Origin of the sequence: Psychrosphaera sp. B3R10, assembly GCF_018861025.1 — a bacterium.
Lineage (GTDB): Bacteria > Pseudomonadota > Gammaproteobacteria > Enterobacterales > Alteromonadaceae > Psychrosphaera > Psychrosphaera algicola.
Window position 1 is genome coordinate 117,307 of the sequence record NZ_JAHKQH010000042.1, and the last position, 57,671, is coordinate 174,977.

General features: G+C 40.3%; 48 protein-coding genes and 2 tRNA genes (2 of these 50 only partly in view). 27 read left to right on the top strand and 23 right to left on the bottom strand.

The annotated features are described in order from the left end of the window. From KO525_RS15985 to rsmE, 3 genes are all read right to left on the bottom strand, one after another. Positions 1-429, bottom strand: the 5' portion of a protein-coding gene (locus tag KO525_RS15985; RefSeq protein WP_215964939.1) for a YqgE/AlgH family protein. Its footprint begins 129 nt before the window's first position; 429 of the gene's 558 nt are visible here — the first part of the coding sequence; the start codon lies at positions 427-429; the stop codon falls past the left edge of the window. 64 nt (positions 430-493) lie between these two features. Further along, the gene (gshB, locus tag KO525_RS15990) at positions 494-1,447 is read right to left on the bottom strand and encodes a glutathione synthase (RefSeq protein WP_215964836.1); all 954 of its coding nucleotides are present in this window, start codon (positions 1,445-1,447) and stop codon (positions 494-496) included. Positions 1,448-1,468: 21 nt separating this feature from the next. Next, positions 1,469-2,200, bottom strand: coding sequence for a 16S rRNA (uracil(1498)-N(3))-methyltransferase (gene rsmE / locus KO525_RS15995; protein WP_215964837.1), 732 nt, complete (start codon positions 2,198-2,200; stop codon positions 1,469-1,471). A 212-nt stretch (positions 2,201-2,412) separates the two neighbouring features. Here rsmE and KO525_RS16000 point away from each other — a divergent pair, with 212 nt between their 5' ends. Further along, the gene (locus KO525_RS16000) at positions 2,413-3,321 is read left to right on the top strand and encodes an ABC transporter ATP-binding protein (RefSeq protein ID WP_215964838.1); all 909 of its coding nucleotides are present in this window, start codon (positions 2,413-2,415) and stop codon (positions 3,319-3,321) included. Position 3,322: 1 nt separating this feature from the next. Beyond that, on the top strand, positions 3,323-4,336 hold the full coding sequence (locus KO525_RS16005; protein ID WP_252736562.1) for an ABC transporter permease: 1,014 nt from the start codon (positions 3,323-3,325) through the stop codon (positions 4,334-4,336). 144 nt (positions 4,337-4,480) lie between these two features. On the opposite strand, the gene metK is transcribed toward KO525_RS16005, so the two are convergent. After that, positions 4,481-5,632, bottom strand: coding sequence for a methionine adenosyltransferase (metK, locus tag KO525_RS16010; protein WP_215964839.1), 1,152 nt, complete (start codon positions 5,630-5,632; stop codon positions 4,481-4,483). A gap of 650 nt (positions 5,633-6,282) precedes the next feature. Between metK and KO525_RS16015 the strand changes: the two genes are divergently transcribed. After that, on the top strand, positions 6,283-8,442 hold the full coding sequence (locus KO525_RS16015) for a M3 family metallopeptidase (RefSeq protein WP_215964840.1): 2,160 nt from the start codon (positions 6,283-6,285) through the stop codon (positions 8,440-8,442). Positions 8,443-8,526: 84 nt separating this feature from the next. Here the strand turns inward: KO525_RS16015 and trxC are convergent, their stop codons facing one another. The 6 genes from trxC to KO525_RS16045 form a co-directional block, all read right to left on the bottom strand. Then, positions 8,527-8,964: a thioredoxin TrxC gene (gene trxC, locus KO525_RS16020; protein ID WP_368393318.1), complete on the bottom strand. Its 438-nt coding sequence runs from the start codon at positions 8,962-8,964 to the stop codon at positions 8,527-8,529. Between the two features lie 8 nt (positions 8,965-8,972). Next, positions 8,973-9,302 (bottom strand): TusE/DsrC/DsvC family sulfur relay protein, encoded by a 330-nt coding sequence (locus KO525_RS16025; protein WP_215964841.1) that lies wholly within the window; start codon positions 9,300-9,302, stop codon positions 8,973-8,975. Between the two features lie 9 nt (positions 9,303-9,311). Beyond that, positions 9,312-9,581, bottom strand: coding sequence for a DsrH/TusB family sulfur metabolism protein (locus tag KO525_RS16030; protein ID WP_215964842.1), 270 nt, complete (start codon positions 9,579-9,581; stop codon positions 9,312-9,314). Positions 9,582-9,593: 12 nt separating this feature from the next. Next, the gene (gene tusC / locus KO525_RS16035; RefSeq protein ID WP_215964843.1) at positions 9,594-9,965 is read right to left on the bottom strand and encodes a sulfurtransferase complex subunit TusC; all 372 of its coding nucleotides are present in this window, start codon (positions 9,963-9,965) and stop codon (positions 9,594-9,596) included. After that, positions 9,962-10,321 (bottom strand): sulfurtransferase complex subunit TusD, encoded by a 360-nt coding sequence (gene tusD, locus KO525_RS16040; protein WP_215964844.1) that lies wholly within the window; start codon positions 10,319-10,321, stop codon positions 9,962-9,964. Before tusD ends, tusC begins: the two co-directional genes overlap by 4 nt. Positions 10,322-10,588: 267 nt before the next feature. Next, on the bottom strand, positions 10,589-11,254 hold the full coding sequence (locus KO525_RS16045) for a Bax inhibitor-1/YccA family protein (RefSeq protein WP_215964845.1): 666 nt from the start codon (positions 11,252-11,254) through the stop codon (positions 10,589-10,591). A gap of 502 nt (positions 11,255-11,756) precedes the next feature. Here KO525_RS16045 and KO525_RS16050 point away from each other — a divergent pair. Next, positions 11,757-11,848 (top strand) — tRNA-Ser (locus tag KO525_RS16050). A gap of 45 nt (positions 11,849-11,893) precedes the next feature. Continuing rightward, positions 11,894-11,985 (top strand) — tRNA-Ser (locus KO525_RS16055). A 393-nt stretch (positions 11,986-12,378) separates the two neighbouring features. Here KO525_RS16055 and KO525_RS16060 read toward each other — a convergent pair. Next, positions 12,379-13,284, bottom strand: a complete 906-nt coding sequence (locus KO525_RS16060; RefSeq protein ID WP_215964846.1) for a TIGR01777 family oxidoreductase — start codon at positions 13,282-13,284, stop codon at positions 12,379-12,381. Between the two features lie 261 nt (positions 13,285-13,545). On the opposite strand from KO525_RS16060, the gene KO525_RS16065 reads away from it, so the two are divergent. After that, the gene (locus KO525_RS16065) at positions 13,546-14,592 is read left to right on the top strand and encodes an AI-2E family transporter (protein WP_215964847.1); all 1,047 of its coding nucleotides are present in this window, start codon (positions 13,546-13,548) and stop codon (positions 14,590-14,592) included. 153 nt (positions 14,593-14,745) lie between these two features. Here the strand turns inward: KO525_RS16065 and KO525_RS16070 are convergent, their stop codons facing one another. Then, on the bottom strand, positions 14,746-15,828 hold the full coding sequence (locus KO525_RS16070; protein WP_215964848.1) for a methyl-accepting chemotaxis protein: 1,083 nt from the start codon (positions 15,826-15,828) through the stop codon (positions 14,746-14,748). 142 nt (positions 15,829-15,970) lie between these two features. Between KO525_RS16070 and KO525_RS16075 the strand changes: the two genes are divergently transcribed. From KO525_RS16075 to KO525_RS16085, 3 genes are all read left to right on the top strand, one after another. Further along, positions 15,971-16,480 carry a TIGR03546 family protein gene (locus KO525_RS16075; protein ID WP_215964849.1) on the top strand — a complete coding sequence of 170 codons (510 nt, stop codon included), beginning with the start codon at positions 15,971-15,973 and terminating at the stop codon, positions 16,478-16,480. Positions 16,481-16,501: 21 nt separating this feature from the next. Next, positions 16,502-18,427 carry a TIGR03545 family protein gene (locus KO525_RS16080; protein ID WP_215964850.1) on the top strand — a complete coding sequence of 642 codons (1,926 nt, stop codon included), beginning with the start codon at positions 16,502-16,504 and terminating at the stop codon, positions 18,425-18,427. Positions 18,428-18,592: 165 nt separating this feature from the next. Continuing rightward, positions 18,593-19,390 carry a thioesterase family protein gene (locus tag KO525_RS16085; protein WP_215964851.1) on the top strand — a complete coding sequence of 266 codons (798 nt, stop codon included), beginning with the start codon at positions 18,593-18,595 and terminating at the stop codon, positions 19,388-19,390. Positions 19,391-19,482: 92 nt separating this feature from the next. On the opposite strand, the gene KO525_RS16090 is transcribed toward KO525_RS16085, so the two are convergent. Beyond that, the gene (locus KO525_RS16090) at positions 19,483-20,004 is read right to left on the bottom strand and encodes a gamma carbonic anhydrase family protein (RefSeq protein ID WP_215964852.1); all 522 of its coding nucleotides are present in this window, start codon (positions 20,002-20,004) and stop codon (positions 19,483-19,485) included. A gap of 79 nt (positions 20,005-20,083) precedes the next feature. On the opposite strand from KO525_RS16090, the gene pdxH reads away from it, so the two are divergent. Both pdxH and KO525_RS16100 read left to right on the top strand, forming a co-directional pair. Then, positions 20,084-20,719, top strand: a complete 636-nt coding sequence (gene pdxH, locus KO525_RS16095) for a pyridoxamine 5'-phosphate oxidase (RefSeq protein WP_215964853.1) — start codon at positions 20,084-20,086, stop codon at positions 20,717-20,719. A 51-nt stretch (positions 20,720-20,770) separates the two neighbouring features. Then, entirely contained in the window at positions 20,771-21,535 is a 765-nt protein-coding gene (locus KO525_RS16100) for a TatD family hydrolase (RefSeq protein WP_215964854.1), read from the top strand. 25 nt (positions 21,536-21,560) lie between these two features. Here KO525_RS16100 and KO525_RS16105 read toward each other — a convergent pair whose 3' ends face one another. Then, positions 21,561-22,172 (bottom strand): AhpA/YtjB family protein, encoded by a 612-nt coding sequence (locus KO525_RS16105; RefSeq protein ID WP_215964855.1) that lies wholly within the window; start codon positions 22,170-22,172, stop codon positions 21,561-21,563. 122 nt (positions 22,173-22,294) lie between these two features. Here KO525_RS16105 and serB point away from each other — a divergent pair, with 122 nt between their 5' ends. Beyond that, entirely contained in the window at positions 22,295-23,341 is a 1,047-nt protein-coding gene (serB, locus tag KO525_RS16110) for a phosphoserine phosphatase SerB (protein WP_252736561.1), read from the top strand. Between the two features lie 74 nt (positions 23,342-23,415). Further along, positions 23,416-24,810 (top strand): cysteine--tRNA ligase, encoded by a 1,395-nt coding sequence (gene cysS, locus KO525_RS16115; protein WP_215964856.1) that lies wholly within the window; start codon positions 23,416-23,418, stop codon positions 24,808-24,810. Between the two features lie 135 nt (positions 24,811-24,945). Here cysS and KO525_RS16120 read toward each other — a convergent pair whose 3' ends face one another. Next, positions 24,946-25,545, bottom strand: a complete 600-nt coding sequence (locus KO525_RS16120; protein ID WP_215964857.1) for a Yip1 family protein — start codon at positions 25,543-25,545, stop codon at positions 24,946-24,948. Between the two features lie 548 nt (positions 25,546-26,093). Then, positions 26,094-26,918 carry a hypothetical protein gene (locus KO525_RS16125; RefSeq protein WP_215964858.1) on the bottom strand — a complete coding sequence of 275 codons (825 nt, stop codon included), beginning with the start codon at positions 26,916-26,918 and terminating at the stop codon, positions 26,094-26,096. A gap of 141 nt (positions 26,919-27,059) precedes the next feature. Between KO525_RS16125 and KO525_RS16130 the strand changes: the two genes are divergently transcribed. Both KO525_RS16130 and miaE read left to right on the top strand, forming a co-directional pair. Beyond that, positions 27,060-29,195 (top strand): winged helix-turn-helix domain-containing protein, encoded by a 2,136-nt coding sequence (locus KO525_RS16130; RefSeq protein WP_215964859.1) that lies wholly within the window; start codon positions 27,060-27,062, stop codon positions 29,193-29,195. A 112-nt stretch (positions 29,196-29,307) separates the two neighbouring features. Further along, positions 29,308-30,069 (top strand): tRNA isopentenyl-2-thiomethyl-A-37 hydroxylase MiaE, encoded by a 762-nt coding sequence (miaE, locus tag KO525_RS16135; protein WP_215964943.1) that lies wholly within the window; start codon positions 29,308-29,310, stop codon positions 30,067-30,069. Positions 30,070-30,114: 45 nt separating this feature from the next. Here miaE and KO525_RS16140 read toward each other — a convergent pair whose 3' ends face one another. After that, positions 30,115-30,591 carry an Lrp/AsnC family transcriptional regulator gene (locus KO525_RS16140; RefSeq protein WP_215964860.1) on the bottom strand — a complete coding sequence of 159 codons (477 nt, stop codon included), beginning with the start codon at positions 30,589-30,591 and terminating at the stop codon, positions 30,115-30,117. Positions 30,592-30,736: 145 nt separating this feature from the next. Here KO525_RS16140 and KO525_RS16145 point away from each other — a divergent pair, with 145 nt between their 5' ends. The 4 genes from KO525_RS16145 to KO525_RS16160 all read left to right on the top strand — a co-directional run bounded on the left by KO525_RS16145 (position 30,737) and on the right by KO525_RS16160 (position 42,472). Continuing rightward, positions 30,737-31,750 carry a 1-aminocyclopropane-1-carboxylate deaminase gene (locus KO525_RS16145; protein ID WP_215964861.1) on the top strand — a complete coding sequence of 338 codons (1,014 nt, stop codon included), beginning with the start codon at positions 30,737-30,739 and terminating at the stop codon, positions 31,748-31,750. A gap of 316 nt (positions 31,751-32,066) precedes the next feature. Continuing rightward, positions 32,067-40,334: a thrombospondin type 3 repeat-containing protein gene (locus tag KO525_RS16150; RefSeq protein ID WP_215964862.1), complete on the top strand. Its 8,268-nt coding sequence runs from the start codon at positions 32,067-32,069 to the stop codon at positions 40,332-40,334. Between the two features lie 181 nt (positions 40,335-40,515). Further along, positions 40,516-41,286 (top strand): class II aldolase/adducin family protein, encoded by a 771-nt coding sequence (locus KO525_RS16155; RefSeq protein ID WP_215964863.1) that lies wholly within the window; start codon positions 40,516-40,518, stop codon positions 41,284-41,286. Positions 41,287-41,296: 10 nt separating this feature from the next. After that, positions 41,297-42,472 carry a mandelate racemase/muconate lactonizing enzyme family protein gene (locus KO525_RS16160; protein WP_215964864.1) on the top strand — a complete coding sequence of 392 codons (1,176 nt, stop codon included), beginning with the start codon at positions 41,297-41,299 and terminating at the stop codon, positions 42,470-42,472. Positions 42,473-42,480: 8 nt separating this feature from the next. On the opposite strand, the gene KO525_RS16165 is transcribed toward KO525_RS16160, so the two are convergent. The 5 genes from KO525_RS16165 to KO525_RS16185 form a co-directional block, all read right to left on the bottom strand. Next, the gene (locus KO525_RS16165) at positions 42,481-43,329 is read right to left on the bottom strand and encodes an amidohydrolase (protein ID WP_215964865.1); all 849 of its coding nucleotides are present in this window, start codon (positions 43,327-43,329) and stop codon (positions 42,481-42,483) included. Next, a complete protein-coding gene (locus KO525_RS16170; RefSeq protein ID WP_215964866.1) occupies positions 43,329-44,063 on the bottom strand; it encodes an SDR family NAD(P)-dependent oxidoreductase in 735 nt (244 codons plus the stop codon). The genes KO525_RS16165 and KO525_RS16170 overlap by 1 nt, the downstream gene beginning before the upstream one ends. Before the next feature lie 69 nt (positions 44,064-44,132). Beyond that, on the bottom strand, positions 44,133-45,017 hold the full coding sequence (locus KO525_RS16175) for a LysR family transcriptional regulator (protein WP_215964867.1): 885 nt from the start codon (positions 45,015-45,017) through the stop codon (positions 44,133-44,135). Positions 45,018-45,020: 3 nt separating this feature from the next. Further along, positions 45,021-45,992: a glutathione S-transferase family protein gene (locus KO525_RS16180; protein ID WP_215964868.1), complete on the bottom strand. Its 972-nt coding sequence runs from the start codon at positions 45,990-45,992 to the stop codon at positions 45,021-45,023. 109 nt (positions 45,993-46,101) lie between these two features. Further along, positions 46,102-46,944, bottom strand: coding sequence for a pirin family protein (locus KO525_RS16185; protein ID WP_215964869.1), 843 nt, complete (start codon positions 46,942-46,944; stop codon positions 46,102-46,104). 252 nt (positions 46,945-47,196) lie between these two features. On the opposite strand from KO525_RS16185, the gene KO525_RS16190 reads away from it, so the two are divergent. From KO525_RS16190 to KO525_RS16225, 8 genes are all read left to right on the top strand, one after another. After that, positions 47,197-47,592, top strand: a complete 396-nt coding sequence (locus tag KO525_RS16190) for a DUF2391 family protein (protein ID WP_215964870.1) — start codon at positions 47,197-47,199, stop codon at positions 47,590-47,592. A gap of 152 nt (positions 47,593-47,744) precedes the next feature. Continuing rightward, positions 47,745-50,423 (top strand): PAS domain S-box protein, encoded by a 2,679-nt coding sequence (locus tag KO525_RS16195; RefSeq protein ID WP_215964871.1) that lies wholly within the window; start codon positions 47,745-47,747, stop codon positions 50,421-50,423. Positions 50,424-50,426: 3 nt separating this feature from the next. Then, positions 50,427-50,837, top strand: coding sequence for a response regulator (locus KO525_RS16200; protein ID WP_215964872.1), 411 nt, complete (start codon positions 50,427-50,429; stop codon positions 50,835-50,837). Then, positions 50,834-51,766, top strand: a complete 933-nt coding sequence (locus KO525_RS16205; protein WP_215964873.1) for a GGDEF domain-containing response regulator — start codon at positions 50,834-50,836, stop codon at positions 51,764-51,766. Before KO525_RS16200 ends, KO525_RS16205 begins: the two co-directional genes overlap by 4 nt. A 125-nt stretch (positions 51,767-51,891) precedes the next feature. Further along, positions 51,892-52,539 carry a methylamine utilization protein gene (locus KO525_RS16210; protein WP_215964874.1) on the top strand — a complete coding sequence of 216 codons (648 nt, stop codon included), beginning with the start codon at positions 51,892-51,894 and terminating at the stop codon, positions 52,537-52,539. Further along, entirely contained in the window at positions 52,539-54,869 is a 2,331-nt protein-coding gene (locus tag KO525_RS16215) for an EAL domain-containing protein (RefSeq protein WP_215964875.1), read from the top strand. The genes KO525_RS16210 and KO525_RS16215 overlap by 1 nt, the downstream gene beginning before the upstream one ends. Then, entirely contained in the window at positions 54,866-55,720 is an 855-nt protein-coding gene (locus KO525_RS16220; RefSeq protein WP_215964876.1) for a DUF3034 family protein, read from the top strand. The genes KO525_RS16215 and KO525_RS16220 overlap by 4 nt, the downstream gene beginning before the upstream one ends. Further along, positions 55,720-56,139, top strand: a complete 420-nt coding sequence (locus KO525_RS16225) for a group 1 truncated hemoglobin (protein ID WP_215964877.1) — start codon at positions 55,720-55,722, stop codon at positions 56,137-56,139. Before KO525_RS16220 ends, KO525_RS16225 begins: the two co-directional genes overlap by 1 nt. 92 nt (positions 56,140-56,231) lie before the next feature. On the opposite strand, the gene KO525_RS16230 is transcribed toward KO525_RS16225, so the two are convergent. Continuing rightward, a protein-coding gene (locus tag KO525_RS16230; RefSeq protein WP_215964878.1) for a ferrous iron transporter B crosses the window boundary here: on the bottom strand, positions 56,232-57,671 show its 3' portion. 378 nt of this gene lie beyond the right edge of the window; only the last 1,440 of its 1,818 coding nucleotides appear in the window; the start codon falls outside the window, past its right edge — the gene reads right to left on this strand; it ends in the stop codon at positions 56,232-56,234.

Genomic DNA, 57,671 nt, shown 5'->3' on the forward strand with positions numbered 1-57,671 from the left:
ATTGTTCGCCATTTCATCTTCCAATTGACCAGCAGACCATCCTGCATAGCCTAAAGTTAATAAAAATTGATCAGGTGCTTGCTCGGTTGACAAGCTTTGCAATATATCTTTCGACGTTGTTACATTGATGTCGCCCGGAAGCGCTATACTTGAAGTCCAAATTTTGCCCCCTGTGTGCAATACAAAACCACGGTCAGTTTGCACCGGACCACCTGTTAGCACATTTTTTGATGACAATGCCGATGATTCACTGGTTTCAATGTCAATTTCGTTTAACAGTCGACTAACACTGATCTCAGATGATTTGTTAATGACCAAGCCCATTGCGCCCTGATCATCGTGTTCGCAAATGTAGGTCACTGACCGACCAAAAAATGAACCATCTAAAGAAGGCATCGCAATCAATAGTTGGTTCGTTAAATTGGTGATTTCTGTAATTTCTGCCGTCATTAAAACTCCTATTAATTGCGCTTTTGAGAATGTGCTTGTTTTACTATTGCGCGCTTATGCGTTGTTCAATAGCGTCAAACAGTGCGCCTGTAATATCTACGTCAAATGCTGCTTCAATTTCTTTAATGCACGTTGGGCTAGTAACATTTATCTCGGTGACAAAATCACCAATCACATCTAAGCCAACAAATATTAGGCCTTTAGCTTTTAATGTAGGCCCAATTGCATTGGCAATCTTCCAGTCGGTGTCCGACAGTGGACGTGCTTCGCCTCGACCGCCAGCTGCTAAATTACCGCGGGTTTCACCTTTTGCTGGTATGCGAGCAAGGCAATAAGGCATAGGTTCACCGTCTACAATCAGGATCCGTTTATCGCCATTAGAAATATCTGGGATAAACGCTTGGACCATAGCAAATTGAGTACCGTGTGCCGTAAGTGTTTCAATGATCACACCGAGGTTAGGATCACCTGCTTTAACTCTGAAGATAGACGCTCCACCCATACCATCAAGTGGTTTGAGGATGATATCGCCATGTTTTTCATAAAAAGCCCGGATCTGCTTATCACTGCGAGTTACTAATGTTTGCGGTGTAAACTCTGAGAACCAACTGGTATATAATTTTTCATTAGCATCACGCAGACTTTGAGGTTTGTTAACGATCAAAGTACCTTCGTCTTCTGCACGCTCTAAAATATAGGTGGCGTAAATAAATTCGGTATCAAAAGGAGGATCTTTACGCATTAGTATCACGTCTAGATCAGATAATAATATGTCGTTAGACTCGGCAAGAGTGAAGTGATCGCCCACCACATTTTGAACGGTTAATTGACGCGCTTGACCATATGCTCGACCATTTTCTAAAAATAGGTCGTTCATTTCAAAGTAGTACAATTCATAGCCCCGTGCCTGTGCTTGCAGCAACATTGCAAAGCTCGAATCTTTTTTCAAATTAATATCTGCAATGGGATCCATCACAATGCCAAGTTTTTTTGTCATTTTTAATCCTAGTATTAAAAATTAAGCTAAATCACCAAACTGAAATTGCAGTGATGCTAATAAGGTTAACGCGGCGGTTTCAGTGCGTAATACTCTTGGGCCAAGTTGAATGTCTGTGTAATTGGCGTCACCTGCTTGGCGAATTTCTTCGTCACTTAAACCACCTTCTGGGCCGATAATAAAACGGACGCCACTGTCAGGTATTGTAATCGTTTTAATAGAAGTGGAGGCTTTAGGGTGTAAATTCAACTTCAGTTGGTTAGTTTCTTGTTTTAAAAACTCAGACAAACTGATTGGTGGGTGAACAACAGGAATAATAGCGCGACCACTTTGTTCACAGGCCGAGATTGCTATTTTTTGCCACTGCTGGTGTTTTTTCTCTAATCGTTCACCAGCTAATTTAACGCCACAACGTTCAGTAAAAACTGGTGTGATCTCCATAATGCCTAATTCAACGGATTTTTGGATGGTAAAATCCATCTTATCACCGCGGGAAATGCCCTGAGCCAAATGAATATTTAACGGTGACTCATTTTCAATCGCGGCTTTTTCTAGAGGCAATATTTGGACTGACTTTTTGCTCACATCCGTAATTTCGCTAAGGTAATCGTGCCCGTCGCCATTAAACAATATGATTTTGTAACCTTGTTTCAAACGTAATACTTTAGCGACGTGATTTGCAGCGTCCGAGTCTAACTCGCAGTTGCTATTTAATTGCAATGGTGAAGAATGATAAATTCGAGGTATTCTCATGGCGTTTCTATTTGCTTTTTTTTGCAATTTTAGCAGGCTGATTTTGATATGCCTATGGTTATCACATAACTATTTTTTTAATGAACAATAATTCGTTAAGCCTCAGTTGCTTTAGTTTATTGCGTCGAATCCAAGTTTTTTGTTACTAATTTTCTATGAAAAATATACCTTGAATTGCTATTATGCGGCACGGCTTTATTTAAGGAGTGCAAATGGATCCTATTATCTCTGTCGAAGGATTAATTAAACAATATAAAGATGTTATTGCCGTCAATAATGTCTCATTTGATATTCAACCTGGGACTTGTTTTGGTTTGTTGGGCCCAAATGGCGCTGGAAAGACAACAACTATAGAAATGATGGAAGGCTTAACCCCACCGAGTAAAGGCCAAATTAAGTTATTTAGTAAAACGTTGACAAAAGCGGCGTTAGACCAGATAGGCATACAGTTCCAGCAAACTGCTCTACAAGACTTCTTAACGGTCACCGAAACCATTAACTTATTTGCTTCCTTTTATAAAAATACGTTGGCAACGGATACACTCATCACTATGTGTGACTTGGTTGAAGTCAAAGACCGTAATCACCAAAAATTGTCAGGTGGACAAAAGCAACGTTTGCTTCTCGCCTTAGCTTTAGTGAATGACCCACAGATTATATTTTTGGACGAGCCAACAACTGGGCTTGATCCCCACGCTAGGCGTAACTTCTGGGATCTGCTTACTGAGATTAAAAACTCGGGTAAAACCATTATCATCACAACGCATTATATGGATGAAGCTCAGTATTTATGTGACGAAATTGCGATTATGGACCGTGGTGAAATTATTGCCCATAACAGCCCAGATAATCTACTACAACAGCATTTTTCAGGGGCGATTATCCGCTTACCAAAACCAAATTTAGAAGGGCACACCTTACCAAGTGGGACTCGCCCTTACGGTGATGGTTTTTATGATATTGATGCCATTAATGTTGAAAAAACCATAACGGAATTACTGTCGCAGGGAATTTCTCTTGATGGCTTGCAAGTTAAATCCGCAAACTTAGATGATCTATTTATTAAACTTACAGGTCATGCGCTTACTGGACCTACAATTGACGTAAAGGCGGGAGAATAACATGTTGGCATTAAAGCGCTTTTGGGCCATTTTAAAAGCCCGCAATTTAGAATTTTTCAGAGACAAATCGTCACTTAGTTGGAGCATTATATTTCCGGTTTTGTTGTTGGCGGGTTTTGCGGTGGTTTTCTCCGACAATGATAAAGACGTTTACAAAGTTGGTGTGATAGATAAGCCCGATAACTTTAGCGCCTTTAGCGATGTGCGTTTTATCAATTTTGTCGACTATCAAGACATTGACGCTGCGATGACCAAATTGGAGCGTCATCAACTTGATTTAGTGATAGACCACACGAATAAAAAGATTTGGCAAAACGAATCTTCAGCAAACAGCTATATCGTTCAAAAGATGCTGTCTGGTGCTATTGACGAGCGTTGGCAGTCGTCGTTTATTGATGGCCGAGCCATTCGTTATGTCGATTGGGTATTACCAGGAATTTTGGGCATGAACATGATGTTCAGTTGTTTATTTGGTGTAGGTTATGTCATCGTACGTTACCGTAAAAATATGGTGTTAAAACGACTTAATGCCACGCCTGTTAAAGCCATCGAGTTTTTAGCGGCGCAGATTACCTCGCGTCTATGGATAGTCATTGCTATTTCGGGTTCAGTATTTGCCGGATGTGATTTTATATTCGATTTCTATATGTTGGGCTCGTTTTGGAACTTATTACTTGTCGCTGTTTTAGGGGCGATGTCGTTAATTTCATTAGGTCTGTTGTTGTCTTCTCGCAGTCGCAGTGAAGAATTAACCGGTGGGTTGCTAAATTTGGTCACCTGGCCAATGATGATCTTATCCGGTGTTTGGTTTTCATTGGAGGGGAGCCCTGAGTTTATTAGACAAATATCCTACTTTTTGCCATTAACTCATCTGGTGGAAGGGGCTCGAGCCGTGATGATAGAAGGCGCTGACTTTGTTGCATTGTCCACGCACACTATTCCATTAGCGGTGATGACATTTGTTTTTCTGACAATTGGCGCGCTTATGTTTCGCTGGGACGGTGACGGTCGTTAAGCGACTTGCTGAGATATGATAACAGCTCACTATTGCAAAAAGGCACTTATTGCAATAGTGAGCATTGGATAAAACTGTAGCAATAAAAAAGCCCCAGTGACCATTTATTAGACGGTTATCTGGGGCTTTTTTAATTTTGCTTTTTTACCAACCAACAGACGCTTTAAGCGCTTCAACTTTGTCGGTTTTTTCCCAAGGGAATTCTTCACGACCGAAGTGCCCATAGGCTGCGGTCGCTTTATATATTGGACGTTCTAAGTCAAGCATTTGAATCAAACCGTATGGACGTAAATCAAAGTGTTCGCGAACAAGTTGGATAATTCTATCTTCTTCAAATTTACCCGTGCCAAATGTTTCAATACTGATTGACGTTGGCTCAGCAACACCAATTGCATATGAAACTTGAAGTTCGGCTTTGTCAGCTAAACCAGCAGCAACTAAATTCTTGGCAACATAACGAGCCGCATAAGCAGCCGAACGGTCAACTTTTGATGGATCTTTACCAGAGAATGCACCACCACCGTGACGAGCCATGCCGCCATAGGTATCAACGATTATCTTACGACCTGTTAAACCACAATCACCCATTGGTCCACCGATGACAAAACGACCTGTTGGATTAATGAAAAATTTAGTTTCTTTCGTTAACCATTGAGCCGGTAATGTTGGCTTTATGATGGTTTCCATAACCGCTTCAACAAGATCTGATTGGGTAATAGAGTCACAATGTTGAGTCGATAAAACAACGGCGTCGATCCCAACTGGCTTGCCATTTTCGTAGGCAAAGGTAACTTGTGATTTAGCGTCTGGACGCAACCACGGTAGTGTCCCGTCTTTACGCACTTGCGCTTGACGTTTAACTAAACGATGAGAATATTCAATTGGCGCAGGCATTAAAACTTCAGTTTCATTACATGCATAACCAAACATTAAGCCTTGGTCGCCGGCACCTTGTTCACTAGGGTCTGCTCTATCAACACCTTGGTTAATGTCTGGCGATTGTTTGCCGATGGTATTTAAAATGGCACATGAATCTGCATCAAAACCCATATCTGAATGCACATAACCAATTTCTTTTACGGTATTGCGAGTTAATTCTTCGATATCAACCCAAGCGCTAGTAGTTACTTCACCACCAACCATGACCATACCGGTTTTAACGTATGTTTCGCAGGCAACTCGAGCTTTAGGATCTTGCGCTAATATTGCGTCAAGTACAGCGTCAGATATTTGATCCGCGATTTTATCCGGGTGTCCTTCAGAAACAGATTCTGATGTAAATAAATGTTTTGCCATGAATAATTTCTCTCAGATGAAAACTTATTTTGAAAATTAGTGTGTTTAGCTATTTTGATTATTAGCCAAAGTTACGTAATTTTAATCCAAAAACAGTGCTAACACCTAATACTTTTTACATCTAGACGTCTATACGTATCTAATGTTGCTTTCAATGCACCTATTTAGAGGGGCTGGTTTGATTTAAAAAATAAATAATTTGATGATAAAACGACCTTTGTTTATTAACAAAAAGCACGTAAAGCGAGGAGACAAGTTGATAACAGGCACTATTTTGTGCCATTGCTCACAATTAATAAGTCAATCGGCCTGAATTAAACACAACAAAAAGTGCGATAATTTTGTTGAATTTCGACCACATTAAGAAGTTAAGCAAAGCGACTCAGGAGACAAATCCGATAAATATGGTACTCAAATAAAATGGGCTTATTGTCCAATGCCTAATGAATATATCGATAGGCTTGTTAAGGCTTAGAATTGGGATAAGGCGTTGTTTTACTCAGTTTGGCCATAAAACTTGCACGTTTTTACGAAAGGATAAAAATCTTTACAAAGTTCAGCTTGTAAAATAGGTCGTTGAACACGCAAACCCTTGCAGGTAGGTGTTGCCTCTGATTATATGTTTGTAACAATAACAAAAGGTTAATCTAATGAAAAAATCGATAAAACTTGCAGTTGCGGTCGCTCTGCTTGGTGGCTTAACAGCTTGTGGCGGCAGTGATGTTAAATCACCTGTTGCTGAGGTATCTGCAGCGCAAAATACCACAAACACTATTTTGAAACCATGGACAGGTCCATTTGAAGGTGTACCAGCGTTTGACACTGTAAAACTTGACGATTTGATACCGGCTTTTAAAATCGCAATGAAATCGCATTTAGCTGAAGTTGAAGCAATTGCGAATAATAAAGCGCCGGCTACTTTCGAAAATACTATCGTTGCATTAGAAGCCGTTGGTGAAGATTTAGATCGCGTATGGACATACTACGGAATTTGGCGTTCAAACATGTCGTCACCGGAAGTACGCGAAGTGGGTAAAGAGTTATCACCATTAATTTCTAAGCATTATTCTCAGATTAGCCAGAACGAAACATTATTTGCTCGGATCAAAGCCGTTTACGAAAGCAAAGAAATGAAGACGTTACGTAAAGATCAACAACGTTTAGTTGAAAACAGCTACAAAGGTTTAGTCCGCAGTGGCGCTAAATTATCTGCTGAAGATAAAGAACGTTTTGCTGCTATTAACCTAGCTTTGGCAGAGCTACACACTAACTTTGGTAATAACGTATTAGCCGACGAAGAAAACTATGTTACCTATTTAAATGAGTCACAACTTGGTGGGTTACCGCAGTCGGTAATCACAGCGGCTGCATCTGCTGCAGCAGCGCTGGGTAAAGAAGGTCAATACGCAATTACCAACACGCGTTCTTCGATGGACCCGTTTTTAACGTATTCAGACGAGCGTGAGTTACGTAAAGAAGTATGGAACAAATACTATAGTCGTGGCGATAACGGTGATGAATTTGATAACAATAAAAATATCGCTGAAATCCTAAAGTTACGCCATGAACGTGTTCAATTACTCGGTTATAAAAATTACGCTGAATGGCGTCTTGAAGACCGTATGGCGAAAAATCCTGAAAACGCATTTAATCTCATGAATGCTGTTTGGCCTGCCGCGATCGCTCGCGTAAAAGAAGAAGTTGCGGATATGCAAGCCGTAGCAGATGCTGAAAAAGCAAATATCAAAATTGAACCATGGGACTACCGTTTTTACGCCGAAAAAGTGCGTAAAGCTAAATACGACCTAGATTCAGATGAAGTGAAACAATACCTACAACTTGATAACTTACGTGAAGCGATGTTCTATGTTGCTGGTAAGTTGTTTGACTTTAAATTTGACGCGGTCAAAGAGGGCTCTGTTCCTGTCTTCCATGAAGATGTAAAAGTATGGGAAGTCACTAAGCTATCTACTGGCGAACATGTCGGTGTCTGGTATCTAGACCCATACGCTCGTAAAGGCAAACGCTCTGGTGCATGGGCAACCTCATACCGCAGCTTTACAACTTTCCAGGGTAAAACCAATGTATTGGCGTCAAATAACTCTAACTTCATCAAGGGTGAGGCGGGCAAACCAACACTTATTTCTTGGTCTGATGCAGAAACCTTATTCCACGAGTTTGGTCATGCTTTGCATTCACTGTCGTCTCAAGTTGAATACCCATCGCAAAATGGTGGTGTTCGTGACTACACTGAATTCCAGTCACAATTGCTAGAACGTTGGTTAACAACGGATCCGGTTATTGATAACTACTTAACGCATCAAAAAACAGGTAAGCCAATTCCTGCTGATCTAGTGGCTAAAATCAAAAAAGCAGCAACATTTAACGAAGGGTTTAAAACCACGGAGTATCTTGCGTCTGCAATAATTGATCTTAAATTACACAGCATGGACCCGGCGGGTTTAGATGCAGATAAATTTGAACGTGAAACACTCGCTGAAATGGGTATGCCGTCTGAATTAGTTATGCGTCATAGAACGCCACATTTTGGGCATATTTTCTCAGGTGAAGGTTATTCTGCTGGTTACTACGGTTATATGTGGGCAGAAGTATTAACGTCTGACGCAGCTGAAGCATTTGAAGGCTCACCAGGTGGTTATTACGACAAAGGTATGGCGAAGAAGTTGGTCGACCATTTGTTCTCTGTGCGCAACGCTATTGACCCTGCAGAGGCGTATCGTTTGTTTAGAGGACGTGATGCTAAAGTTGAAGCACTAATGCGTGACAGAGGCTTCCCAGTGCCAAAATAGGTATTGGCTTACTCTGAAGTATTAAAAAAGGTTAGCAATTTTGCTAACCTTTTTTGTTTTTAACCCAATTATATACGCCAAAAACTATCCGATATGCGACTGCAACCAACGCGTTAAGTCTTGTGGTGGCAATGCCCCAGAGACTCTATCTACTTCTTTTCCTTGCTTAAATACGATTAAGGTTGGAATACTACGAATATTAAACATGCCTGCGCTCGATTGAGCGTTTTGAGTATTTAATTTGCCAAAGCGATAGGTGTGTTTAAAGGCCATGGCGGCTTGCTGAAAATGTGGCGCAAAAGACTTACATGGACCGCACCAGTCAGCCCAAAAGTCGATTACGACAGGTAGGTCATTGTTCTGGATAAATTTAAAGACGTTGGCGTCTGTCAGTTCAATTGGTGCGCCCAAAAGTAATTTGTTTTTACATTTACCGCAAATGCCATCCGCTTCAATCTTATCTTCAGGTACGCGATTTTTAGCAAAACAGGTGGAGCAAGTTATAAACATTGATGTGGTCACGGTTTTTCCTAAATACATTTAGCTGGTTTTGGTAGCCCTGCAATTCGAGTCGCTTGTTTTGCAGGCCCTTTTGGGAACAATCGATAAAGATAAATACTGTTACCTTTATCTGCCCCGAGTTCTTTTGCCATCGCTTTGACTAACAGACGTATAGCCGGGCTGGTTTTAAATTCGATATAAAAATTTCGGACAAAATTAACCACTTCCCAGTGATTATCTGTCATTGTGATGTTTTCTAATTCTGCGATATGAGTGGCTAGTTCTATACTCCAATCGTCTAAATTGATCAGGTATTCATGTTTGTCTGTTTCATAAGAAGTGCCGTTAAATTCGATCATGGTGCTTATTTACCAACTTAATATATTATTTGCGCTTTCACAAAACTCGACCCACTGCGGGTCGTTAATCATTTCAAAGTGTTCATTTTCCCTTATATGTCGGGCGTTACAGTCAAGTTCTCGAGCGAAAAAACTGATGTTATCTATGGGTTTTATCGTAGGCAGCCTATACACAGCGTCCTGAGTAAATACCACTTTGTCGCCACTGGACAAGAGTTGTTTCACGTTGTTCCATTGTTCGGACGTAAATAAAATGTGCAAGCTATTTGTTGTGGTCATGATTATTTCAACTTAAATAACGTAAATGTGTTTGGCGTTTTGTTTTAACTGAATAATGCCGCCGGGGTCTAATGTCAGTACGCTTGGCATCACATTTTTTTTATGGAACCCCAACTTGTTTAATGACTTTTGGCAAACGAATGTTTCTTCTATATCGTACATTTCAAGTAATTTAAAGGTGCTCAAATAGTCTTTCTGACCTATCAGTTCGGGGGTTTGCTCAATTAAACACTGAGTCACGCCTAATCCTAAAAATAACACACTGACCCGTTGGTCAAATGCGCCAAAAATCAAAGACAAATCCAATGCTTCTTTACCAGCTAACGCATTCAACGCACTTTGTGTATGGATGATTAATATGTCGTTTATGACTTGGTCATTCATTTAAACTGCACCATTTTGTCAGACTCAGTGGTGAGCTCAGCAAATTCAGCTAGGCCGGAAAGGGTAAAGCTCGGGTGCAGTGCATTGGCATTAACACCGCGTTTTTCCGCCGCAGTCACGCACATCAATAGCGGGATATTATGTTGTGAATTTAAGTTAACTAATTGCGATTGACCATTGAGCTCATCAGAGGGCATATCCAAATTATTAGACCCGTTTAATACTGCGTCTTGATACAAAAAAACCGCTGTAATTGAATTTCCACGGTCAATGGCCGCTTGAGCAAATTGGCAGGCCGTCGCCACACTCTGGTGAGACCAAGGCGGGCAATGTAATACGAGAATAAAGCGATTCATAAAACACTCATTAAGGAATTCAAAACACAATGTAAGGGTAGTGCCGTCATTGTATTACATCTACCACAACTTGCTAATACTTTACGTTAAAAAAGAATACTGAATTAAATCTGAAATTAGGGCACGGAAGAAAGCGGCGACAAACAATAAACAAGCTATAGAGTAAATCATTTAAGTGATTGGTCAGGTGTGAAAAACAATGGCGAAAAAGTGGCAAAAAAAAGCCTCACTATGTGAGGCTTTTAATGATTAAGTAAGGTAACGAAATTAATCGTCACTACCACCAAATGCAGTTAGTAACTGAATAAGGCTTAGGAAGATGTTGTAAATCGATACAAACAACGTCACTGTTGCTAAGATGTAGTTTGTTTCACCACCACGCACAATTGCTTGAGTTTGAAGCAAAATTGCACCAGATGAGAATAAAATAAACATCGAGCTAATGACTAACGATAACGCTGGAAGGTTTAGGAAAATGTTTGCAACTACTGCTGCAATAATAACCCAGAACCCTGCCATCATCATGCCGTTTAAGAATGACAAGTCACGTTTAGTCGTCAACGCATAAGCCGAAACACCGAAGAAGGTTAGGGCTGTGCCACCAAGCGCAGTCATAACAATCTCGCCGCCGCCTGCGCCGATAACCATATTTAGTATTGGTCCAAGGCTATAACCAAGGAAGCCTGTAAAAGCAAATACTGCAATTAAGCCAGTAGATGAATTCGCCGCTTTATGAACCCAAAACAACAAGCCATAAAATCCAACCAACATTAGGATTAATCCTGGGTGTGGTAAATTCAATGCCATTGCTGCACCAGCGACGATAGCAGCGAAGGCAAGCGTCATCGCGAGTAATGAGTAAGTATTGCGTAATACCTTATTCGTCTGTAATACAGATGCTTCAGTACTTTGATACGCTGTTCTGCTGTCCATTGTGAACTCCTGTTATTCAACAAAATAATTATGACAAACTAAACGTAGTTTTCACCAAATTACGTCTCTGGTCAATACATTGGGGTAAAGAAATTTTATTCAAGTTTATTAATAAATATTAATTATGTATTTTAATTGTGTCTTATTGGTAACTTATGTGCCTGTAAGTGTTGTGTGGCAGCGCTTCCCAGCAATTTAGTTTTTTAACATTATCACTTACGATAATTATTGCCGCTTAATATTCGAACTAAATTTGTTTTTTACTGCAACTAGTCGCTAAGTTTTTGGTATTTTTTAGGCTAGCGTTAAAATTTTTATTCGATGATAACAGCAATAATATTGGTGTTTGAAATTTGGCCGCTTATTTCTTTGTTTTTGGGGTTTTTGATGAATATTCAACCTCAGTGGTTTAAAAAGCACCATTCAACTCACTTTTTTACGTTTTTTTTAGATTTACACTTTACATCAGGCGATTAGGTCACTAATATGCGCCCCATCAAGTGGAGAGGTGGCAGAGCTCGGTCGAATGCACCTGACTTGAAATCAGGCGAAGGGTTAAACCTTCCGGGGGTTCGAATCCCTCCCTCTCCGCCACTTATTTTTACATCGAGTTGTTACAACTCGATTACATCGACTAATGGAAAGCTGGCAGAGCTCGGTCGAATGCACCTGACTTGAAATCAGGCGAAGGGTTAAACCTTCCGGGGGTTCGAATCCCTCGCTTTCCGCCATATAAACAACCCTAGTGATTAATATCACTGGGGTTTTTTATTGCCTGTAATATACGCCTAAATATCGGCTTATTGAGCCCTTTAAAAGCCTGTACACCTTTGCTACTTATCGATAAAGCTCTTTATAAATTAGGTTTATTTGATGTTTAGTATAAATCATTGATTACGCTAAATTATTGTCTTAACCTGAATCCTGAATCCTGAATCCTGAATCCGAGTCTAAAATCCATCACACTCATTATTGTCAGTCGCTTTTGTCGAGACTGTTACAAAGATTAAGTTTTGCTGTTGAAATTCAGTTGTTGTTAAAATTTTGGCGGGTAGTGGAAAATAAATGTCTTTGAAGAAGCTGTATTGGACCAAATGCAAACACCACTTGGTCCGTGGCTTTTCTTAAAGTAAAAGTAGATCTTCGAGCGCGTCAGCTAAAACTGGATATTTAAATTCAAATTTATTGTCGAGTAATTTAGTTGGAACAGCGTTTTGGCCAAATATTATAAGGTCAGCTCTTTCGCCCAATGTCATTCGCAATACAAACCTAGGGACTCTTAAGATCGCCGGGCGATGCAAGACAGTTGCTAGGGCATGAGTAAATTCTTTGTTCGAAACTGGGGTTGGAGCTGACAAATTAATCGGACCACTAATGTTTTTATTCTCCAGAACAAACTTCACAGCTCTAGCCCAATCTTTTACGTGGATCCAAGGCATATATTGCTTGCCATTAGAAATTTTTCCACCAAATCCAGCCCAAAATGGCGGGATCATTTTTTCTAAAGCGCCACCTTGGTTAGACAGGACAATGCCTGTCCGAAGCAAGGTGACATTAGCGTGTTTTGCCGTGGTAGCAATTTCTTCCCATTGCTGACATAACTTACTACCGAAGTCATTGCCAAATGAGCTAAATGTTTCGTCTATAGACTCTGCACCTTGTGGGCCATAAATACCCACAGCACTTGCACTAATAAATTGGATTTTTTTATCTGCACTGCATTCCGAGTTTATTTTAGCAACGAGAGCCTTTGTTGTATCAAACCGGCTGCTCATTATTTGCTTCTTACGCTTAGCGGTCCATTTTTTATCAACTATGGGTTCACCAGCTAAGTTAATAATTGCGTCAAAATCGACTAAGTTTATTTCATCAAATGAGTCAATAACGGTAATTGAAGCATGCAGGTTTCTGCAGGCCTTTGCGTAGTTACGAGTAAAAACAGTCAATTTGTGAACTTCATTATCAAATCTGAGGAGCCTTATAAGCGCTGCTCCCAATAATCCTGTTCCACCGGTAATTAGAATATTCATTAACCTGCCAATTTATTTTTTAATTTCAGTAAAATAGCTTTACTATAGGTTTTTGTTAGTTTTGTGGCTCAAAAGAGCTGTAATTTGGTTTAAAAGCCTAACATTACCTTTAGGCTCCCAATTTAAATGGGACAATGAACCAAATCAACCATTTAGTTTATTATTTTTGGTAACAACAAATTTTAGATTAGCAATTTAGTAAAATTGCTAAAATTGTTCAGTTGCAATAAGTGAACGCAAATATCCTTAAAGGAAAAGTAGATGTCTAAGCTCGAAATGAACTTTGCCACAAGATTTTTATTTACGATGGCCTGTTTAATTATTTTATTGGCAGGAATAAAAGCGGCGAGCGCCATTTTAGTTCCATTTTTGTTATCCATGTTTATCGCCATTATTGCCAATCCACTAGTTAATAAACTAATTGCACTTCGGATCCCTCGAGTCTTTGCTGTGCTCATTATTTTGAGTCTATTAGTCGGTGCTGGAATGTCCATCGCTGGCGTTGTTGGGCAATCGTTTAATGACTTTTCACAGTCGCTGCCTGTTTACCAAGCAAAGTTATCTAATGAGCTCGAGTGGATAGTGAACAAACTTGCGTTATTTGATATTCATGTAGATCAATCGTTACTGACTCAATACTTTAATCCGAGTATTGCTATGCAAATGGTTGGCAATTTATTAAGTGGATTTGGCGGTGTTATGGCCAATTTATTTTTAATCATTCTTACCGTTGTTTTTATGTTGTTTGAAGCGCCGGATGTATCTAAGAAGGTTCATATTGCATTAGACGATCCTACAATGAAAATGCGTCATGTAGACCGCTTTTTAGAGTCTGTAAATAGTTATCTCGCGATTAAATCTCTAGTCAGTTTAGGAACCGCGACAGCGGTTGGCGTCTTATTGTGGATATTAGATATTGATTACGTATTGCTTTGGTCTGTGTTGGCATTTTTGTTTAATTTCATTCCTAACATAGGATCAATTATTGCTGCTGTGCCAGCGGTACTGCTTGCCATTGTTGTCCAAAGTCCAGCGGTTGCGGGCATTTTGGCGTTAGGCTATATTGCGATTAACACGATTTTTGGCAATGTCATTGAACCTAAATTTATGGGCCGTGGTTTAGGTTTATCAACTTTGGTTGTATTTTTATCTTTGATATTTTGGGGATGGTTATTAGGCACTGTCGGAATGTTACTTTCTGTACCCCTTACGATGATAGTAAAAATTGCGCTTGAGGCAAATGCCGACAGTCGTTGGTTAGCTTTGTTATTGAGTAATGTTGATGATACTGAGCTTAAAAATTCATAACAGAGTAAGAGTGACTCAGGTTCAAAGTACGCTCAAATTCAACGGCGTTGGAACATAGGCTGATTGGCATTGATTAGACTGAGGCGTTTATGCTGTACTTACAAAAGTATTGTGGCTTTTGGCAAGTACAGCGCAATTTAGACGTTTAGTGGCTTAAGAATGAAGCAAGTTGTCTAACAATCCTGTTACTTTATTTGAAGCCTGTTCCATTTTATTGAGCCTATTTATTGCCTCTGCTTTATCACCTTTTTCAAGTTGTTTTAACGCCTCTAGTCCGAACTTATGCACTTGGCGGTGAGGTTCATCAATATGCATAAAGGTTGTGTTACTGCCAAATTTACTCTTACCTTCAGTTACATACCATTGACCAAGACGACACGACGAGTGGTCGGCAAATTCGTTAATTGATTTCGAACTAAGCCCTGCAGCGACCGCATATACATCACCTTTCCAAACCACATGATCTAACTTAACGGTTTGAATAAACGATTGCATTGTGGCTGACTCAATTGTTGATTTCATTTGATTACAAACACCAATGATGTTGCTGTAATCTTCATTTAATGTATTTACGCCGTTAGACAAGTCTCGGTTGCTTAATTGAATTCGATCAACTGAGGTAACAGTTTCATTGGTCGAGCGGATAATTTCATTTACGAGATCAGACACTTCGTTTGCAGATTCATTCGTGTTGTTCGCCAACGCACGAACTTCATCGGCAACAACAGAGAAGCCGCGACCCGCTTCCCCCGCACGCGCTGCTTCAATGGCTGCATTAAGTGCTAATAAATTGGTTTGGTCCGAAATTTTTGAAATAGTGGATACAAAGGTATTAATTTTATCAGCCATTTCAGATAAGCCTGAAATATTGGTTGTCATCGAACCCATTTGGTCGCCAAGACCCGCCATGCCACCAACGATTGAATTTAGTGCATTTGATGAGGTATCAAACAGTTCATTAATCAATGCGATAGAGCGACTTTCTTCCTCTATTTGTTGAAATGATACTGCAACCGCTTCTCGAACCGATTTTATTTGCTCGAACGAGTCAACCGTACAGGCTAATAACTGTGCGTCAAATTCATTAAACGACTGATCAAACGCATTTTTTTCATTTTGTAACTCCAAAATAAGTTCGTCTGCATTGGTTACCGTTTGGTTTAACGATACAATTTCAGCCTTAAGCCGAGTATTCTCTGATGACAAAGCGTCAAATCTAGATTTTGAAACAAACATATGAATGATCTTCTTTTAATTAATTATTTTGGTTTATCGGCCTTTTATCGCTAATATTTAACTTTATATTAATTAAAGTAATTTTCTATCAGCAGACATGTGTTATTAATTATAGACAGGTTTTAAATAAAAAGGAGAGGTTGTGTTTACCCTAATAGCCAAATTATTAAATGTACTTAATTCAGATTCAGAGCCGAAACATCTGGCACTCGCCATTGTGTTAGCAATGTTAGCAGGTTTTAATTCCATCATGAGCGTTTTTGGTGTTTTTATTTTATTATTAATGATTGTTTTGCGAGCGAATTTGACCGTTTTCATTGCAATGCTCGCGGTGTTTAGTGGCTTGAAGTTGTTATTCATTACGTTTATTTCAGATTTTGGTGGTTATTTATTGCAACTTCCATCGTTAGTTTCAACTTGGACAGAGCTATATCAGGCTACCTGGTTTAGATTTTCGGAACTTTATAATAGTGCCGTTATGGGACAATTAGTGAGTTCGATTATATTAATCGTTCCAATTTATGCGTTGTCGTATTGGTTAATTGTTAAGTATCGCTTAGCAATGAAACACTTTGTCGAGCGTTTTAAAATTGTTCAAAGTTTAAAAGCAAGTAAGTTTTACCAAATCTATCTAAGCGTTCAATCTGCGTAGTCGAATAGGGAAATAAGTTTCATGAGTAAAAAAGAAGTAGCGAAAAAAAGCGCAGAAGTGGAAGGCCAGGTCGACGAGAATAAAGAGGCTGACGCTAAAGCAAAGGCGAAACCAAAAGGGTTACTCAGAGTTGGTGGGATAGGTGGCGTTGCCGTCATAGCAGCGGCTGTTTATTTTGGTATTAATCCAGCCGCAAAATTTGGGCTACAAATGGCGTTAGAGTCGACTTTTGGCACGGAAACAGAAATAGAAGCAGTCAATGTTAGTTGGTCTCCATTTGGGTTAACAATAGAAAACCTACAACAAACCGATCCTGATAACTTAAACCGTAATCTGTTCCAGTTTAACCAAGCAGAAGTACAAGTCAGACCCCTAGATTATTTGATGGGTAATACAGTAATCGACAGTTTAAAAGTAGTTGAATTACAATTTGACGGTGCAAGAGCAGAACCCGGTGTCCGTATCGTTAAAGATGACCAATCAGCAGATACGTCACAAGGGACTGATTCTGATACAACGGAAAATGACCAACAAGAAGGGATGTCATTCCCAAGTTCTAAAGAACTCTTAGCCAAAGCAGATCTACAAACCGAAATTAAAGCGAAAAATTTTCAACAGGTTTGGAAAACACAAAGCAGCGAGTTAAAGTCGGTTTATAAGGACCTCCCGGATAAAGGTTCGGTGAAAAGTTATGAACAACAATGGCAAGAAATTGAAGATACCGAAATATCATCATTAGATGATTTAAAAGTTTTGAAGGAAAAAGTTGCCAAACTCAAAGCTGAAATAAATGCGGATAGGCTAAAAATTAAGACCGCGAAAGCAAAATACAAAACTAGCAAAGCCGAAATAGATCAGGCTTATAATGAGTTAAAAGACGCACCTGGACAAGACTGGGAGTCGATTAAAAAAACATTGCCTATTGATGATCCAAATACTCTAGCGATAAGCCAATTGTTGTTTGGTGATAAAATCACTTCTTATTTAGAGCAGGGTATGGGGTTCTATACCACCGCTAAACCGTATTTGGATAACTACCTTAAAAATAAAAAAGCGGAAGAGGCTGAGCCAGAGGTTATAGTCGGTGAAAACATTGTCTTTCCTTTAAACGACCCATTGCCAACGTGGTTGATAGTTGATGCGGAAATTAGCCTAACATTAAGTGGTAAATCTTGGTTGGTAACTGCAAGTGAGATTACGAGTGAATCTTATGTGCGTAATATTCCGGGTGAATATGTTATGTCGCACGTTGCAAAACAAGGCGGCAGCATAAATATCGAAGGGACTTTTTTTGCGGCACAAGACGCTAAGTTTACCACAGACGGTAAATGGAATATGTCGGAGCTAGCCGTAAATAATTACTCAATCGCTGGTGATTCAGACTTATCATTAGAGTTGGAACACGGAAAACTGCTGGGTTCGGGCACATTCGAATATGAGAACGAATTAAATTCAGAGCATCTATTAGCGTTCAGTGAAACAATATTTTCGGGTAATGGGACTGGAGATTTTGCTGAAATTTTATTGGATTCATTATCGAGTGTAGACCAGTTTAATATCAATATGAACGTCAGTGGTAAATTGAAATCACCTGATTTAGCCGTAGATTCTGACCTTGATAATAAAGTAAATAGTGCCTTTAGAGCGGCTGTCAAAAAAGAGTTTAAAAAAGTTGAAAGCGAAACCAAAGCTGAATTGAGTCAAAAGGTTGAGCAAAACCTAACGGAAAAAGCCCCTGAGTTACAAAAGCTTAGAGACTTTGGCAAAGATTTAGATGAATGGGAGTCAACTCTCAAAAATAAAGCGGAAGACAAAATTGATGCGCTGATAGACAACAAAAAACAGCAATTCGAAGATAAAATAAAAAAAGAAGCCGAAGACAAAATTAAAGATAAATTAGAAGACAAAGTTAAGGACAAACTTAAAGGATTTAAGTGTTGTGAATAATATGGTGTTCAGCCTTTAAAACGGTGAAATTTACTGAGCGTAAAAGCGTCTAATATTGTCATTAGGCGCTTTTTATTATCAATAGATTTAACTTGCTCTTTTGTTTTGCATTTTTTTACAAAATCACTAAACTGGTCTTACCTTACTCATCTTACCAGTTGCCTTATGTCAATCGAATCAATACTAAACAAAATGTCCGAAAAGCAGGACAGCTATGAATTAACCATTCCCGTCACCTGGGGCCAAGGTCGTACTGCATTTGGTGGGATATCCGCTGCTGTTTGTTTTCAAGCGGCACAAAATCTTATTGTAGACCAACGCACACCGCGTTCGTTTCATTGTAATTTTATTGGTCCGGTCACCTGTGGTGAGCCACTGAAAGTCACGGCAGAAATATTAAGAACCGGCAAGAATGTGACTCAGATAGTGGCCTCAGTTTTACAAAACGACCGAGTTTGTGTCATGGCTCAGATCTGTTTTGGTATCAGTCGTGGATCAATATTGCATAAACCCGATACAACTAAACACGCCTTAACGGTTCCCAAAAAAGGTAACTTCCTACCTCAAATTCCAAAGCTTGTTCCTAAGTTTATACAACATTTTGAACTCGCGGTGGAGAAGGGCAGTTTATCCCTAGGTAAATCCGATGACCCTGTGTTACACGGATGGTCCAAATTAAAACACCCACCGGCTCAAATGACATATGCGTGCTTAATTGCAGTAATGGATGCATGGCCACCAACGATGTATCAAATGAAACGGATCCCAGCTCCGGCAAGCACCATGAGTTGGGATGTTGAATTTATTGCACCAATCGATGATTTAAATGGTGAAGAATGGATTGCGAGTGTAAATGAAGCCCGCCATATTGAAGATGGTTATGGTCATGAAGAGTCAACGTTTTGGGCCCCAGATGGCAGGGTTCTGGCGTATTCTCGACAGGTTGTGGCGATATTTGCGTAAATTTATTGCTCTGTAGCGCCCTTATCTGTCTTGCAAGCAGGCTTTTCTAAGAACTGCAGACGGCTATTTCATTTAAAGGCGATTTACTTTTATCAGCATGGTTTTAAATTTTGATTATAATCTTCACCGGCTACAGCATAGTGATGGGCTGAGGCTTTTAATAACTCAACTTGTTGGTCCGATACGCTTTTGATTACTTTACCAGGACTACCCACGACCAGTGAATTGTCTGGGATTTGTGTGTTTTCGGTAATTAACGCGCCTGCACCAATTATGCAGTTTTTACCAATGTTCGCGCCATTTAAGATTATGGCGCCAATACCAATTAAGCTTCTATCACCTATAGTACAACCATGTAACATTGCTTTGTGGCCGACGGTAACAGAGTGTCCAACATTTACTGGGTATCCCTCATCGACATGTACAATGCAACCATCTTGAATATTGGTGTTGTCGCCAATGTGGATTGAGTCGGAATCGGCTCGCAAAACAGCATGAAACCAGATGCTGACACCAGTACCCATATGGACATCACCAATAACGTCGGCAGAGGGGGCGATAAAGATATTTTGGCCTTGCTTGGTCGGGCGTTTGTTGTTTATTTCAAATTCCATAATAAAACCGTTAACAATGAAGACATTGATAATTATACTAGCGGTAATTCGACGAACTGTCTTTAACAATGGTGTAGATATGGATTTAAGTAGTTTAAGACGAGAGTATTGCCTAGATAACCTGAATGAAAATGACGTATTGCCAGATCCAATGGCTCAGTTTGAAGTTTGGTTACAGCAAGTCATTAGCGCAGGGTTAAATGACCCAACGGCTATGGTTGTCGCCACGGTCGATGAGGCAGGGCAACCGTCGCAACGTATTGTATTGTTAAAGCAATCAGACCAAGATGGGTTTGTCTTTTTCACCAATTTGGGCAGTCGTAAAGCGCAGGAAATAAAGCAAAATTCTAAAGTTTGTTTGCATTTTCCTTGGCATAGTTTAGAACGACAGGTTATTGTTTATGGCGAAGCACAAAGATTGAGCTTAAAGCAAGACATGAGCTATTTTCTTTCTCGACCTAAAGCGAGCCAACTTGCTGCATGGGCATCACACCAGTCTCATCCGGTTAAGTCTCGTGATGTATTGATGAGTACGTTTGAGCAAATGAAAAATAAGTTTAAAACCGGTGATATCTCAGCGCCAACTTTTTGGGGGGGATTTCGAATAGTGCCAACCAAAGTGGAATTTTGGCAAGGTGGCGAACATCGTTTACACGATAGGATCTTCTACCAAAAAATCGACAATAATTGGACCATATCGAGACTTGCTCCATAACTCAATGATATTGAGTTTAAACAAGAACCTCCTTCAAAAAAGGACACATTGTTGATAGACAGCCATTGTCATTTAGATTTTAGCCAATTTGATCAAGACCGAGACGCGGTATTAGAACGTGCTGCACTTGTTGGGGTTACTGACTTTATTATTCCGGGGGTAACTCGTCGCCATTGGCAACGTCAGATTGACTTGTGCCGACGGACCGAAGGTTTTCACTTTGCATTGGGTTGTCATCCGTATTACATAAATGAGTTTGTTGAAACTGATTTAGACCTTCTATGTCAGCTTGCTAAGCAACGGGATTGCATTGCAATAGGGGAATGTGGGGTCGATAGCACTATCGTGGGTATTGAGAAGCAAATCGACATTTTTATTCAACATATTAAAATAGCCAATCAATTACAATTGCCCTTAATCGTTCATCACCGGCAGTCTCACCATCATATTTTCTCAGCATTTAAAATCTGTAAACCGAAATTTGGGGGCGTTATCCATGCTTTTAGTGGCAGTTTACAAGATAGCCTGAAATACATAGAACTGGGTTTTAAGTTGGGTATTGGCGGCACAATAACTTATCCGCGGGCAACAAAAACGCTGAAAGTGCTCAAAGAAATTATGCTTGAAGATATTGTTATTGAAACTGACAGTCCAGATATGCCAATAAATGGATTCCAGGGGAGTCGTAACGAGCCCGATAAGATATTACATGTCGTACAGTCGATTTCAGAAATAAAGGCACTAGAGGTCACACACGTCGTTGACGTAACTCGTCAAACAACAATTGAATTATTTAAATTACCCCTGACAAAATAACAACAACTTAACATTGTCAGATTGCCTAATCCGGCGTATCGCGAACAATATATGAATTGGCAGAAAATGGTCGCAATCCGATTGTTAATAAATAACCAATCATCCCTGCTAACAAGGCAATTAAAAGTGTTGTTTTACTAATTGTATGGACAAAAAGAGTGGCGTCCTGTTGTAGAGCTTTTGACATCACGGTAATACGCACAAACCCAATAAGTTCACCGAGTTCATTAGTGACATCGGTGACATAAGGTTTTGGGGACATATTGGCTAATTTGTCATTTAGTGGATTCAAAAATCGGTCTTTGGTACTTAATGCGTTTTCACTGCGACTTAAAACGACACCGCGATTATCGTAAACAACCATTTCAACAATATACTTGGATTTTAAAACTGACTCGGTCACGGTATTAAGCGCTTCGATATCGTTATTTTCGATGTAATGAGCAGCACTATGTGAAGATTGGACTAAAATGTTGTCAGCCAAAACCTGCGCATTTTCATTGATTAACGTTTGGCCATTAAAATTAATGCTCGCCCAAATATTTAAGGTGACAATGAGCAAAACGATAGCCGCAATAAGTTGTGAAAACTTTCGGTTTATCGATGACGTTTTTATGTAGGTTACTTTTTTACTCATTAATTAGCGCATTTACATCTAAGCTTTTTTAAATTCTGCGCATTTATTCGTTAAAAAGCAATCTGCTTTGTTATATTCTAGCAAGATATATAAAACCTAGTACTTATAACGTTGGAGCAAAAATGTTACAGAATGGCTTAAAAGAGAGCATTAAAATGGATACAAAGTCGCTTTTTGAAGCGGTTGATTTTATTGGTGTTGATTCATTATTCTCTGTAAAATTTGATCATAACGTCGCAACATTTGAGTCGTCTGAAAACGTTGTTAAAACCCGAACGAAATGTGTTTTATTTGGTGAGATTAATTGGTCTCATTATAAAGCATTAGTGAGTTATTTGGACGAGTTGTGTGGGAGTGGTGATCTAACGAGCGAAATTACATCTGTGGTCACCCATCAGTTTATTAAACCCACGGATGAATTACCCGGTGCCATTGCGTTGTATTTGTCGACTCCTTTAACTTCAGACAATCGCCTAAATTTAAGTCGTTGGGCAGAATCGCAATCGGTAGAAGTTTGTGTTGTTTCAAACGGACCAACATTGTCGGCACCTGGTCTAATTGTCATGGATATGGACTCAACTGCTATCCAAATAGAATGTATTGATGAAATTGCTATATTGGCAGGCGTTGGTGAAGAAGTCGCAAAAGTGACTGAACAAGCGATGCGCGGCGAACTTGATTTTGCAGAGAGTTTACGAGCTCGAGTTAAAACATTAACCGATGCTCCGGTCAGCGTTGTAGATGATGTAGCGAAAAACTTGCCGTTAATGCCGGGTCTTGAAAACTTAGTATCAGAGTTAAAACATAATGGTTGGAAAGTGGTTATCGCATCGGGCGGTTTTACCTACATGACCGAAGTGTTAAAGCAACAACTTGGTTTAGATAAAACCGTAGCTAATCAACTCGAAATGGTTGATGGAAAATTAACGGGTAATGTACTTGGTGACATCGTCGACGCACAGGCAAAAGCGGATACCGTTAATGAACTCGCTGTTGAATACAACATTCCAATGTCACAAACGATCGCAATGGGCGATGGTGCGAATGATTTGGTCATGATGGCGGCTGCCAATTTAGGCGTCGCGTTTCATGCAAAACCATTAGTGAGAGAAAAAGCTGATGTCAGTGTTAAAACTGGCGGATTAGATCAATTGTTATATTTACTGTAATAATCAATGAAAATTGTTCGCGGTTTGCTAAAATGCGCCGCGAAGATAGTCGTTAATCAAATTTAGGAAGTCAGATGTTACGCATTTACAACACATTAAGTCGACAGAAAGAAGAATTTAAGCCTTTGGTTCCTGGCAAAGTCGGCATGTACGTGTGTGGTATTACGGTTTATGACCTATTACACATGGGTCACGGCAGAACGTATGTCGCATTTGACGTTATGCAACGTTATTTTCGTTTTTTAAACTACGACGTGACATACGTCAGAAACATCACAGATGTTGATGATAAAATTATCCAACGTGCGGCAAAAAATAACGAAACGTGCGATGAGTTAACCAACCGTACGATTGCCATGATGCATGAAGACTTTGACGCATTAGGTATGTTACCTGCTGATATTGAACCGCGTGTTACCACGCACATGCCTGAAATTATTGATGTTATCCAACGTCTTATCGATAAAAATCATGCCTATGTTGCCGGTAACGGTGATGTATTATTTGAAGTTAGTACCTATGAAAAATACGGACAGCTTGGTCGTCAAGACCTAGACCAACTGGTTGCTGGTTCTCGTGTAGACGTCGAATCGAGCAAACGTGACCCACTTGATTTTGTATTGTGGAAATTAGCCAAGCCTGGCGAACCTAAATGGGATTCGCCGTGGGGCGAAGGCCGACCTGGTTGGCATATCGAATGTTCTGCAATGAACTCAAAGCACTTAGGTACACATTTTGATATTCACGGCGGTGGTTCAGACCTTACATTTCCACACCATGAAAACGAAATTGCCCAGTCATGCTGTGCATTTGATACACCGTATGTAAATTATTGGTTGCACTCAGGCATGGTTCAAGTGAATAACGAAAAAATGTCTAAATCATTAGACAATTTTTTTACCGTTCGTGAAGTGTTAAAGCAATATGATGCTGAGTCGATTCGTTATTTCTTGTTGTCTGGTCATTACCGCAGCCAGCTTAACTACAGCAGCGACAACTTAACACAAGCCCGCTCAAGTTTAGAACGTCTATATACTTCGTTACGCGGTGTTACGCCAAACTTAGACGTTGAAATGACTAATAATGTATTCGTTGATAAGTTCCGCACAGCGATGGACGATGACTTTAATACCCCAGAAGCGTTAGCTGTTTTGTTTGAATTGGCAAAACAACTTAATAAAGAAAAAGAAGCTAATGCAACGAGCGGTGACAATTTGGCAGCAGATACCGCTGGTTTATTAGTAAATCTAGGAAAGGTACTGGGTATGGTTCAAAACCCACCAGAAGCGTTTCTACAAGGTGAGCAAAACGATGACGACGTTGCTGAAATTGAATCTTGGATAACACGCAGAAATACAGCACGTGTTGAAAAAGATTGGGCTGCAGCAGATGAAGCACGAGATAAACTAAATGAACTTGGGGTTATTTTAGAAGATGGTCCAGGTGGCACAACCTGGCGTAAACTCTAAATTTTGACGCTATTTTTTCTCCGGTAAATATGCATTTGCAAGGGTAAAGCAGTGTTTGGATGAACCAACCAATAGATCATAAAAAAGGCCAGTTAATTAACTGGCCTTTTTATTGTTGATTGTAATTTTTATTATTTAGTGGCTAAACGCAGGTGCGTAGCCTGAACTCCAAAACATAGCAAACGCAGTCATAATACATACGAGCAAAATAAGTCCGCATGTAACAACTGAGCTAGCATAAATAAACCCTCGTTCCTCTGGGATGTGCATTAAAATTGGCACACCGGCGTAGAGCAAGTAAATTGAATAGGCGAGTGCACCTAAACCCACTAACATAACAAACCAAACCACTGGGAAAAGAGCAGCAAAACCGGCCATAAATAATGGTGTAGCGGTGTAAGCAGCAAGTTCAAGGGTTTGGGTATATGTCGGTTTTGACCCAAAAGTATGAGCCATCCAGTGAGCTAAATATCCAAGTAAAAAGACGCCAGCTATTAGTGAAAAATACATTCCGACACATAACATTAATGCCGATTCGGGAGACATTCTAAGGGGTTCACCAACGCCAACACTCCAACCCATTGTTGTTACTGAATAATAAGCACAGATTGCCGGTATCATTGCGATGATCATGATATGTGACATTGAATACTTAAAACTTTCGTGGCGATTATCAATTGTGTGCCACTCTTCGACTGGGTGCGCATAAAGCCCCCACAAATGGTTTAATATCATAATTCTTTTCCTTATTGGCTATTAAACACAAACTGCACATAAGCTGCGCAACATGTCTATGTTATGGGCAAAAATAGAATTTGAGTCAAGATTAGAATTGTTTAAAAAATGTTCGAGTTATACTAAATAGTTATTACCGCAATTACTCTAATATAGAGTATTAATTCTATTAATATCGCTAACTTACTAATAAACAAAGGAGTTGTATCTTCAAAATAGTGTACATAATTCTGCAGTCACTTTTTTCTTAATTTTTGAAATCAAAATTATTTGTAAAAAATATTCGATTATTATTTTCTAGGTCGCTGAATAACTTAAAATTTGTGATTGATTTTTGTACAGCTTAGTGTGTTCTGATTAATTAGCCAAATGGCAAACATACTTTTTGCTGCGGTTTTATGACCTAAAATACGTCAAATTGATTGCTTAAAATACATGTAGGGACGCTGAATCAACAGAGGAAGAAAGAGGTCGGTTTTGGGAAACGTCGGCCAAAAAATTGCTTGATTGGCCGAGGGTAAGAAATAACTTTTTAAGGTCTATTCTTTTTAGTCAAAAACACAGGGCGGGTTAAGTAAAATGATTTCTGAAGCGTATTGTTTTAATGCCTGCTGTACCGTTTCTTCCACATCGATTTCTGCAATATAGGGAAGTAAGTCAGCGGGTTCGCCAGTAATCGATTCATAAAAGACATATGCAGTCAGTAATTTTCCTATCAATGAAGCATGATTGCCGTCCCGGTTGTGTAATTTAAGTTGGGGTTCAATAATTATTGCTTTATCCCAAGTTAGTCCCACAGGGGCAACACAAGTTTTTTGGCGTTTTGCAATTTCAGAATGAATTTGATGAACTCTGCGGCCCTCTTCTCTGTTGCCTTTTTGTGGGTGTTCAGGAAATAGAATAGGGGTGATCTTTTGTTCCTTTGCTGTTGCAACCCATAATTCGGTGGCGGTCGTTGAGTATTTATGGGTGCCAGATTGGGAGTACTTTTGACCCTGCAAAATAAGATGAGTCCAGTCTTCGCTGGCAATTAAACTTGTCCTATGTTCCAGACTCGATTTATTGTCTAAAAAGCCTCCACCGCCATTAACGACTTTGATATGCGCGTCGGGATTGGCAGTACGCATTAATTGTCCTATTAATGTGTCTAATCCAACAATGTGGCTATTACCAAAAATTAGAATCTGATAGGTGCTTGAGAATCGATTATCGGGAATAGATAAATTTTCAGTTGTATTGTTGGTTTCTGCTTGTTCGTCAATTTGTTCGTCAATTTGAGCGTCAATAATTGACGGTGCATCTTTATTTTTGGTTATTTCTGAGCAAGCAGATAAAGAAAACAAAACGAGCAGAACACAATAAATTGTACGCATAACTATCCTTACTTAATTTTGACAGAAATCGGCTCCATTCAGCCATCAATGTAATTGTGACAGTGCCTTGATTTAACACAATAAACAGATGACAATGGTTTAATAATGAAATGATAATGATTGCAGGCAGTGGGGCTTTAATTGAATTATGAATTTGGTGGGGTAGTTGTTGACACAGCTCAAGTAACGTTATCAAAAAATGCAAAGTTACTTAATTGTGAACCCCGTGTTTTTGCACTTTTAGTGTATTTTTGCCAACACCCGCAAGAAGCCATTTCTAGAGAAGAGCTATTAACCCATGTATGGGATGGACGGATCGTAAGCGATGCTGCGGTAAATCGAGCCGTGGGTGAATTGCGTAAACTAATTGAAGACGACCCATCAAAGCCGCAGTGGATTAAAACCATCAGTAAAGTTGGATACAAATTTACGGTTTTACCGGCAATGATTGCGGATAATTCCAAAACTGATTATTCCAAAACGGATAATGGCACCATGCCAGAAACAGTAACGGAATTTACAGTAACTTCAGCGTTGACATCACCAACACCACGACAAACTCCGCAAAAAGAAGCACATGCCTCAGTAAATCAAGCAATTACAAGTCCTGTTAACATTAACTATTTTTGGGCTTGGTTAACGGCAGTGTTAATTTTAATCGTTGTGGTGTATCTCCAATATTTTGCTCAACCTAAACATTCCAACCGATTAGGTGTAGAAGGATGGCAACCTGTAACCACCTCAATGGGTAGCTCATTTAACCCTGACTACGATTCAAGTTCTGAAACGGCATTGTTTTTATATCGTAAAGATCCTAACGCCTATGCTCAAATTTATAAGAAAAACAAAGGCAAAGAAGCGCAGAGCGTAACCGACGATGAATATTATTATACCGACGTGATCCAAGGTAATGACGGGGCAATCTTTGCATCTAGGTTAAATAATTTACAACAGCGGAATTGCGAAATTGTCAAAATTGTTCCGGCTACTTTACAAAATGAACACATAATGGATTGTGGCAAAGGTACCGTTACACAATTAGAGTTTGATCAAAAATTTAATCAATTGTTTTATCAATATCGGCCGAGCGTTGCTGACCCTTACGCTATTTACAGTTATCAGTTAGATACGGGAAGAAAGCGACAAATCACCCATCCTTTACAGCAAGGCAATACTGTTGGCGACTATGTTTTTGCTCTATCTCCAAACAGTAAAGTGTTGGCCGTTGTAGAGTATAGTGGCGAAGCAGATGATAAAATTAAGTTAGTAGATATTAGTAATAACCAGGTTATCGCGACTAAGCCATTTATCAATAGTGTGTATGGCTTAGTCTGGCGGACAAACAAGCAGTTATTGGCATCAAATGCTGATGGTTTATATGAATTTACCCCTGACAACCTTAACTTAAATGTGACGGAGCAAAGCGACCAATACGGACGACTTGCACTTGGGCAAGATAACAATTCTGTGTTAACTGAACGCAGCCAATTAACAATTAATATTTTCCAGTATTCTGACTCAGGTAAAACCCTAACACCTTTAACAACTAGTAGAGGCGTCAGTTTGTCACCAATTTATGGTAATAAGTCAAATTTGTTAGCATTCAAGTCGGACCGCACGGGGCAAGAACAGGTTTATATCAAGGCGGATGGTGAAGTCGCCTATGTCGCCGCATTTCATAAGAAAATAGAGTTTATCAGTGCGATGGCTTGGTCACAAAATGATGAGCAGTTAGTTGCGAGTATTAATGGTGGGCTTTATGTATATTCAGTTGTAGATAACAACTGGCAGGCGATTGCAGAGCAGTTTAACCGAGTTCATCATGTAACATTTGCAGATCGAAGTATTTTGTTTAGTGCAGAGGTTGATGGACAATGGAATATATGGCAATACCTGGTGCAAAGTGGTGAAGTTAAACAACTGACTACAAAGGGGGGCTATAGTGTTCAAGAGGCAGGCAATAAGATTTATTTAACAAAGTTTAATCGTGAAGGATTATACGAGCTGAATTTAAAAACCAATGTTGAATCAGCCCTTATTCCCGACTTCCCTATTACCGGTTGGCGGCACTGGCAGTTACGCGAAAATAAAATATTTTATTTGTTAGATCAAACATACGTCGAGTTTGACCTAAGTACAGGCACTGAACACACTATTTATGAGTTTAGAGGTCGTAAACCGTATAGTTGCAATAAGTCTTTTCAAATGGGGTTATTTAGCTGCGATCAGGTTGAGTTCAGTACCAGTCATATATGGCAAGTTAAATTGCGCGAGTAAGATAAAGGCGAAGCAATTGTTCTTAAGCCATTAAAGATCAAAGCTGTTCACTATTACTTAGCAAAATTACTATGTTAAAATGCCAGCCCTATAAACCACATTCTGAGAAATAATTTTGTCATCTGATCTCGTCGCCCCAATTTTACAATTTTTAAAATGCGAAACGCCAGAAGAATGGGTGCATGAAGCGGCCAAAAAAGAAAACTTGCAGGTGATATTAATCGATCACTTAATTTGTGAGTTAAAAGCGGCGCAGTCGGCAATGTATTTGATCCGCAAATATGCAGTAGATAAAGAAAGCGGCAATGCTTTATTGGCCTGGCTTGAACCGTTTGAAACATTTATTTATAAAAGGGAAGGTGACTGGCGCTTATTGGCAGCAAAAAATACCCTGACAAAGTCGGTAATTCCCCGGTCAGATTCAAAATATGGACAAGATCTAGTCGATAAAATGGTGTTATTGATTAAAGAAGAACTTCACCACTTTTATCAGGTACTAGAGATGATGGATGAGTATGGCGTTGAGTATAAACATATTACGCCGGGGCGCTACGCGAAAGGAATGTTAAAACACGTTAAAACCCATGAACCTGAAACCTTGATAGATAAACTTATCTGTGGTGCATATATCGAGGCTCGCTCCTGTGAACGCTTTGCTAAACTAGCGCCACATGTAGATAAAAGGTTAGGGGATTTTTACGTGTCACTATTAAGGTCAGAAGCTCGACATTTCCAAGACTACCTCACTTTAGCCGAAGAAATAGCCGGTAAAAACCTATCAGACCGTGTCGCTTTTTTTGGTGAACGGGAAGCAGAACTCATAATTTCACCAGATACTGATTTAAAATTCCACAGTGGCTTGCCGCAACACTAATTTTTGCCCAAAATTTGAATTTTAGCTTGTTATTGATTGTTTATTTCAAAGCGGCATCGGTGCGTTTTCGATGACTTCTTTCATAACGAAGTAAGTTCTAAGTTGACGCACTTCAGGCAATGCTAACAACTTATCGCTATGCAATTTGTTAAAGTCGGTCATGTCTTTTGCCCGTATTTTTAACAAATAATCAAATTCACCCGCCACTAAATAACATGACAAGACAATTGATAGTTTTTTAATGGCCGTTTCAAAGTTTGAAAAGCTTTCAGGTGTTGACCTGTCTAAAACAACGCCGACCATTACTAATGCACTTAACTCTATAGCCTCTGGTGCTACTTGAGCGCGAACTGATTGAATTATCTTCAAATCAATTAAACGTTGAGTTCGGCGATAACAAGTCGCAGCGCTAACATTTACCTTATCAGCAAGGTCTGCATTTGAGATTCGCCCATCTTGTTGCAGTAATTTAAGTATTTTTTTATCAATTTTATCTAAATCAGGTTTGGTTGATTCTTTCATTTTTGGTTCTTAATATTGTTTATTGTTTCGTTATCTCTTTCTTTAAGGTCTTATGTGAACATAAATTAACAATATTAGAAAGCACCTTTCGTTACAATGTTGGTAGTCTTTATTTCGACGTAAGAAATTGAATTGGAGACTGTAAATGTTAGAAAACTTTGAACGATACCCACTTACATTTGGCAAAACGCCGATAGAACACCTTCCAAGGTTAACCGAAACGTTAGGAGGTAAAGTGGAAATATACGCTAAGCGTGAAGACTGTAATTCGGGATTGGCAATGGGCGGCAACAAATTAAGAAAATTAGAATATATCGTACCGGATGCTATTAAGTCTGGAGCCGATACTTTAGTTTCAATTGGCGGTGTGCAGTCTAATCATACTCGTATGGTCGCGGCGACTGCGGCTAAATTGGGCATGAAATGTAAGTTAGTGCAGGAAAGTTGGGTGCCACATGACGATGCCGTGTATGACCGAGTCGGTAATATTTTGATGACACGTTTGATGGGAGCCGACTGTCAGATGGTTGATGAAGGTTTTGATATTGGAATACGCAGCAGTTGGGAAGATGCGATGCAGTCTGTACGTGATGAAGGAGGCATTCCCTACGGAATCCCTGCTGGTGGCTCTGTACACAAATATGGAGGTTTAGGTTATGTTGCTTTTGCCGAGGAAGTCAGGGAGCAGGAAAAAGAATTAGGATTTACGTTTGATTATATAGTGGTCTGTGTCGTTACTGGTTCAACGCAAGCCGGTATGATTGTTGGCTTTAAAGTGGATGGTCGAGCGTCAAAAGTGATTGGCATTGACGCTTCAGGCACGGTTGAGCAAACCCGAGAACAAGTAAAACAAATCGCCTATAATACCGCTGAATTAATTGGACTTAAAATGGGGATTACGGATGAAGATATACACATTAATCCAGATTATGCCTATCCTGCTTATGGTGTCCCTAGCGCTGAAACAAACGAGGCTATGCGACTTGCAGCACGCACTGAGGCGATGATCACAGATCCTGTTTATGAAGGAAAATCAATGCAAGGGTTAATTGACTTAGTGAAAAAAGATTATTTTCCAATTGGCAGCAAAGTCCTTTATGTCCATTTAGGTGGTGTTCCGGCAATTAACGGATATAGCTACACCTATCGAAATGGTTAGTAGGAAACAGAAACAGTTCGGTTTTGACGACGTTTAGGCTAATTAACTGAACTGCTTTAACTTTTATTGCATTTTCATAGGTATCTCTTAAGTCGAGAAACTTGCCTAGTAATTAACCAAGGCGTAAATCTTACTTTGCTAAAGCCCTTTAGCTAAACGTAGTCAAAATTGCAAATTCTAATTTTATATTTTTTTTAACTAATAAAAGCGGTTTGTTAGTCCAAATTTATTTCAATTAAATCGATGGTCAATTTGTAAGCAACTAAATATGAACTAAGCTCTAGATTGAGCTTTAACGTCAAAAATGGTTGTTATTATGAATAAACTTCGTATCGGGTTATCAGTATTATTGGTTTCACTCACGCTATCTGGTTGTTTTGATTTAGGAAAAGATGATGAGGTGAAAGTTGGAAAAGGAGAACCACCGGGAACAATAGGCACTGGTCTCGATTCGGATTCAGATGGAATTTCCGATGATAATGATAATTGCCCATTGCTGAGCAATGAAGATCAAGAAAATACAGACTCAGATTCCATGGGCAATGTTTGTGACGACGATGATGATGGCGATGGTGTTTTAGACAGTGATGATTCTTTTCCACTTGATAGTACTGAAACAACCGATAACGATAATGATGGCATTGGTGATAATAGCGACACCGATGATGACAACGATGGCTTTTTAGATACAGTTGATGCATTTCCATATGACGATACCGAATATAATGACCATGACGGTGATGGGATAGGAGATCATGCTGATACTGATGATGATCAAGACGGTGTACTTGATGGTGACGATGCATTTCCATTTGATGACACTGAAAGTGCCGATTACGACGGTGATGGTATTGGTGATAATAGTGACACCGATGACGATAATGACGGTACGTTAGATAGTGAAGATGATTTTCCAAATGATGATACCGAAAGCACAGATACAGACGGTGACGGTATTGGTAATAATGCCGACACCGACGATGATGACGATGGTGTCCTTGACGGTGATGATGCTTTCCCATTGGATGAAAATGAGCAGTCAGACCTAGATGGTGATGGTGTTGGCGATAATTCCGACACGGATCGCGATGGTGACAGTGTTGCAAATGAAGACGATGCATTTCCAGATGATGGCAATAGATCAGCTGTTTCAGGCGGCGGTGTTAAAGGACCTATGGCATTTGCCACAGTCAGTCTCTACGAGATTGACTATACTGCAGATGACTATCAGGGGGTTTTAGTCGATACAGGTGAAACCAACGCACAGGCAAAAATTACCGGCATTACAATAGGCTCTTCTACGCCACCATATTTATTAGTCATCGCAGATGATGACGACACAATAGATATTACAACTGGCTTAGAACCGGTTATTACAATTGTTAAAACCGTTATCACTCAGCAAATGATCGACGATGGCGACGGTTGGTATGCAACACCACTAAGTACTATGGCGGTTAATATTGCGCTGGCTAAATCTGAGAGTGACGCAGAACTCCTTACCAATCTTAAAGTTGCGGCCAACCAAGTGAAATCGACCTTGGGATTTGGTGCAGGCTCTAGTGTAGATATTTATTCAACGCCACCTTTATTAGATGAATCAACAAACGATACGTCTAAACAAGTTGCCACAACAAAATATCGCAGTGCTGTAGAAGCATTGACAGCGGTTGTGTATCAAATGAATGCCCTAAATAACTCCAATGACGGCGAGGAAACTTCGCCAGACAGTGTTTTGGCGTCATTGGCAAATGACTTATCCGACGGCATTATCGACGGCAGTTCGGATGGCGAAAACTCAGGTTATTCCGCGGGGGTGCTTGATGTACTAGACCAAGACCCAGCCACATTACCTATACCTAATGATCCTGAAAATAGAACCGTTGCTCAAGTAAAAGCGGTTATTGTCTCGGAAACAAGCACCACGGGTGATGTGTCCGATACCACTGTCCTTGCTGAAGCCGGAACGGTTATTGAAGTGCAAATTGCACAAACCAATCCAGATATAGATAACGACGGCGTCTTAAATTCAGAGGATGCGTTTCCGGATGATGCCTCTGCTGATAAAGACAACGACAAAGATGGATTGCCAGATATCGCGTATTTCTTAGATAGTGATAATAATCGCTTAGGTGAAAACAGCGCACTCTCTGACCCAGATGACGACAATGACGGCGTTGGAGATGAAGAAGATGCATTTCCATTGGACGGTTCAGAATATGCCGATACCGATATGGACGGCATTGGTAACAATGCCGACGACGACGACGACGGTGACTTAGTCTTAGATGTTAATGATCTGTTTCCGCTAAACGCGACTGAATCTTCGGATGCCGATTTAGACGGAATTGGTGACAATGCCGATCCAGACGACGACAACGACGGTGTTGGCGACATTAGAGATGCATTCCCAAATGATCCAACGGAATTCTTAGATAGCGATGGTGATGGCGTTGGCAATCGAGCTGATACCGATGATGATAATGACGGTACGTTAGACGTTGATGATGATTTTCCACTAAATGCCGATCTTCAAAATGCAGAAGATTTAGATAACGATGGCTGGCCATCGGAGCAAGATCCAGACGACCTTGATAATACAAGTCCTGGTACTGCATTTGTTGATACCGATATGGATACTATTGGCGACGCAATTGATGAAGATGATGACAACGATGGTGTTGTTGACATTGATGATGCATTCCCGTTAGACAACTCTGAATATTCTGATTTGGATAGCGATGGTATTGGAGATAATACTGACACTGATATTGACGGTGACTCAGTTTTAAATGCCAATGATGCATTCCCAAGAGATGCAACCGAGAGCACTGACTCTGATGGCGATGGCATTGGCAACATTGCGGATACAGACGATGATAATGACGGCGTAAAAGATACAGACGACGCGTTCCCGCTAGATCCACTTGAACAGAAAGATTTTGACTCTGATGGTGTTGGTAATCGTGAAGATACCGATGATGACAATGATGGTGTATTAGATACCGTCGATAAGTTCCCATTTAATGCAGCGGAATCGTTAGATTTTGATAATGACGGTAAAGGTGATAATGCCGATAAAGACGACGATAACGATGGCTTAACTGACGATTATGAACACTCTATCGGCACAGATCCATTTGACATTGATACCGACGACGACGGCGTCATAGATCGTACCGATGCCTTCCCGACTGATCCAAACTTTAGTTTTGATTCTGATAATGATGGTGTCGCAAACTTCGACGTAAACGGCACTATGATTGATAATTGTCCTCTCGTAGCAAACCCAAGCCAAGCTAATTTTGATGGTGATACACGTGGTGATGCCTGCGATAAAGACGATGATAATGATCAGGTGTTAGATGTTGATGACGCTTTCCCTTATGACGCTTCTGAAAGTGCGGACAATGACAATGATGGTGTAGGCAATAATGCAGATGATGATGATGACAATGATGGGGTTGACGATACAAATGACGCGTTCCCATTCAATCGTTTAGAGCAATTTGATACGGATGGTGACAGTGTTGGTAACAATGAAGATACAGATGATGACAACGATGGCGTTGTTGACTCTGAGGACGATTTCCCACTCGATTTCAATCGTCAAAATGCTGAAGATCAGGACAATGATGGTTGGCCGGCAGAGCAAGATCCTAATGATTTAGATAATTCAATTCCTGGCACGATATTTATCGACAGCGATGGTGATGGTCTTGCCGATGAACTTGATACCGATGACGATAATGACGGTGTTCTCGATATTAATGATGACTTCCCAAATGACGACAGTGAATACCGCGATTCAGATGGCGACGGTATTGGCGATAACTCAGATAATGATATTGACGGTGACGGTGTTGAAAACGAACTCGATGCATTCCCATATTTTGATGGTGAGTTTGAAGATTCTGACCAGGATGGCTTGGGTAACAATACCGATGATGATGACGATAACGACGGTGTCAGTGATGATCAGGACGCATTCCCGAATGATCCGACAGAGCATTCTGATCTTGATGGCGACGGTATTGGCGACAATTCAGACGACGATATTGATGGTGATGGCGTCCTAAATGAAGACGATGCATTGCCAAAAAATGATTCTGAATCCCTAGATACCGACGGTGACGGCCTTGGTGACAATAAAGATACCGATGATGACGGTGATGGCTTAGGTGACCTTGTTGAAATTGAATTAGGCACTATGCCACTCAATCCAGATTCAGACGGTGACAATTTCTTAGATGGTTCAGATAACTGTCCGTTAGTGAGCAACCCAGATCAGTTTGACTTTGATTTTGACACTATTGGTGACTTATGTGACGGGGATATTGACGGCGATGGCGTGATGAACGACGAGGATCCTAGTCCATTTGATCCAACAAATGGCGAAGGCGATAAAGACTTCGACAACGACGGCATTGCAGATTATATGGATGACGACATCGATAATGATGGGGTTCCTAATGATGAAGATGTTGACCCTTATAACTCAGCCGTTTGGCGTGAAGAACAGCTTGTCGACTTAGACGGTGACGGCGTGATGGACTATGACGATAACTGTATTGCCGTGATGAACGATGGACAGGAAGACGCGGACGATAACGGCTTAGGCGATGCGTGTGATATTGCGGTGAGTGACATCAGTGGCCTTTGGCATGGTAAAGGACAAGAATCCTTTAGCGATATCAGCTCTGACATGACGTGCGACATGAGCGGCATGATTTATCCTATGGGCGGTTTAGGCAAAATTGAAATGGAAGGCAATCAGTTCTTCGTATTTGATGCGAATGTAAATGATGATCGTGACGATGACATGTACGGCATGGAAGGCATGGAAGGAAACATGGGCGGCCATATGATTGCGTACGGCGTACTGGCCGAGGATGGCAGCTACATGTGGTACGAAATGAAGGACGACATGGAACCTGACAATGTCGAGGGCACAGACGACGGCATGAGTGAGAATATTGCCGAAGACGGAACGGACGACACTGGAACAGAGCAAATGGCACCGATGTTCCGGATGTACATGGGTCAATACGACGAGTTATCGGATACGATGATGCACAGTGATGTGGTGCAAGACACTGAAAAAGGCTGTGTTGTCACCACGACAATGAGCATTGAACGCCCAGATATGAGTGTTAATGAAGAAACGGCATTTATGGCTGGTTTGAGCTGGTTTGAAGGCGAAGATTACGGCGACCATATGTGGTTTGACTATGGCCGAATAATGGATGCGAGTGACACAGTGGATGAAATCTCCTATGTTTATGATTTTGAAACAGCGGATTGGGTTGAAGAAATGGACCCAGAAGTTGAGTTTGTCATTACGGACTTAGGCATTACAGAAAATACTAATACCTTAATGGTGGTGGGTTATGGCGATAATGGCGACACCGCAACCTTAAGCAATGGGTTAGATACGTTTACGGTAGACTTAATGGGTCTGGATATCGCGGGCCAACGCATTGAAGATTATGTGCCAGGGAGTTACGAATGGCATCTAGGTGATGGCATGCCGATGTTCAGTGATGGGGCCATGAGCTTTATCGCGGAGATAAATCAAAGTGGCGACGCACAATACCGTTTCTGGTGTGATTCAGGTGGTGGTTTATCCGACTGGTTCCCAGAGTTGAACTGTGAAAATGTGGTTATCGTGGACTGGGTATTGGACGCAGAAAGTAGCAACGGTGCTCAACTTCCAGTCGCAGCGATGAGCATTGATGATGTGATAAACAATGCCAATGAAACGACAGATATGCCGGTTCAGGTGTGGCTTGGCGACGATCAATTTGTGGAAGTTTGGTCAGACGACGGAACGTTTGCCGGTGGTAACCTCGAAGTGAAATACCATTCAGGAATGAACGCAGAAGCGGGCCCTGTAGCGGTAAGTAATGGACTGGAATTGACCATGATGGGCGATGTTGCGGTGTATACATTTGTATTACCAGACGGCATTGATATGCCAGAACAAATGATGTTCCTATTTGAAGAGTCCACATTGGAGAGCACGGATGACATGACAAATACCTACTTACGTATGGGGTATGTGGTTGACGGTATGGGTGTTGAGCAAGTCATGTTGTTTAACGATGTGGCGAAAGACGATGTGCTGATGCACTTTGCACCAATGAAGCCAGTGAGTGATAAAGACTATGATGGCTGGGATGATGATATGGACAACTGTCCAGAGCATTATAATCCGCAACAACATGACCAAGATGGTAATGGTATTGGCGATTTGTGTGACTTCAATTATCAAAATAAAGACTATGACCAAGATGGTTGGTTAGACGGTGAAGATAATTGCCCAGTCGTGAAGAACGAAGACCAACTGGATGTGGACGAAAATGGCGTTGGCGATGCATGTGAAATCAACGGCGAAGCAGATACAGATGGTGACGGTATTGAAGACTATATGGACAGTGACATCGATGGCGACGGCGTGATGAACGACGAAGACATGGATATTTATAATCCATGGATAGGCAAAATGGTTGATGAGCCAGATTTTGATGAAGACGGCATTCCAGATTATATGGATGACGACATCGATAATGACGGCGTATTAAACGAAGATGACGCTGATGATTACGACGATATGGTGTGGGACAGAAGGCAGTTCACCGACTTAGACGGTGACGGCGTGATGGACTATGACGATAACTGTATTGCCGTGATGAACGATGGACAGGAAGACGCGGACGATAACGGCTTAGGCGATGCGTGTGATATTGCGGTGAGTAACATCAGTGGCCTTTGGCACGGTAAAGGACAAGAATCCTTTAGCGATATCAGCTCTGACATGACGTGCGACATGAGCGGCATGATTTATCCTATGGGCGGCTTAGGCAAAATTGAAATGGAAGGCAATCAGTTCTTCGTATTTGATGCGAATGTAAATGATGGTCGTGACGATGACATGTACGGCATGGAAGGCATGGAAGGCATAGAAGGAAACATGGGCGGCCATATGATTGCGTACGGCGTACTGGCCGAGGATGGCAGCTACATGTGGTACGAAATGAAGGACGACATGGAACCTGACAATGTCGAGGGCACAGACGACGGCATGAGTGAGAATATTGCCGAAGACGGCACGGACGACACTGGAACAGAGCAAATGGCACCGATGTTCCGGATGTACATGGGTCAATACGACGAGTTATCGGATACGATGATGCACAGTGATGTGGTGGAAGACACTGGAAAAGGCTGTGTTGTCACCACGACAATGAGCATTGAACGCCCAGATATGAGTGTTAATGAAGAAACAGCATTTATGGCTGGTTTGAGCTGGTTTGATAGCTTTAATTATATCGAAGGCAAGGATTTTGAATATGGCACCATTATTGATGCTGTCGATCAAAATGCGGAAACCATGTATAGATTTGATTTGGCGGCGCAAAGTTGGTTAGAACATACTGAGAGTTATATGCAAGAATTTATTATAAATGACAGCGGCGTTATGCAAGCTCTTGGTAATCTAACGTTTGATGGCTACGGCTCCGAAGGCCATACCGCAATGTTAAACGTTGATGGATCGCAACTTAATATAGATTTACAGGCAATCGATTTGTCGGGCATGCAAATATCGCATTATTTACATCATGATTATAAAGCCGCTTTTACCAATGAAACGTTTAGTGATGACGCTATAGGTTATGTTGCTAACGTTGAAAATGTAGACGGAACTTACCGTTTTTGGTGTGACCAAAATATGGATATGATCGACAGTTTAGATCTGGAATGTGCTAACGCTATTGTTTTGAAATGGCAGGAAAATGAGTTCGAAGAGGTCATTCCGGTTATAGCAACAAGTATTGATGACATTATTGCAAATAAAATGCTCGATGATGAAAATGACGGTTTTAAATTGTATTTAGAAGGCGACATGTTTGCAGAGTTTTGGTCGGATGACGGCACTATTATGGGGGATAATTTAACAGTCACCATATTTAAACACGGATATAACGACCACGGCGATATGGAGAAACTATTATTAGGTGAAGGCCTTGTACTATTTTCCAATATGGGTGGTTTTGATATTTTTGTTCTTGAACTTCCTGACCATTTACAAATGATGAGAAACTCAGACATGTTCTTATTTGTCGAAAATGTTATTGAATCAGATGGTAAAACGGTATTACGTCAGGGTCACTATGAGTCAGGAACTGAAAATGAAATGCAAATTTTGTTTAATACTGAAGCAACAGCAGATATCTTACTTTCGTTTAATATTGACCATGGACCGGACATGAATTCTGATATGGATTTGGACGGAATAGTTGATTACATGGATAATTGCGTTGCTTACGCTAACGAAGATCAAATGGACTCTGACGGTAATGGCGTTGGTGACATGTGTCAAGACGTTGATTTTGATAATGATGGTGTTGATAATAGTACCGATAATTGTTCTGACGTCTTTAACCCAAATCAGGAAGATTTTAATCTCGATGGGCTAGGCGATGCATGTTCAGATTTTGATTCTGATGGTTATACGGATGAAAAAGAAATCATAGACGGCACAGATCCTGAAGATGAATTTAGTTTCCCCCAGGCCGCTTAATCTGATCTTAAAAAGTTAAACTTAACATATTAGAAGCCAGCTAATCCCTTAGCTGGCTTTTTTGTTTTTGCGGGGCAATTAAATTAACACTCGGAAATCATAACTTATTCAATCAGGCACTTTCACCTCGTCATTTGTTTTAGTAAAGTGCAGTCAAAGAAAGTAATACGAGTTGTTTATTATGTATGAATTACCACCAATTAGTTTAAAAGGCCAGGTCTCTGAACAAGAATGGCAAACTCGTGTTGAGCTTGCGGCGGCTTATCGGCTGTATGTAATACATGGTTGGGATGATCTAATTCACACACATATTTCCGCCAGGATCCCAGGTACTGAACATTTGCTTATTAATGCGTTTGGCCTAGCATTTGACGAAATCAATGCATCCAATTTGGTAAAAATTGACATCGATGGCAATGTGATCCAACAAGACTGTCCTTTCTCAATTAATCCAGCCGGTTATACAATACACGGTGCGGTGCATGAAGCACGCCACGAGGACCAATGTGTACTCCATGTACATACCAATGAAACCATTGCTGTTGCGAGCATGAAAGACGGGTTGTTACCTATTTCTCAATATTCGATGTTTGCATTAGCGTCAATGAGCTATCACGATTACGAAGGTTTAGCGGTAAATCAGGATGAAAAGAAACGCCTCCAAGACGACTTAGGTGCAGCAAATTTTATGTTGTTACGTAATCATGGTGCGTTAACGTTAGGTAAAACTATAGGTGATGCTTTTATGCATATGTACGACCTTGTCCGTGCCTGTCATATCCAAGTGCAAGCTTTGTCTATGCAACAACCAATTAATTATGTTGAACAATCGATTATTGACGGAATCAAGGCCCAGGCTAACATCGTTCATTCTGGCCAAACAGGTGGTGAAAAAGCCTGGCCCGCAATGATGCGAAAAGTAAAACGAACTTACCCAGAATTTGACCAATAGAGAATAAATAATGAAAATAACTCATGTAGAGATCTTTGACATCCATTGCCCAGACCGTACCGCTTGGAATCCAATATTTGTTCGTGTTCATACTGACGAAGGGATATCAGGTGTCGGTGAAGCTGGCTTAGCCTATGATTGGGGCCACAGTGCGGCTGCAGCCATGATAAAAGAGATCACTGAAGCCGTTCTTATCGGTTTCGACCCGTTTAAAACAGAGCTGTTGTGGTCAAGAATGTTAAGGGAAAGTTTTTGGGGATTAGGCGGTGGGCCTGTCCTGTATGCGGCAATGAGCGCAATAGACACCGCATTGTGGGACATCAAAGGCAAGGCGTTTGGTGTACCTGTTTACCAATTATTAGGCGGCAAAACAAATACCAAGCTGCGTACTTATGCCAGTCAGTTGCAGTTCGATTGGGATAAGGACATTAAAAAACTAATCGAACCTGCTGAGTACGCTGAAGCGGCATTAAAAGCGGTAGCAGAGGGTTTCGACGCGGTTAAAGTTGATCCAATCGTTTATGATAAAAATGGTGATTCGTCATTTGACCGAACCAATTTATTCACTCGCCCACAGCTTAGATTATTTGGTGACCGCTTACGTGCTATTCGAAATGCAGTCGGCCCAGACGTTGACATTATTTTTGAATCGCATTCTTTAATGGGGGCTGCATCTGCGATACAGATGGGTGAAATTGTTAAAGAAGTGGATTGCATGATGTACGAAGAACCAGTGAATTACTTAAATTCTGCTGTCCATAAAAAAGTTGCCGACAACGTAAATGTGCCAATTGCCGGTGGCGAACGTCTATATCATCGTTGGGATGTTCGACCTTATTTTGAAGATCAAAGTATTGACGTTTTACAACCTGATGTTGGTTTATGCGGAGGCTTTACAGAAGCGAAAAAAGTCTGCGATTATGCCGATGTTTATGACATCCGAATTCAAGCTCACGTTTGCGGTGGCCCGGTAGCAACAGCCGCCAGCTTGCATTTAGAAACAGCAATCCCTAACTTTTTAATTCATGAACACCATACTTACGCAACCAAACACTGGAACCGTGAACTGTGTATTCAAGACCCACAACCTAAAAATGGTATCTTTGAAGTATCAGAGACACCGGGAATTGGAATTGAATTAAATGATGACGTTGTAAAACGCTCACCCAATATTACCGTTAAATAACGGTATAACTAAAATTGATACCATGTATGGGCGTTGTCGTGAAAGAGCGCCTGTGCATGGACAATATTAAGTTTATTGAGTTCTTGCCAATATTGTTGGTAGCCATAACTAAAAGTACACAGAGGAAAGTTACTCGCATACATAACTTTTTTAGGACCAAATATGTCGATGCATTTGAGCACAGCAAAGTGAACATCAGCAAAACCATATGCTCTATCTATCATTTCCCATCCTGAGCATTTCACCGCTATATTAGGCAGTTGGCTAACTGATATTAAGTTTTGATAGAACTGACTGTTAATCTCTGAGTGACTTAAATTGATAAAACCGCAGTGGTTTAATGTAAATTTAATATTATTAAATGGTGTCAGTTTGTCGACACACAACAAAGTAAAATCAGTGTTGTTAAGATCAAATTGTAACTCAAATATCCAACCGAGATTATCAAGTGTTAATAAGTTGTTTGCGGTATTTTGATGACTCAAAATAGCGGGTAGATCATCATCTAAGATATGTCTAACCCCAACAACCGAATTTAACACCTTGAGCTTGGAAACTTGGTGCTTGAAGGATGCAGGTGGCAGCGTTAAATCTATCGCCGCAATGCTTTTGAATGGCTTTTGGCAAATACGTTCAAGCCACTCTATTTCCCGCCATGGGGCGTTATTATCAAAACCTGCTTCTATATGGACAAAACCCGCCAGCTTATTCGACACGCCAAGCGTTAGATCTTCTTCTGAAAATGAACGAAAAATACGGCTTTTATCTGGCCAATTTGGCTGGTTTTCTGGTTTTAACCAACCATATTCCCCTTTTGATAAGTCAAATAGATGAATATGCGGATCGATTATCTTCATTATTGTGCTGTGTAACCGCCATCGATTACTTGCAAACTACCAGTGATAAAACTGGCTTGGTCACTTGCTAAAAACCACACGAGTTCCGCCACTTCACTCGGTTGACCGAGTCGCCCGAGGGGTTGTAGCGCGGCTTCTTCTTTATGAATTTGGGCTTTATCAGCGCCTGATTTTGCACAATAATTATCAATCGCCCGGTGATAAAGCGGCGTTTCAATCGTACCGGGACAAACGGCATTAGCTCGAATATTAAATTTGGCGTAATCAATAGCCGTAGTTTTTGCCATAGACGCAATTGCGGTTTTGGTTAGGTTATATATAAATGAATTTTGTTTCGCAACAAGCGCTTGGTCAGACGACATTAAGATAATTGAACCTGAATTTTGCTGCTTCATGTAGGGCAGTACCGATTGAACCGCTGAAAATGCGCCCTTGACGTTTATTTCAAGTACACGGTTAAAATCGGCTTCCGTGGTATCTTCAATATTGGCTGAATGATGCACACCAGCGTTTGACACAAGCACATCGATATTGTGTATTGCCCCAATATTCGCAATTGCGGCGGCGACCTGCTGATGAACAGTCACATCGCACTTTATAAATTCACCGTGATTTGAAGGGGTTAAGTCCAAATTAAACACGGTAAAACCACCGGCCAAAAATCGCATTACAATGGCTTCACCAATGCCTGAACTGCCACCGGTGATCACACACGTTTTATTATTAAGATCCATAAACCAAATTTCATTCTAACTCGTTAAAAACATGTTAAACGAAAACGAGGTTAGATGCTTTATCCAAAACTAAATTTTTAAACATTGCTCTCGCAGTTTTTCAACAAAAAATTGTGTTGCAGGGCCCAACATATCATCATCTTTATATAACAAGTGCAAACTAACTAACCGAGAAGAGCCCCGCTTAAGCGCTAATGGGGTGATGGTGTTTTGTTGCAGCGCCGTTTGAATCGACGTAACAGGCAGCCAAGCAAATCCCAATCCGCGACTTAACATATCAAGAGAAGTTCGAATATGGCTTACAGTCCAACGCTGATGCGCCCCTAACCAACCAGCATCTTTGCTTTGTGTTAACGCTGAATCACGGATAACAATTTGTCGATGCAATTTAAGTTCTTCATGTGAAATCGGTTGTGTGTTTTGTTGCAAGGGGTGATCAGGACTAGTGACTGCAATAAACTCTATTTGGCAAATTGCTTCGCTGCTGCCAGACGTATTGTTTATTGACGAAATTGCCAAATCGACCGCACCTTTTTCGAGCAATTCATTGGCACCACTTAATACCGACTCCAAAATTTCTACCCGTAAAAAAGGAAACGCCATCGACGTAAGCTCAAGTGCTTCACATAAACGGTCTTGGGGAAACATTTCATCTACTGCTATTTTTAGTTGAGACTCAATGCCTTCAGATAATATATGGCCAATAGATTCGAGTTTTTCCGCTTCTTCCAACAGATAGTTAGCCCGCCTTAATAATAGGACGCCAGAGTCAGTAAGATGTGTTTTTTTACCTTCAACATAAAATAATTTTAACCCTAAGGATTGTTCAATTTTACTTACCGAGCTGTGAATGCTCGATTGGCTTTTATGAATATTTTGGGCAGCCTGATTAAAACCGCCAAAATCCACAACGGCCTTAAACATTCGCCATTGCTCAAGTGTAATCCGTATCATTGATTACCCTCTATTGTGGGGCGCTAGGAAGTCATGTTTAGGACCTTCCGGAATAACTTGGGTTGGGTTGATCATCGTATGACTAAAGTAATAGTGGCGTTTGATGTGCTGCATATTAGTGGTTTCAGCGACCCCAGCAACTTGATATAACGATCTTACATAATTGGAAATATTTGGGTAACTGTCTATTTGTCTTTGGTTACATTTAAAGTGTCCAAAATATACTGCGTCAAAACGAATAAGCGTTGTAAATAATCGCCAATCCGCTTCAGTCTGTAGGTCACCTACTAAATATTTATTGTTAGCGAGAATTTCTTCAATTTTATCAAGTGCGACAAATAACGAATCATAAGCTTCTTTATATGCTTGTTGCGTCGTTGCAAAACCACATCGATATACGCCGTTGTTTATGTTTGGATAAACAAACGCATTAATGGCGTCTATTTCTTTGCGCAATTCAGCTGGGTAAAAGTCTATTGTATTGCCCGTGATATCATTAAACGCTGAGTTAAACATTCGAATAATGTCAGCAGACTCGTTACTAACAATTTGTTGGGTGTTTTTATCCCACAATACAGGGACCGTTACTCGTCCTGTATAGGCGCTGTCATTTTTGGTATAAATCTGGTGCATATATTCAGATTGATATAAGTTATCGCCACTGCTGCCGGTATTTGGGTCAAACGTCCAGCCGTGTTCAATCATGTCAGAGCTTACAACGGATACGTCAATATGCGATTGCAGGCTTTTTAACTGCCTAAAAATTAATGTCCGATGCGCCCAGGGGCAGGCGAGTGAGACATAGAGATGATAACGCCCAGACTCAGCTTTAAATCCTGCTTTACCAGTAGAACCTGCACTTCCATCAGCGGTAACCCAATTACGTAATTTAGCGTCTTCACGTTTGAATGCACCACCATTATCAGCCGTTTTGTACCAATCGTCGCGCCAAATACCATCTACCAATAAACCCATAATTTGTTACCTATTTTTACCACGTTACAACTACATTATTCTTGTTGCATTTAGATCTATCCAACCTAAGCACTACAAGATATCGCTACTTTGATGTTCTTAATCAGGTTTAAATTGTCAATTGGCCAAATTTGCCCGTTTGATAATCTTGTACAGCCTGGTTAATCTCAGCTTGTGTATTCATCACAAATGGGCCCATATGAACAATTGATTCTTTAATTTTATTGCCTGTTAAAACTAAAATACCAGCCCCTACTTGACTCGATGTCATTTCGATAATTGATTGTGAGTCAACAATAACCAATTCACCGCGAGCGAGCGGTGGCGTGCTTAAACTTCCCGTGTGCACATAGATAAGCACTTGCTCAAATTGCTGTAAGTTAAGTGTTGCATCTTTATTCGCGTCAAAAGTCATATCCGCAACAGCGGCTCCGGTAGCTAAACCATCAAGAGGAGAAGCAACGTGTTGATTTGCAAATTGCCAACTTCCCGCCAACGCTTTTAATGTGACTCCTTGCTGATCGTTTATGACAGGGCTTCCAGCTTCAGCAGAGTCCTGGTAAATAGCTGGACGCATTTTGTCTTTAGCGGGCATGTTTAGCCAAATTTGAAACCCATGCATGCCATGCTCTTCATCGGCAGCCGGCATCTCAGAATGAATAACTCCTGAACCGGTACTCATCCATTGCACGTCACCGGCGCGAATATGTTTTTTATTGCCCATCTGGTCTTGATGTTCAAATGCACCTTTAATCATATACGTGAAAGTTTCAATCCCACGATGCGGATGTGGAGGAAAACCCCCAATGAAATCCTTAGCATCGTCGGAACGAAGCTCGTCTATCATTAAATACGGATCTAAGTGAATGCCTGAAAAGTCCGCTATTCTTGAGATTTTTACTCCATCGCCATCTTGAGTAGGGCGACTTTGCAGTTTTTTAATAATGTTCATGAATTGTTCCTCTCAATCAGTAATGTGTTCAGACTAACACTTATATAGTGGAATGATATTAGTATAAATCGAGCCTATCATTCTATTAAATAGAACGATAAGGTGAGGAGTCATTTTCTATTGCAGATGAAGTGACCCGTATTAAGTTATTGGAGCAAATGCATTTAACCAAAATAAAAAATAAGTTATGTTGAAATCAACCAACTACCAGACAACATCGAATGAGTATAGGCTAAATGAGGAATAATAAGCGTGATTAAAAATTTCAATTTAGAAGACGCCAGTCAGGTGTTCGTTGGTGCCTTTGCACTAGCCGTTCCTATTTCATTTTCTGAAGAAGCCTGGCGATTAGGGGAAACCTTGCCCTGGGTAAATTTGTTTTTTCTGTTTTGCCTTTCGATGATGTTTTTAGGGCTATTTGCCTATCAAAGCGTCTTTCAACAAGATATTAGCCACCGAGTCTCTACCTTTGTATTTCGAATACTAATTGCTTATGTCATTTCAGCGTTTGTTGTTGCACTTGTTTTGATGTGTATTGATAAGTTGCCAATTGTTGACAGTCCCGTTTTAGCGTTTAAACGGATTGTTGTCATTACAATGCCCGCCTCAATGGGGGCAATAATTGTTGACAGCTTTGATAAAGAATAGCGAGAATCAATTTTTCTGCTTAAAGAATGAGCTATTTATATAAATGATTTTATTGATTAATTCTTAATGTCCACGGTTAATATTTTTACCAAAAAATAGAAAAACGGCTATGCTTAATTTTGAATGTTTATAATTAGGATAGTTTTTATTTTATGGGTGACCTCTTAGACTCCTATTTCCGTGCAGACTATATGCCGCATGGTCATTGCTATTTTTGGCAGCCGCATATTTTATGGGCGCACGTCATATCAGATCTTGTTATTGCCGCTGCCTATTTTTCGATACCAATTGCTCTAATTGCATTTATTCGCAATCGACCTGACATTGAACACCGCGCCGTATTTGTCTTATTTTCAGGCTTTATTTTAATGTGCGGAATTAGCCACTTAATGGGCGTTTGGACTATTTGGCAGGGGGTTTACGGCTTACATGGCATCGCAAAAATTCTCACGGCAATCATCTCTTTAGTCACTGCTATAAGTTTATATAGGTTAATGCCTCAAATCGTTAAAATCCCAACTTTAGAGCAATACGAAGGGATCATAAATAAATGGTCCGACAGTCAAAAAGAAAATGAATATTTATCAGGACAACTTAGAAGCCAGAAACTGACCCAGTTTGTTTTAGATTCGATTCCAATTAGCTTACTTTTAGTCGATGACGAAGGCCGAGTTATTCTCTCAAACTCGTTTTATAACAAAGAATTTAATGACAACGAAGAGTTAAATTCAGTTCATATATCGACGTTATTTCAAGGGAATTCGACAGAATTTAAGTGGGAGTTCCACCAAGAAAAATTATTTGATGGCGTCGAAATAGGCGATCAAATTAAGTTTCTAGACAGTGTTCAATACGGAAATAAGCTAATTCCAGTTGAGGTTGTGATAACGAAAAAAGAATTCCAAGAAAAAATGGCCTTTGTTATTACTATCAAAGACCTGCGCGAAGTCATGCAAATTAAACAGATGTTAATTGACAGTAATTCTAGATTTGAGAGGGCCGTTCGGGCTACCGAAGAGGGGCTATGGGAATGGGATCTCAAAGCCAACAAGATGATTTGGTCCCCTAAATTTTACTCGATGATAGGCGCTAAGTTGGGAGACGAACCGAGTTTTGACAGCTGGTTGTCTAATGTACACCCAGATTACGTTGATGCTGTTAGTCATGCACTTAATCAACATTTAGAACATGGCGAACGTTTTTATGTGGAGTATGTGGGTAAAAATGAAACTGGGGAATATGGTTGGTTTGCGATAAATGGTAATTCAATTCTAGACATTAATGATGTGCCAACGCTGATTTCGGGCTCTCTACGATATATTGAAGAAGAGAAACAAAAAGAAGAAAAATACTACCAAAAAAACAAACTTCTCAATGCCATATATGAAGGCTCTAGCAATGCAATTTTTGTTGTTAATCAAATGGAAGATGATGAGTTGTGTTATACCATCTTAAATGACACAGCGTTAAAAATAGTAAATGTTCCCAAGGATGTCATCATAGGTAAACCGTTTAAACAACTCGCTGGCAGTTTGTTACCACAGGCATTTGTTGATCACGTCTCCGCTCGATACCGAAGTTGTATTAATTCTAAAAAGACCATCGAATATATTGAGAAAGTTGAGACCATTAGAACATTTTGGTTTCAAACGGCGTTGTACCCAATTGCTGATTCTCGAGGCGACGTTTCTATGTTAGTTGGTACCGCGACTGACATTACAGAACTTAAAATCGTCGAAGAAAAATTGGAAAAAAATACGGAATTTTTGGAAAGTTTGGTTAATAATTCTGTGTGTGGTATGTATATTTTTGATTTAACTACTTATAAAAATACTCTTATCAATGAGGCATACCAAACTATATTAGGGTATACAATTGATGATTTAGACAAGTGCGACAACCTGTTAGCGTTGTTCCACCCAGACGAACAAGATCTCATTACAACGCATTTGGACAAAATGGCTAACTGTAAAGAGGGTGAACTTCATCCGTTGGAGTATCGTTTCAAACATAAAAACGGTGATTGGGTTTGGTGCTATTCGGTTGATTCAATTTTAACTCGTCATCCAGACGGAACGCCAAGTCAAGTATTGGGGACGTTTGTTGACGTTACCGAAAAGAATCAATTAGTGGATAAATTAAAAGAATCAAACGAATATTTAGAACGTTTTGCGTTTGTCGCATCCCATGATTTACAGGAGCCATTGCGTAAGATAACCGCATTTAGTGACTCCTTGTCTGAGCGTTTAACACCATTGATCGAGAATGATGAAGCGTCGATATTCGAATTATCGCGAATGAAGTTAGCCGCACAGCGTATGGGAGCAATGATCCACGATTTACTTAAATTGAGTCGGATCACTTCCAATTCACTAGATAAAAAGAACATATCTTTACCAAGGTTATTGGAAGAGGTCTGCGATATTTTGGAGTTGTCTATTGCCGATAGGAAAGCCGATGTAAATTGGGATAAATCGGTGGGCGACATTGTGGGTGATGAAGGGTTAATTTTGCAAATGATGCAAAATATAATCAGTAACAGTTTGAAGTTTTGCACTGCAGAAACAACACCATGTGTTTCTATTCGTTGTAAATATAGGGCGCAGAACGTCGATATTATTATTCAGGATAATGGCATTGGGATCCAAGACTCTGAAATTGCCAACGTATTCGAACCGTTTAGGAGGCTGCACGTTAGGGATGAATATGAAGGCAGTGGAATAGGTTTAGCAATTGTGACTCAGATAGTATCAGTTCATAAAGGGACAATCGCTTGTGACAGTGAAGTTGGCGTAGGGACGACTATAACTATTTCATTACCAAGGCATTAAAAAATGATTAATTTATTATTGGTAGATGATGATCAAGACGATATATATTTTTTTAAGCAAGCCGTGAAAAAAGTCGCCCTGCCGATCAATTTAAGTACATATAGAGATGGTAAAGAAATTTGTGATTATTTAGCGGTAAACAAAGATTGTGAGAATTCGATTGTTTTACTTGATCTAAATATGCCAGGCATTGGTGGTCTTGAAACACTTCGGATTATTAGGCAAAGCTTAGGTCTCGTAACGTTACCAGTTTTGATCTATACCACTTCTAAAAACGTAAAAGACATTGAAGAAAGCTATAAAATCGGGGCAAGTTCTTATATAAAAAAACTAGACACAATAAATGAAATAGCGGCTTTTCTAAAGTCAGTAGTAGGATTTTGGGCAATATATAATAGGGCAATTAACACATGAATGTAGATAAAAGTGGATTACTCATTTATCTCCTCGAAGACGATACAGAGGACGCCTATTTGATCACGAAAGCGATTCAAAGTGACGTACTTGATAAACATTCGATTGGTGTATTTAAAACATTGGAGTCGTTAACAAGTGGCCTTAAAAACTTAATGCCTGAACTAGTTATCATTGATCTAAATGTCCCCGACAGCAAAGGGTTGGATACTATGATTAAGGTCAAGAAACTCGCACACAATGTACCAATCGTTGTTCTCACCGGGATAGATGATCCTAAAATGGGTAATCAGTTGGTGCAACTTGGGGCTCAGGATTATATCCCTAAGCCTGAAATGACGGCATCATTATTACAAAGGGTAATTCGATTTTCAAAGGAACGGTTTAAGTTAATTAAAGCACTAGAAGAGTCGGCATCGAGAGATGTTTTGACACGGCTTTACAATCGGGAGGCTTTAGAGTCGAAGTTTGCTGAATTGATAAGTAAAGCAGAACGATATGACGAAAAATTTGGCATCATATTTTTAGATTTAAACAACTTTAAATATTTGAACGACACCTACGGTCATCGAGCTGGAGATACCTTATTAACGCTTTTGGGGGGACGGTTGGAAATTTTCAGTCGTTCATCTGATTTTATCGCCCGCTATGGCGGTGATGAATTTGTTACGCTATTGCCAAATGTACAAACTATTGATGAGTGTTTGGCCGCAGCAAAAAGCCAGTTAAGTGTGGTTTGCGATGACTATTTTGTCGAATCAGACGATGGCGTTGCGATCAAAGTTGAAGTCACAGGAAGTATGGGGGTTGCTATTTACGGCGATCATGGCACGACCAAAAAGCAACTTTTAGAATCCGCTGACACAGCGATGTATGAGGCGAAGACTAAAAAACTAGGCCTATCAGCAGCTAAATCAATCAAGAGCTAGATCTGTAAATATAATTAGAGCAATGGTACCTAAGTAAAACGAAAAAAGTGCAACATAAAGGTGAAATGATGAGTGTTGTAATGTATGGTTTGTAAAAGCAAAAACATGATAAAGATAAATGAGTTATGAATAAAATCACATTAAGCCTTTTGATGTTTTTGTGCAGTCTTAGTATTGATGCTAAAACATTACATTTTGCTGATCCTGCAGGTACCGCAATAAGTAATGTTGTTGTTAAGTTTTCCAATCAAGCGGTCGACAAGTCATTGACGAAACCCGTTGCTATTATGGACCAAGTCGACATTCAATTTGCCCCTTATGTTTTGCTCATAGATAAAGGTCAACAAGTAGCTTTTCCAAATCGAGATGATGTTCGCCATCACGTTTATAGCTTTTCAAAAACCAAACCGTTTGAAATTAAACTATACAAAAACACACCCACTGACCCCGTGACGTTTTCATCGGCGGGCGTAGTGGAACTTGGCTGTAATATTCACGATAAAATGATTGGTTATATCTATGTGACTGACCAAGCCAATACCTTTTTGAGTGACAGCGAGGGTAATGTCAATTTGCCAGAATCGATGGGGCTTGCATCGACAATGGAATTTCAATATTGGCATCCGCGTCTGTCCACTAATCGACTCGAGCACAAAAAAGCAAATTTGTCAGACCCGATAGAAGCGACACAAATCATTACCTTATCCTTGTTAAACAATGACGCTTCAACAAAACAACAAAAACGGAAAACTCGTTTTGGGAAAACATATTAGTGTTATTTAAAAATTCATTAAAGTTTAGAATAAACAAGCTCGTTGTTAGCATCGTTTTGTTGATCTCAATCGTTATTTTAATGGCGATTTGGTTTGCAACCAGTCGACATGCCGATACGCAGTTGTCCCGTGAATTAGAAGTTGGTCATAGTGTCTTTGTAAACTCACTTGAAAGTCGTGAAAACCTGTTAGTTAATGCTGCTACGGTTTTAACCGAAGACTTTGGTTTTAAACAAGCCATCGCCACGTTAGATAGCGCAACGATAGACAGTATGCTGAATAACCACAGCGAACGTATTTCAGCGGATCTTATGCTGGTGATGTCATTAGACGCTAAAGTCATTGGCAAAACGGATACTCTAACGACAGATAGCGGCAGTTACCTTACACCAGAAATTTATGATAATGTTTTGCGCGATGGTGGTTTAATTACGTTTAATTTGATTAATGGCAAACTCTACCAATCTTTATTTCTTACCGTCGACGCACCAAACCCTATCGCCATAGCTATGATAGGGTTTGAAATGGATCAAAAACTCGTTGACCGATTTAGCCAATTAACGACCCTCGATATTACCCTTTTATTTGACCAAGAAAAGTCGGCATATTTAACCACATTGTCGCCGGCAGACGCTGAAATCGTACTGCAATCAAATTTACCTTTATTAGAAAACGCTAAAAAATTTAGTCGCTTGCATCTAACAACTCAGGCTTTCAGACTGGAAAACTACCCACATTTCACAGGTTATGTGATGCTAAGTCATAACACCGATCTGTTATTTAAAGAGTTTTATACGCTTATTAAAGACGTTGCCGTAATTTCTGTTATCGCCGTATTTGTTGCGCTATTACTCGGGGTTGGTTTTTCTAAAAATGTGACAAAACCTCTGGAACGCCTCTCTATACTAGCGAAACGTATATCCCGTGGTGACTACCAAAATACAATTGAACTAAACACCAGCACGACTGAAATTGCTGACTTATCTGTTGCTTTTAAACAGATGCAGTTGAACATTTCAGAACGTGAAAAAACGATTAGCTATAACGCTACTCACGATATGGTAACTGGCCTTTATAACCGCACTCGATTGCTTGAACTCGTTCAGGAAGGCTTAGAAAACAACGGTGCTTTTCAGGTCATTGCAATTCAGATAAATGGATTTAGAGAGCTGAATGAGACTTTCGGTTATAAAGTTGGTGATGAGTGTTTGCAATACCTCGCTGGTGAAATTAAAACGAAGGGCGGCTGTACAGCGAGAATTGCTGGCGGGGAAGTTATTTGGCTCCCCAATCAAACCGTGACGCTAGAGAACATCGTCGATATTCAATCAGAAATGGAACGTTCAATATTGGTTTCGCAGGTAAAAGTGCGGATCAAATTGGTCATTGGCATTGTTAGTGTCAACGACAGTAATAATAAAAATAGCGTGTTTGACAAAGCTGAAGACGTGATCCGAAGTTTAAGTATTGCAGCAAGTCATGCTCGGACAAAAAGTAACAATATTCAATATTATCTGCCTGAGCAGGAAGCCGCCTATATTCAACGAATCGAAGTTTTATATGAATTACAGCACCTATTAGAAAGTGACAATAAAGACGAACTGGCAATGTTCTATCAACCTAAATTGGCATTAAGCAACAATAGCGTTGATAAAATGGAAGCCTTGATCCGCTGGAATAGTAAAAAATTAGGCTTTGTTTCGCCAGAGATGTTTATCCCAATTGCAGAAAGTGCCGGTATCATTAAGTCTTTAACACAGTGGGTTATTCGACGTGTTATCAGAGATTTACATCACTGGCAATTACCTGAACAACAAATAGCAATTAACCTCTCTGCACAGGACATAGTGTGTGGGGACTTAATTGAATATATTGATGATTGCTTAAAAGAGTTTGATATTTCAATTAATCAATTGTCGTTTGAAATAACTGAAAGCGACATCATGTCAGATCCACAAAGAGCCATTGCGCAACTCAATTTGTTTGTCGAAAAAGGGTTTTCGTTGGCCATCGACGACTTTGGTACAGGCCACTCATCGTTGTCTTATATTAAAGACTTCCCGGTGCAAACATTAAAAATTGATAAAGCGTTTATTCTACAACTTGATCAAAATGAAGACGATTTAACCATTGTGAAGTGTATTATTTCCCTGGCAACAAACTTTGGATTGTCTGTGGTGGCAGAAGGGATTGAAAATAAAGCATCGTTGGAGATATTGCGTCAATTAGGTTGCCAGTATATCCAAGGTTATTACATTAGCCGGCCTATGCCAGCCTCAGAGGTGACCGGTTGGTTAGCGCAATATCACGATAAAAAGGTGCAAGAATGACAAGTTGGAAAACGATATTAAGCGCAATTTTATTGCCGACTTTGTTTGTCGGGTCATTATACGCGGGGACCAATGACGGCAAGTTGCTAGCAACGGCTGGCGTAACACAAATTGAGGGGTCTGCAGGCGGTGGACTTGTACCATGGGCCGTCATATCAGGTTATGGTTCGCGTGACGAAGTCGCGGCAACAGTGTCGACAACCCAAGTTTCAACCACCGATTACCGTTTAGATGTGACCAGTGCAGCAATTGGGCTCTATGATAAAGTCGAACTTAGTTATGCTAAACAACGCTTTACATTAAGTTCGCTGGGTGGTGATATTCAACAGGAAGTCTTTGGTGCCAAGGTAAAATTATACGGTGATGCCGTATACGGTGTTTGGCCGCAGGTAAGCGCAGGTCTTCATCATAAACGCTTGAAAGACTATGTTATTGCAGATGCAGTAGGCGCTAAAGAGTCCTCTTCAAATACAGATTACTACTTAGCTGCAACTAAGGTTCATTTAGGTTTAGCGGCTGGCTTTAACGTTGTTTGGAATGTCACCGGCCGGTTGACTAAGGCTAATCAAACGGGCTTTTTAGGGTATGGGTCCGTGTCGGATACCTCTCATAATTTGATGATGGAAGGCTCCGCCGGAATATTGCTTTCAAGAAACTTAGTCATTGGTGTTGAATATCGACAAAAGCCCGATAATTTAGGTCTGGGTGAGGACGATTGGTATGACATATTTGTGGCGTATGTGCCGAACAAAAATGTCAGTTTAACGCTGGCCTGGGCAAAACTCGGCAGTATTGCCGGGGCAACAGGTCAAGAAGGTTTATTTCTTAATTTAACGGGGAAACTTTGGTGATGAGTGGAAAAGTATGGGGCGTTATCATTCTCACCGCAGCGTTAACGGCGTGTGTAACCACAAATGTTACGTTATATCAGCAGTTAGGTGGCGACAAAAAAGTTGAGTTGATTGTCGATAATTTTATTGAAGAGATTCAGTTTAACAAAAAGATATTTCAATATTTTACTGAATCGGATGTCGATCGGTTTCGCGAAAAATTAATTGAACATATCTGCGTCATTGCAGATGGTAATTGCCAATATACGGGGGATACGATGCAACAAGTACATGAAGGTATGAATATCACAGAGACTGATTTTAATACCACCGTTGACCTGCTCATTAGCGCAATGACTAAGGCCGATGTGCCACATAGGATCCAAAACCAATTATTACAACGATTAGCTAAATTACGTCACGAGATTTTGTACCTGTAGTACCTGTAAGGTTCACTTTTACATAAACGTTTACTTAGTCAAATGTTAAGGCTGTTAAAGTAATAACAGCCTTAATTTATAACCAATTGTGTCTAAATTACGACATTAGCAACAAAAGCCAAGGCGTAAGCCAACAAGCCATAGAATCCATAGAGACCCCAGGATAATTTATTATTACCTATCTCACCTTTAAGCGTTGCCACGGTAGCCACACATTGCAACGCAACAACGTAAAATAACAACAAGCCGATACCGGTATTAAGTGGTAAGCCTTCGTTAAGTATTTGCGCCGCTAAGCCGCTAATGTTCTCATCTGCGCCTTCCATTCCGTATAAGGTGCCTAGAGCCCCGACAAAGACTTCACGGGCTAAGAACGACATTAATATAGCAATCCCATATCGCCAGTCTAATCCAAGTGGTTCAAAAATAGGTTCAATAAAATGACCGATCGTACCCAAAAACGAATCTTCTAAACTGGCATTGAGTGGAAAATAACCCAATACCCAAATCACTAAAGACACCACAAATATAACTGGCGCTGCACGTTTTATAAATTGCACCGCACTGTTTACGACACGGTGACCTAGTGGTTTCCAGTGTGGAAGTCGATAACTTGGCATCTCGATAATAAAAGGCATTTCAGTTTTTTCTTGCTCAGTTATTGTTGACCGACTTAATAAAGCGCTGATGGCTAGCGCCGTCACAATGCCAAAAAAGTAAAGTCCAAAAAACGCCACACCTTGCATATTAAACAAACCCAACCAATACACATCAGTCGGGATTAACACAGCGATTAGTAAAGCGTAAACTGGCAGTCGAGCAGAACATGATATTAACGGAATAGTCATCATAGTTATGAGGCGTTTTCGAGGCGACTCTATCGTTCTTGCCGCCATTATTGCCGGAATTGCACAGGCGTGGCCCGACAAATAAGGGATGAAACTGCGACCGGACAAACCAAAAAAGCTTAGGGGTTTATGGCAAATTAATGCGGCTCGCGATAAATACCCACTGTCTTCTAATAAACCGATAACAAATGTGAGTACCATGATTTGAGGTACGAAGACCAAAAACGACCCGACACCACCAAAAATAGCATCATTGATAAAGTCACTTACAACGCCATTACCGACAAAGCCTGTTATAAACTGCGCTATTGCTCCGAGGCTAACTTCCACCGCGTCCATCAATGGCGTTGCCCACGTGAATATACTTTGAAATAGCAGAAACATGATGGCAAAAAATGCAATGGAACCAAACAAACTGTTAAGTAAAAAAGCATCGAGTACATTTTGGTTTTTAAGAATTACATCACGATTAATTGCGTATTTAGACGCTAATTCTCGACTTCTTTTTACCGCATCGGAAACACTACTAATTGGTGTTTGACGACTCAACGAGGGGTAGGTTTGATAATCTTTCGCCAATAAAGCTTGCTTGAGTTCAGTAATACCATCTAAATCTCTAGCAGAGACCGCATAGACCGGAGCACCTAAATCATGAGACAGGGCGTCGATGTCAAAACTGTGACC

Bases quoted from the DNA above. Each gene is read 5' to 3' on its own strand.
- KO525_RS16000 (WP_215964838.1), top strand. From the start codon at position 2,413: ATGGATCCTATTATCTCTGTCGAAGGATTAATTAAACAATATAAAGAT.
- KO525_RS16200 (WP_215964872.1), top strand. From the start codon at position 50,427: ATGATTAATTTATTATTGGTAGATGATGATCAAGACGATATATATTTT.
- KO525_RS16030 (WP_215964842.1), bottom strand. From the start codon at position 9,581: ATGACCACAACAAATAGCTTGCACATTTTATTTACGTCCGAACAATGG.
- KO525_RS16175 (WP_215964867.1), bottom strand. From the start codon at position 45,017: ATGATACGGATTACACTTGAGCAATGGCGAATGTTTAAGGCCGTTGTG.
- KO525_RS16085 (WP_215964851.1), top strand. From the start codon at position 18,593: ATGTCAATCGAATCAATACTAAACAAAATGTCCGAAAAGCAGGACAGC.
- KO525_RS16025 (WP_215964841.1), bottom strand. From the start codon at position 9,302: ATGATCGAATTTAACGGCACTTCTTATGAAACAGACAAACATGAATAC.
- KO525_RS16160 (WP_215964864.1), top strand. From the start codon at position 41,297: ATGAAAATAACTCATGTAGAGATCTTTGACATCCATTGCCCAGACCGT.
- KO525_RS16145 (WP_215964861.1), top strand. From the start codon at position 30,737: ATGTTAGAAAACTTTGAACGATACCCACTTACATTTGGCAAAACGCCG.
- KO525_RS16070 (WP_215964848.1), bottom strand. From the start codon at position 15,828: ATGTTTGTTTCAAAATCTAGATTTGACGCTTTGTCATCAGAGAATACT.
- KO525_RS16105 (WP_215964855.1), bottom strand. From the start codon at position 22,172: ATGAGTAAAAAAGTAACCTACATAAAAACGTCATCGATAAACCGAAAG.
- KO525_RS16205 (WP_215964873.1), top strand. From the start codon at position 50,834: ATGAATGTAGATAAAAGTGGATTACTCATTTATCTCCTCGAAGACGAT.
- serB (WP_252736561.1), top strand. From the start codon at position 22,295: ATGTTACAGAATGGCTTAAAAGAGAGCATTAAAATGGATACAAAGTCG.
- KO525_RS16140 (WP_215964860.1), bottom strand. From the start codon at position 30,591: ATGAAAGAATCAACCAAACCTGATTTAGATAAAATTGATAAAAAAATA.
- KO525_RS16045 (WP_215964845.1), bottom strand. From the start codon at position 11,254: ATGGACAGCAGAACAGCGTATCAAAGTACTGAAGCATCTGTATTACAG.
- KO525_RS16060 (WP_215964846.1), bottom strand. From the start codon at position 13,284: ATGAATATTCTAATTACCGGTGGAACAGGATTATTGGGAGCAGCGCTT.
- tusD (WP_215964844.1), bottom strand. From the start codon at position 10,321: ATGAATCGCTTTATTCTCGTATTACATTGCCCGCCTTGGTCTCACCAG.
- KO525_RS16065 (WP_215964847.1), top strand. From the start codon at position 13,546: ATGTCTAAGCTCGAAATGAACTTTGCCACAAGATTTTTATTTACGATG.
- KO525_RS16005 (WP_252736562.1), top strand. From the start codon at position 3,323: ATGTTGGCATTAAAGCGCTTTTGGGCCATTTTAAAAGCCCGCAATTTA.
- KO525_RS16220 (WP_215964876.1), top strand. From the start codon at position 54,866: ATGACAAGTTGGAAAACGATATTAAGCGCAATTTTATTGCCGACTTTG.
- KO525_RS16090 (WP_215964852.1), bottom strand. From the start codon at position 20,004: ATGGAATTTGAAATAAACAACAAACGCCCGACCAAGCAAGGCCAAAAT.
- pdxH (WP_215964853.1), top strand. From the start codon at position 20,084: ATGGATTTAAGTAGTTTAAGACGAGAGTATTGCCTAGATAACCTGAAT.
- tusC (WP_215964843.1), bottom strand. From the start codon at position 9,965: ATGAATGACCAAGTCATAAACGACATATTAATCATCCATACACAAAGT.
- KO525_RS16080 (WP_215964850.1), top strand. From the start codon at position 16,502: ATGAGTAAAAAAGAAGTAGCGAAAAAAAGCGCAGAAGTGGAAGGCCAG.
- KO525_RS16210 (WP_215964874.1), top strand. From the start codon at position 51,892: ATGAATAAAATCACATTAAGCCTTTTGATGTTTTTGTGCAGTCTTAGT.
- KO525_RS16125 (WP_215964858.1), bottom strand. From the start codon at position 26,918: ATGCGTACAATTTATTGTGTTCTGCTCGTTTTGTTTTCTTTATCTGCT.
- cysS (WP_215964856.1), top strand. From the start codon at position 23,416: ATGTTACGCATTTACAACACATTAAGTCGACAGAAAGAAGAATTTAAG.
- KO525_RS16170 (WP_215964866.1), bottom strand. From the start codon at position 44,063: ATGGATCTTAATAATAAAACGTGTGTGATCACCGGTGGCAGTTCAGGC.
- KO525_RS16225 (WP_215964877.1), top strand. From the start codon at position 55,720: ATGAGTGGAAAAGTATGGGGCGTTATCATTCTCACCGCAGCGTTAACG.
- KO525_RS16185 (WP_215964869.1), bottom strand. From the start codon at position 46,944: ATGAACATTATTAAAAAACTGCAAAGTCGCCCTACTCAAGATGGCGAT.
- metK (WP_215964839.1), bottom strand. From the start codon at position 5,632: ATGGCAAAACATTTATTTACATCAGAATCTGTTTCTGAAGGACACCCG.
- KO525_RS16195 (WP_215964871.1), top strand. From the start codon at position 47,745: ATGGGTGACCTCTTAGACTCCTATTTCCGTGCAGACTATATGCCGCAT.
- KO525_RS16155 (WP_215964863.1), top strand. From the start codon at position 40,516: ATGTATGAATTACCACCAATTAGTTTAAAAGGCCAGGTCTCTGAACAA.
- KO525_RS16150 (WP_215964862.1), top strand. From the start codon at position 32,067: ATGAATAAACTTCGTATCGGGTTATCAGTATTATTGGTTTCACTCACG.
- KO525_RS16120 (WP_215964857.1), bottom strand. From the start codon at position 25,545: ATGATATTAAACCATTTGTGGGGGCTTTATGCGCACCCAGTCGAAGAG.
- KO525_RS16180 (WP_215964868.1), bottom strand. From the start codon at position 45,992: ATGGGTTTATTGGTAGATGGTATTTGGCGCGACGATTGGTACAAAACG.
- rsmE (WP_215964837.1), bottom strand. From the start codon at position 2,200: ATGAGAATACCTCGAATTTATCATTCTTCACCATTGCAATTAAATAGC.
- KO525_RS16165 (WP_215964865.1), bottom strand. From the start codon at position 43,329: ATGAAGATAATCGATCCGCATATTCATCTATTTGACTTATCAAAAGGG.
- gshB (WP_215964836.1), bottom strand. From the start codon at position 1,447: ATGACAAAAAAACTTGGCATTGTGATGGATCCCATTGCAGATATTAAT.
- KO525_RS16015 (WP_215964840.1), top strand. From the start codon at position 6,283: ATGAAAAAATCGATAAAACTTGCAGTTGCGGTCGCTCTGCTTGGTGGC.